Below are 41,503 nucleotides of genomic sequence, written 5' to 3'. Positions count from 1 at the left end.
AAAGAGCTCTAACGAAAGTTAGGGCTCTTATTGTTTCTAGGCAGGACGAGAACCTGCGACCGCTTAGGTTGCCATGGGGTTCGATCCGAAGGAGGCTCAGGGTTAGTGTTTGGGCCATGTGTGGCTGAGCCAATCCTGCCACCCCGACTAAAAAGCTCTAACGAAAGTTAGGGCTTTTCTTGTTTCTAGGCAGGACAAGAACCTGCGACCGCTTAGGTTGCCATAGGGTTCGATCCGAAGGAGGCTCAGCCAATCCTTCTACCCCGACTAAGAGCGCTAACGAAAGTTAGGGCTAAAGAGATTTCCGGATGATAACTTGAGTAGGATTGCGTTCGTTTAAAGTTTTCTTTTGAAGTATAGCTTCGGCCGCCGCCTTTCCCATCGCCCAAAAATCAGTAGATATGACCGTAATGCCTCCTTCAAGGATCTCTTTGACGTCCGTGTCATTGTAGGAAATAAGACCTATATCCTCCCCCAATGTAAACCCATGTTTCTTTGCCAATTTAATTAAGGATACATCATCGGAATCATAGCGGCTAAAGGTGATAAAGGCGGTGTACTGCTCAAATTTTGTCTCATCTACTTCTGGTAGAATGTCATAATTGATTCCCGATTCCTTACAGTAACGGACGAATCCATTGATAACATGTTGGGCATGTAAGGCTTCTGGATGTGCTATAAGTATAATTCTTTGATATTTTTTGATATTGTGCTGCAGTAGCGTAAGACTATTATAAATATCGTATTCATAATCCTGATAAATAGCCGTATAATCTCCTGAGAGCCCAAGTTGATTATAGTCGATGATAATCCGCTTATTTGGTGGTATGAGGTTGATAATAGGGGCAGGATCATCTTTCAAAAATGTAACAATGACAAAATGCGTATAGTTGTTGATGTTTTCGGTAATAATATTACGGAATACATTAAAGTTGTGATGGTGAAAGTAGACATCGATCGCCGCTGCACCTTTAGTTTCAGTTAATAACGATTGATAGATCTGTTCACGCATGGTATTCATTTTGTCGAGAAGAAGCAGGATACGGTAAGAATGTTGTACCTGTTTTTTCTTGACATAATATCCTTTCCGATAAACAGACTCAATTACCCCCTTTTCGAGTAGATAGTTAAGACCTTTCAAAACCGTTTCTTTGCTCATGCCGAGCTGATCCTGCAATTGATTTAATGAAGGGATGCGGTCTCCGATATGTAAATCATCCTTTTCGATCAATGTATGGATGTGATCGACCAATTGAAGATACTTCATTCGGGAGCCGTTGCCTGTTTCGCTTGTAGTGGACATGTGATGAATAGTGATTTACGATAATAAAGTCAAACTTAGATAAACTTGCTTTTATATGCAAGTTTTGGTGTATCCTAATCCAGAGGTAGGTTTAACTATTTTCTCTCCCTTTAAGACGATCTCTAAAAAAAAATAACATCTTTTTTCACTTTTTTTTTGCAAGGGCAAAGATAATTTATACTTTTATAAAAGAAAACCAGTCTAGACCAGACTAGATTGCAAAAAATAACTAATTATAAATACGACTATGATGCTATTTAATTTAAGGGTTGCCCTGCTCTTGGGTACTCTTTTTCTCTCCTACTTTGCTTTTGGTCAACAGTCCTCGACTGTGAAGGGTGGAGTATTCAATACAGAAGGAAATCCTTTAGTTGGGGTTACGGTTTCAAATCAAAATAAATCTAAGACAACGACCACAGATTCGCTCGGCAACTTTTCAATAACTGTAATTTCACCTAATGAGCCACTGCTATTTTCAATGGTGGGTTATGTTGCTGTAAAGAAAACAGCAGTATTAGGCCAGTTTATGCAGGTCAAATTACTGCAAGATACGCGCATGCTGGATGATGTTGTCGTTATCGGTTATGGTACGACCACTAAACGTGATCTGACCGGAGCGGTAGGTCAGGCTAATCTAACAGATATGCGCAAAGCCCCCGTAGCCAACTTTGAGGAGGCCTTAGCTGGTCGGGTAGCTGGCGTTAAGGTGAGTTCAAATGATGGACAACCGGGTGCGGAACTTAGTATTGTTATTCGGGGTAATAATTCCGTCACCCAAGATAATTCCCCACTATATGTGGTTGATGGATTTCCCGTCGAAACATCTGTTGGCAACACCATTAATCCCGAAGAGATTGAATCTCTGGAAGTATTAAAGGATGCTTCTGCGACAGCGATTTACGGAGCCAGGGGAGCAAACGGGGTTGTCCTCATAACAACCAAGAAAGGTAAGGTTGGAACTCCGGTTATTAACTACAACGGCTGGGTAGGACTCAATCAGATCATCAAAACGCAGGAGCTGCTAAACCCTTATGAATTTGTGAAATATCAATTGGAACAGAATCCCACCCTCTATACAGATATTTATCTAAAGGATGGTAAGACTCTGGAAGATTACCGCGGCATGGAGGGTATCAATTGGCAGGACAAAGTTTTTAGAAATGCAGTTACCCATAATCATTCTATAGCGATACGTGGTGGTACCGATCGTACACGATATGCCGTTTCCGGATCATTATTAAATCAGGATGGGATCATACTAAACAGTGGGTTTAATAAATATCAAGGAAGAATTGTGCTGGATCAGACCATAAACAAGAAATTAAAAGTAGGGTTGAATTTAAACTATACAGCCTATAAGCGATATGGTACCGTAGTGTCAGAGTCTCAGCCTAGTCCGACAGCGAGTCTGATGTATGGAATATGGGGATTTAGGCCAATCACCGGAAATCCACTTACAGATGCCTCACTGATAGATGATCTTTTTGACCCGGGTATGGATCCTAGCTTAGGTACTGATTTGCGAATCAATCCCTATCTAGCCGTGCAGAATGAATATAATCCACTGTTCAGTGCAAATCTCGTGGCCAATGGCTATTTCGAATATAAATTGGCAGATGAGTTGACGTTTAGGGCGACTGGTGGTTATACACGTATAAACCAGCGACGGGAAGTGTTCTTTAACTCAAAATCCAGAGCAGGACATCCCTTTTCAAACAATAAAGTAAATGGTTCTATTTGGAATAATGAAGTTACTAATCTATTAAATGAGAATACGCTGTCCTATGATAAGAAATTTAATGGGGGGCATCGGCTAAAGGCGGTCGTCGGGTTCACTGTGCAAGATGTCCGAAATTATACCAATGGATTTACGTCCATCTTGGTACCCAATGAATCATTAGGTATTAAAGGCCTGGACGAAGGACAGATTACGATGGCGCCAGTGACTGACGCATCCAACGGACTGATATCCTACCTGGGGCGGGTTGATTATAATTATCGTTCAAAGTATTTACTGACACTGTCTTTCAGAAGTGACGGCTCCTCCAAATTTCCAAAATCAAACAGATGGGCTTATTTCCCTTCGGGATCTTTTGCATGGCGATTGAAAGAAGAGAATTTCATGAAACCGATAAAGATCATCAGTGATGCAAAGTTGCGTGTTGGAATAGGTTCAACCGGAAATAATCGCGTATCAGAATATGCTTCATTGACTGCCTTGCAGATGAATCCAGCCTCAGGCTACAGTGTGGGCAACAGCGCCGGTCAGGGAATGGTACCGACGAATCTTGGAAATCCAAACTTAAAATGGGAGACCACCGTTCAAACCAATGTTGGCCTCGACCTCTCCATACTCAAGAATAGAGTGTCCCTTACAACAGATTATTATCACAAGGAGACACGTGACCTATTATTGAATGCGACCTTGGCTCCCAGTATGGGATTCCTGACAGGCTTCAAAAATATCGGCCGTGTATCCAACAGTGGTATCGAATTTACATTGGAGACCAAAAACGTACAAACGCCCAATTTCTCCTGGAATTCGAGCTTCAATATCGCATTTAACAAAAACAAGGTCCTTGAACTCAACGAAGGGGAGCCGAGTTTGGCTACACGCGTTACCTGGGGTAATTTCAATAATGCCTATCCTTATATAGCAATACCCGGACAGCCAATAGCCTTGTTTTATGGGTATCTTTTTGATGGTGTCTATCAGTACGCAGATTTTGATCTGGCCAACGGGAATTATCTACTTAAAGCAGGTCAGCCTAATAATGGTACCCCCAGAACAAATATTAAACCCGGCGATATCCGTTTCAAGGATATCAATGGTGACGGACAGGTAGATAATTATGACCTCACAATAATAGGTAATCCAAATCCAAAACATATTGGCGGATTCAACAACAACTTTAATTATAAAAACTTCGATCTGAATGTCTTTTTACAATGGAGTTATGGAGGAGACATCTTAAACGCCAATCGCATTGAGTTTGAAGGTGGGGATCCTGTTGCGCGTGGTTTTCTGAATATGTTTGCATCTTTTGCCGATCGCTGGACGCCAGAAAACCAGACCAATGCACTCTATCGTGTCGGAGGCCAGGGGCCAGCTGTTTATTCTTCCAGAACGATTGAGGATGGGTCCTATTTGCGACTAAAGACCTTGTCTTTAGGATATACATTCAGTACTGATCAGCTCCGAAGATTACGAATGAAATCCATACGACTCTATGTGGCTGCACAAAATCTAGTTACATGGACAAAATATTCAGGGCTCGATCCCGAAGTGAGCACCCGTCCTGGAGCATTGACACCTTCGTTTGACTGGTCGGCTTATCCGCGTCCTCGTACGATGACCGTCGGACTTGACCTTAATTTTTAAACTAACCTTTGATCAAGATGAAACGCATTTTTATTTTTTCCATATGTATCGCTTGTCTAACCAGTTCATGTTCCAAATTGCTGGATAAAGAACCTGACTTTGTGACCACTGAAAACTATTTTCGAAATGAAAGCGAATTGATGAACAGCCTCAATGGCGTTTACAACAGACTCATCGATACCTATGGGCGCATGTATAGTCGAGGGCTTTTCAGTTATTTTGTCGTGAGTGACGAAGCCTATTTCAAGAATATATCAATCAACAATATTCGAGTGATGGTCATGGACGCTGCTGATCTGGACATTACTAGATTGTGGGAGACTTTATACGAAGGGATAAATCGGACAAATTTATTATTGGAAAATGTCGATCGCGTAGAGATGGATGTCACCAAGAGAAACGCCATCAAGGGAGAAGCACTCTTTATGCGTGGATACTACTATTATCTCTTGACCGATTTCTTTGGAAAAGTACCTTTAAAACTGTCCTCTACGCAATCACCCAATGACCCTTATCCCGCTCAGGCTACATTGCCCGCTTTGTATGCACAAATTGTGAAAGATATGCAAGAAGCAGAAAATTTGGTCCACGAAAGCGGTGTCGTAGCCAACGAAAGAGTGTCCAAAACAGCCGTTCAGGCCGTACTGGCCCGTGTGTTCTTAAAAATGGCCGGACAGCCTCTTAATGACCGCTCTCGTTATCAGGATGTTATCGAATATACGGATAAAGTAATTGCTTCAGGGAAACATCTGCTTAATCCCAATTATAAGCAAATATTTATCAACCATTCACAAGATATCAACGAACCGAAGGAATGCCTTTGGGAAGTTGGCATGTTTGGAAATAAGATCGGCAACATCGATCAGGCTGGTATGGTTGGTATCGAGAACGGTATAGAATGTCCCGATGAACGTATTGGGTTTTCAGGCGGAGCAATGCGGGTTACAGCCAAATTATACGATCTATTTGGTCAGAAAGATACAATGCGGCGCGATTGGAGTATCAGCCCCTATCGATTTGTAACTACTGCAGGGGTTACGCAAAAGCAATATTATAGCACAGCTCAGCTTTACGAACGAAACCCCGGAAAATGGAGACGGGAATATGAGGCCGGTACCAAAGTGAGGAGTGCCAATTCGACCAATTTTCCAATTATAAGGTATAGCGATGTCTTGCTGATGAAAGCGGAAGCAGAAAATGAGGTCAATGAATCCCCCACAACAGCAGCCTACGAAGCGCTTAATCAAGTTCGTAGGAGAGCTTTTGGTAAGGCATTAAATGAGGTCAATGGAGCTAGTGATGCGCCGATCGGAATGGATAAAATAGCCTTTTTAGACTACATACGCGACGAGCGCCTGCGTGAATTTTGTTTCGAAGGTACCCGTAAGCATGATCTGATTCGTTGGGGCATTTACGTGCCCATTATGAATGCCTTGGGACGTGAAATTTCGGTCAATGCACCCGCTGCACACCGATATGGCGGTAATGCTGGCCTGAATACGACAGAGAGAAACGTGCTGTTTCCCATACCAAACACAGAAATAACCATTAATAAACAGATTATTCAAAATCCGGGTTGGTAAATCTGGTGGATCATAAAATAAATAGATGAAGATGAAAATAGTGTTAATATATCTCATGCTGGCCATTTTGTGCGTCAGTTGCATGAAAGAAGATATCGCCAGTGCCGATATGGAGGTCAGGACAGATGCCGCTAGTTACAAGGTTGGCGACACCGTTGTCTTCCGATTTGAGGGTGCTCCAGACAATATTGTATTTTATTCTGGAGAGAACGGACACAACTATGAACTGAAGGATCGTCTTTATGCGGATAATGATTTACAGGTGGATTTCAAAACACTTGTCCAATGGGGTGTTATTTATGACAATCTAAAATTATTGGTTTCCAATGATTTTACCGGAATATACACAAAAGAAGAGATCGACAAAGCCACGTGGACCGATATTTCCGAAAAAGCCACTTTCTCCACTGGGCAAGACAATACACCTTCTGGAATCGTAAGCCTGAAATCATATCTCAGTCCAGTTGATACGGCGTCACTTTACCTGGCATTCCGATACACAGACACTCAAAAGGCCCAACAAAATAGATGGGTCGTTCGCAGTTTTAATGCGGTAAAAGTATCACCTGAGGGCGTGCAGACTAATGTTGCCACGATATCCAATGCGGGCTGGAATGCCGTAAGTTTTCTAAATGACAGTAAGGTATGGACCATTTCCGCAACACAGCTATTGATGCATGGCGGTGTTGCATCCGATACCGATAATGATGATTGGGTGATTACCAAAGGCTTTAAAGTAAGGGAGTCCATCGCGGACAAAGGAATAGCACTGAAAAATATTAGCTCAAACCTGCGGGAATACAAATATGTATACAAAACTCCCGGAGTCTATAAAGCCGTGTTTGAAACCTCCTCCGTTTGGTACAGTGGCCGCAAAGAAGGGTACGCCGAAGTAACAATTAATATCCAGCCATGATAGATATGCAGCTGTTAACTAGAAGATACGGTCATTGCGACGGAGTATGGAGGACGATGATAATACTGCCATTGCTTTGCTTTGCGAGTGTTTTCGGTCAAGGCAGGGCTGATGTGAGCTTAAAAAATAGTAAGCTACAACTGATCTGGAGTAGCGATAAAAATGGTTATCATCTCCAGTCCGTTACCCTAAACGCTGACCTGGGGCAAAAGGAGCATTTAACGATGGCTGCACAGCAGCGAACGATCCTTTACGCTAAAAATAAGCCGCTGGACAGATCGACAATTGTTTATGATCATGCTGGGAAGCTTATTCACTTCCCCGATTCTCAATATCGCTATGTGATTCCAGTGTGGTCACAGAGTTTGTCACCTGTGAGCCTGAATACTGCAGGTGAAGTATGGCACTATCAACCGACTGCAGTGACTTCCACTTCACCCTCGGGGCTGAGATTTCAATATGAAAACGAAAAAATTGCCCTGTCCGAAGAATGGAACCTTGATCCGGATCAAATGCATGATATCCGTGTAAAGATAACTTTAAAGGCGAAAGAAAACGGTTATTATTCCTTGTCCACGCCATCACTGGCGATTGCCGATCGCCAGCAGTTTCAGTGGGCGGTGATTCCGGGATTATTCCAAGGAGCGGCGCTCAATCCTGACTTTGTGGATGCCTACGCTTACGGACACGGTATCCCGGATCGTCCGGTCATCGTCCGTGAACGTACTGTCTCCACCTTAGCTTCGCTATTGACCACGCAATCTGGAGTGACCTTAGCAACCGTGGCCGAACCCGGAACAGCAAGGGACCCTTGGTCAAAAGATGCAAAGACACATTCAGACTGGAAACTCGGATTGTCATTGATGAACCGAAATAAGGAGCTAACACCGACACTCTATCACCCGGTACTAGGTGAGGAGGGGTCTTATTTGAAAGAAGGACAAGAGATAACATTTTCTTTTCGCTATACCATTCAGAGAACTTCTTGGTATAATGTACTGGGGCATGTGATAAAAGATGTTTATAAGTTTAGTGATTTTTTAAAACTGAAAGAAACAAATCGCTCCTTAACGGATCGTCTCTACGCGATGTATGATTATGTCATTGCCGATAGTACCTCCAAGTGGCGGATAGCAAACTATAAGAATGCGGTAATCGGAGCCCAGGATTATCTGGGGGGAGTATACGGGTCTGAGAAAGATGCCATGAAAAACTCCGATTACGGTGCCATGTGGATGCTGGCTACGCTGACCGGAGATAACAAACTGAAGCAACAGCGACTACCGGCAGCCTTAAACTTCAAGTTGCAACAACAGCAACAGCAACCGGGATTCTTTTATGGATCAGCCGCAGGGCAGTATTTCCTATATCGCAGTCAACGGTTTACCGAAGAATGGGGACCCTATAGCGAACCCATTGGTACCAGCTATTACATGTTGATGGATATCGGTAATATATTACTTTTTGAGCCAGATCGCTCTGATCTTAAGCAAGCGTTGCGCAAAGCCGCAGATTGGTTGTTGTCCAAAATGCATCCCGATGGGCATTGGAAGGTTGCCTATGATAATAAGACCGGTAGCGCCATGTTTGAGGATGTATCCGATCTCCGGCCAACATTTTATGGACTATTGGTTGCGCATCAGTTGTTAAAGGACGAAAAATATAGAGAAGGAGCAATCAAAGCCGCAAACTGGTTTGTCAGACACGCAGTGGAAAAAGGATGGTTCCTGGGAGTTTGTGGCGATACGCGATTTGCACCTGATTTTGCAACGGCACAGTCTATACAGGCCCTCCTTGATATGTATACATTGACCGGCGATCTACGCTATCAGACAGCAGCCTCTCAGGTCGCGAGATATTATACAACATCAATCTATACACACCCCATCCCCACTCGGGAGGTTAAGCATGTGAATGGTATCGATCGTCAGGATTGGGAGATTAGTCAAGTGGGGTTGGGATTTGAACATGGCGGTATTATGGGTTCTGCAAATCATCATGGTCCTATTTTGCTGTCGAGTCATGCGGGGCTGTTTGTAAGATTGTATGCACAGACGAAAGACAGCTTATTGTTGAATATGGCAAGAGCCGCTGCCTGGGGACGGGATGCATTTGTGGATGCAAATACCGGGGTTGCTTCTTACTACTGGGATGCGATGAATAAAGGGGCAGGGCCATTCCCGCATCATGCCTGGTGGCAATTGGGATGGATTACCGATTATCTGCTCTCCGAAGCAGCGGTTCGTTCCAATGGTAATATCTCCTTTCCGAGTGGATTTATAACACCTAAAGTAGGGCCACATCGCAGCTATGGTTTTGAAAAAGGGAGCATATTCGGCAAGCCTGTTGATCTGAAAATGAAAAAAGGGCTTATCAGCCTTGATAATGCACATATAGACTACATTCTTGCTACCAACAGCGACAATAAAGAGCTCTATGTTGTTTTGCTGAACAATAGCGTGGATCCACAACAGGCTAGGCTGAAATTAGATGCAGGCCATTCCCGGGATCTTTTTGGGCTAGTTCAGAAGGAGGTCTATCTTCTCAATTCCGACGGGGCGGATGAGATGCGGATGGCAGCATCCTCAGATTGGAAAATTTCCCTGCCGGCAACAGGGCTAAAAATAATGAAAATCAGTTATCAATAACCATTTAAACAACCAATAACATGAATAGCAACATGAAACAGAAAAAAAAATACTGGATTATATCCATATTCTTTGGAATGATGTTTACGGTCTTAAGTTGTACTGGAGTCGAAAAGAGTTTACAGGCAAATGAAACGCAGGTAGAAAATAAGCTTGCACGAATGGCATCTACTACCGGACAGTTAGATTCACCCATGGTGAAAAGTCTGGCTTATCAGGTGATCGTCAACAACGATACCCTGGACGTATGGCAAGAAACCTGTTATGATCTGGTGGAGAATGGGGGGCAGACCGATGTACATACCGCTTTATTTACGTATGTGCCAGGTACTCAGGTCAAGATTATTTGCAGCAGTTCTTTCTCAAATTTTACGCTGTCACCCAAAAGGTTGGATATACCGGTTACCAAGAACGGAAATGAATTGACGTTTACCATCCCGGAGTACTACAATTATGCCTTGGCTATCCCAGGTCGTGCACCCTTACTTTTGTTTGGATCTCCGGATTATAGTGCCTATAAACAGGGGGCAGTTGTTTTTGCCAAGGGAATCCATCATGGTGTAAATGGAGTTTTTAAACTTGAATCCAATAAAACCTATTATTTAGAAGAAGGGGCGATTCTCAGGGGAAAAGTATTGATAGAAAACGTATCTAATGTCAAATTGATCGGTCGGGGCTATATTGATGATCGCACCGCTCCTGTAGCGGGAAATTTTGTTAAGGTCTACCGTAGTCAGCATGTGGAACTTCGGGGATTTGGCGTCCGGCATGCGGCTTTAGGCTGGCAAGTAGATATGGTCAATTCGTCGAATGTCGATGTGTCCCATCTCAACCTGTTGAGCTTTGGGCAGAACAATGACGGTTTGGATTTGGGCTCAGGATGTCAAGATGTGCATTTCTCCCATTGTTTTATCGGATCAGGAGATGATGGTTTTGGTTGGCACGCAACAAATGCAGCTGCAGATGGTGAAACACCGCTTTTAAATTGTCATGCCCACGACTGCATGATCTGGAAAAACCAGGTAGGCGTGGGTATCCGCATAGGATCTTCATTAGAGACCAGTAGTGTCGAACAGCTCACCTTTAAAGATATTGATATCGCCAAAATGGCCTGGGGTGGTCATTCGGTAGCGATCCCACATTCTGACTGGGCTGATGTTAAAAATATCACGTTTGAGGGCATCCGTGATGAGACCTCTGGAAATACCCGATTTGTACTGATGTATATTAAGCAAAATGCAAACTCAAATCCGATTTATAGGCCCGGGACTATTTCTGATATTCGATTTATTGATTGCGTCAGCAGTGCGACGGCAGCAATTTTCGAGGGCTATGACGCCAATCACATGATTAAGGACGTGACCTTCAAAAACGTAAAAGTCGGAGGTAGGGATATGTTGCAGTCTGATATCGTAGCGAATTCCTTTACTTCGAATATCACCGTCGTGAATTGATGTTCAACTAGTTTATAATCACTTAAATCAACGAGATGCGTACCTATCAATCAGTTATAACTTTCCTATTGGTTTTTTTAATAATGACCGATCTGGGGGCGCAGAATGGTGTGGAGCTCAACAAGATTGCAGCCTCACAAGGTGCCGCTTCGCAACTGTTATTTTCTGTGGATCTGGCGAAAGAAGAACTTATTGTGCCTGGTGATTTTAAGCGTGATGAAGAGTGTGTCGTGCGTGGTGGTATGCCTAATTTTTTTGCCAAGGTCAGCAAGGGGCAGGATGTAACAGTAGCATTCATCGGTGGAAGCCTGACACAAGCCAATTATTGTTACCGGATGCAGATTTCAGCTTACTTGCAGGCACGCTACCCATCCACTAGATTCAAGTGGGTCAATGCTGGCGTATCCGGAACAGGCACGGACTTGGGATCTTTTAGAATCAGGGAGCAGGTTTTATCACAGAATCCCGATCTGGTCATCATTGATTTTGCAGTCAATGGCGCCTATGCTGCAGGCATGGAAGGTATGGTCAGGCAGATTATCCAACATGATCAGCATACCGATATCTGTTTAATCTATACCATCTTGGCTGCGCAGACCAAGGTATATAATAATGGAAAGATACCGCCACATATTGAAGCTTTGGAAGCATTGGCCGATCATTACAGTATTCCTACAATACATTTGGGAATGGAGATTGCGCGCTTGGAATCTCAGGATAAGTTGTTGTGGAAGGGAGAGGTAGATTCTGCAGGAGATCGTATTTTATTTTCTACGGACGGAATCCACCCGCTGAAAGCCGGTGGTGATCTTTACGCTGCAGCCATTGCCCGTGGGATTGAGAAGATGAAAGGACATTCACAAATGGAGATACATCCATTGCCTCAGCCGCTGTTATCTGATGAGTGGGATATCGCAGGGATGTACATACCCACCGATCTTGCTGATTTTGATGTTAAATGGACCGCGTTTCCTACAGAGGGATCTAAATTAAGGGCCTTCAATGGATGGTTTGACAGCTTGATGGTCGCTGATGAAAAAGGCGCGCGCTTTTCTTTCACTTTTGAAGGTGATCTATTTGGCCTGTTTGACATAGGTGGGCCAGAGGTGGGGCAGCTTGAAGTATGGGTAGATGGTCATCAGATAGGGCTCCATAAATCGCAGTCCGGGGGATTTCAACCTTATCAAATGGCAGCAGAGAATCACGACAATATCCTGTTGAATCGATTTAACGCATACTGTAATAACCGATATCGAGGTCAATATGATGTGATCAAGGTACCCAAAGGAAAGCATGAAGTCAGTTTTCGTATATCGCTATTGAGAGCGGATAAAAAGATGATATTGGGTCCGTCTCAACAAGAAGATATTGACCGGCATCCTGCGAAATACGATTCATCCAAGATTTATTTAGGACGGATACTGTTACGTGGCAAACCAATTTTAAAGACTAGTGGAAAAGAAAAAGGATGAGACGACCGAAGGCCGCATGACCGAGTGTACCAAACGATTGAGCTTACGAACACCTTAAAGACCAATTTAATGAGTAAACGATGAATATCATTGAAAATAAATACTTATGAATAGTGCCTTGGTTAAAGAATAATTGATGAACAAATAATTTAAACGGATGAAAATAACTCAGCTACTAAAGCGATTAAACTGCCTGTTACTCTGTTTGAGTATGACATACACCTATGCCCAATCTGTATTGACGCAACAGCAGAAATGGGAGCAAAAGATACAACGTTACGAACGTCTGGATGCACAAAATCCACCGCCCAAAAACGTCATTCTTTTTGTTGGTAGTTCGACCATCGAAAATTGGAAAACGTTAACGGATGATTTCGCAGGGCAGGCTGTACTGAATAGAGGAATATCCGGCACCAAGACAGTGGATCTTTATACCTATAGAGAACGGTTGATTACGCCATACGATGCAAAGCAGATTTTTATTTATGAAGGCGACAATGATATTGGACTTCGTTGGTCGACAGACCGCATTGTTGAACAGTTCGCTGCCTTATTTGGTGCAATAAGAAAGTCGAAACCGCATGCCGAAATAATCTATATATCCATCAAGCCCTCACCACGCCGATTGAAAGATAAAATACAGATCGAAGAGGTTAATGCTCGAATTAAACAATTTATGGAGCAGCAGCCCAATACCGGATATGCTGATGTTTATGCCCGGATGCTGGATGCCAATGGTGATTTAATACCAGCATATTATCGCGCGGACGGGCTGCACCTTACTGCCGAGGGATACCATATCTGGAAAGATGTGATATCCAAATTTATAAAATAGGTGGATGTACCCAGGAATAATTAAATAATAAATTGAATTACAAAAAGGATAAAAAAGAAAGAATATATGATTTATAGTAAGGGAGGAGCCTCCAGGACGTTGAAGAAAGAAGTTATTGCCGCAGATCTCGTAGTTGTTGGCGGTGGGATGTCTGGCGTGTGTGCTGCGATTACGGCAGCCAGGCAAGGTTTGCGTGTCATCTTGGTGCAGGATCGCTCTGTACTCGGGGGGAACGCCTCCAGTGAGGTGAGGTTGTGGATATTGGGCGCCACTTCCCATATGGGTAACAACAATCGTTGGAGTCGGGAAGGTGGTGTTATTGACGAGATATTGGTTGAAAATGTGTATCGCAATCCGGAGGGCAATGCTGTTATATTGGACATGATTTTACTCGACAAAGTAAAGCAAGAGGCCAACATTCGATTGTTGCTCAATACCAGTGTCTACGAAGTCCATAAGGAAGCTGGTGATCGTATAAAATCTTTGAGCGCTTTTTGCAGCCAGAATTCAACACAATATGAGCTATTGTCATCCTTATTTTGTGATGCGTCCGGAGACGGGATAGTCGGCTTTTTATCTGGAGCAGCTTTCCGTATGGGCGCTGAACCCCGGGAAGAATTTGACGAAGCTATGGCACCCGACACCTCCTATGGAGAGCTTTTGGGGCACACGCTCTATTTCTATACCAAAGATGTCGGAAAATCAGTGTCTTATACTGCCCCTGCTTTTGCCATGGATGTTACCAAAGAAATACCGAGATTCAAAAACTTCAATGCCAAAGAACATGGATGCAAGCTGTGGTGGGTGGAATACGGCGGGCGTCTGGATACGGTGCACGATACCGAAGAGATCAAATGGGAACTTTGGAAAATCATCTATGGTGTGTGGGATTATATCAAAAATTCCGGACAATTTCCCGAAGCCGACACCCTGACATTGGAATGGGTTGGAATGGTTCCCGGAAAACGGGAAAGCCGTCGGTTTGAAGGCGATTATATCCTGACACAAAAAGACGTCGTCGAACAGCGTCAACATCCGGATGCCGTAGCCTATGGGGGCTGGTCCATCGATCTCCATCCTGCGGATGGCGTCTTTAGCGACCGTCAGCCCTGTAACCAGTGGCATAGTAAAGGCGTTTTCCATATCCCTTATCGTTGTTTATATAGCCGTAATATTGAAAACCTCTTTTTGGCGGGTCGTCTGATCAGTGTATCCCATGTCGCATTTGGAGCGACTCGGGTAATGGCGACATGTGCGTATGTTGCACAGGCTGTGGCGATGGCCGCAAAACTATGTGTTCAGCAGCAGCTTTTACCAAGAGAGATCGGTCAGCCAGGTTACATGAAGGAATTACAGAAAGAACTGCAACGATCCGGTCAATATATCCCCGGCTTTCATTTATCCGATAGCAGCGATCTTGTACAGCAGGCCGAACTAACCTCTTCGAGCAACCTGGACTTTAAGGGATTCTCCAAAGAGAATATGCTGTGGAAACCCCTGACTATAGCTGCAGCACAACTTATTCCTGTCACTGCTGGTACCTTGCCCATCTTTTTTTTGGATATTGAAGCCACGCAGACAACAGTGTTGGATGTGGAACTCAGGGGCAGCGAAAGAAAAGGTGGATTCACGCCAGACCGGGAGCTGGCGAAAATGCAAATTCATGTAAAACCCGGCTTTCAGACAATAACACTGGATTTTGGATTGGAGATCAATGAGGATCAGTATATTTTCCTCACATTTCTCCAAAACGAGCATGTGCGATTGGCCTATACCCATCAACGGGTATCCGGATTACTATCCGTTTTTAACGGCGTGAACAAAGCTGTTTCAAACAATGGGAAACAGGTAGCCCTGCCGGGATCTGGAGTAGATTCATTTGAATTTTGGACGCCACAACGTCGCCCTGAAGGTCATAATCTCGCCATTCAGCTAACAACGGGCCTTTCCGTTTTTGGAGTCGAAAATGTGCGTAATGGTATTGATCGGCCGACAATTCGTCCGAATGCCTGGGTCGCTGCTGCTGACGATCGGCAACCTGTAATTTCGATTAAATGGAAGCAGAAGCAGCGCATAAGAAGGATCGAAATTAATTTTGATACCGATTGGGATCATGCAATGGAGTCTGTATTAATGACCCATCCCGAGACCGTTATGCCATTCTGTGTGCGGAATTATACTATCGAAGATGGAAATGGAACGATTATTTATACGCAGCAGGGAAACTTTCAGACCAGAAATGTGATTGAACTTCCGGAATCCTGTGTTACAGACCAGCTGATTATAGCTCTCGAGCACCCTTCTGCGGAAGTGCCAGCCGCCATCTTTGCTATTCGGTGTTATGCATAGTCAATAAATGATAATATTCAGTAATTTAATGTTTAATACAGATGATAGATACAGTAGTTATAATCGTTTTTTCGGTATTCATAATGCTTGTTGGGATAAGCTTCTCACGAACCGGAAGAAACCTGAAGTCCTTTTTTGCTGGCGGCGAATCCGTGCCCTGGTTTATAGGAGGGATGTCCCTGTTCATGAGCTTTTTTTCAGCCGGAACTTTTGTCGCATGGGGCTCCATAGCCTATAGCCATGGCTGGGTAGCAATTACCATTCAGTGGACGATGTGTATAGGCGGACTGATTACAGGGCTTTATCTAGCTCCTAAATGGAAGGCTACAGGAAATCTTACTGCTGCCGAGTTTATTAAGGAGCGCCTGGGGAGCGCTGTGCAGAAGTGTTACATCTACGTCTTTATGATCGTGTCGGTATTTCTCAAAGGGTCGGTTTTGTATTCGGTGGCCAAACTTGTTTCCGAATCGTTGGACTATCCTTTGATACCAGTTACCATCGTTTTGGGAATCTTAATGATTGCTTATACCGCCATCGGAGGGTTGTGGGCGGTCATGGTGACAGATATTCTACAATTTGTTGTCCTGACAGCAGCGATCGTGATTGTCATTCCATTGGTTTTTGAGGAAGTTGGCGGTGTGCAGTCCTTCTTGGATAAAGTGCCTGATGATTTCTTCAATGTTGTCAATGGTGAATATACATGGGGTTTTATTGTCGCTTTTGCTTTATACCATATTTTTTATATTGGAGGTAATTGGACGTTTGTACAGCGCTATACAAGTGTTGATACACCCCGGTCAGCATCCAAAGTTGCTTATTTATTTGCTGCCTTATATATCGCTAGCCCGATTTTGTGGATGATTCCGCCCATGGTTTACAAGGCGATCAATCCGGATTTGACCGGATTGGCTACAGAGACGGCCTACATTATGGTCTGTAAGCAAGTGCTGCCTGCGGGATTACTTGGATTGATGCTTACGGGGATGTATTTCTCTACATCGGCATCCGCAAATACAGCCTTGAATGTTGTATCAGCTGTTTTTACAAACGATATTTATAAGGGAACATTAAACCCGCAGGCATCGGAAAAAAAGCTGATGTTTATCGCTCGTGCATCATCTTGGTTTTTTGGATTTTTTATGATTATTGTAGCGCTGATTGTACCATTGATTGGAGGGATAGTAGAGTTTACTTTGAGTATAGGCGCCATTACAGGAGGTCCTTTATTGGCGCCGCCGATATGGGCATTGTTTTCAAAGCGATTGACAGGAAAGGCAACCCTGTATATAACCGCTGTTAGTCTGGGCGTCAATCTTCTGTTTAAAATTATTTTCCCTTTGTTGATAGACTATAAACTTACCAGAGCCAATGAGATGCTGCTTGGTGTTATGCTGCCCTTCGTTTTGTTGGCTTGTGTTGAACTGTATGCGAAATCACGTGGACAGGTAAGTTCGGAATATATTGCGCTCAAACAAATTAAAGCCGCGCGTAAGGAAAACGTACAGCAGATTGATAAAGAAGAGGAAATAGCATTGAAAAGCCAGAATAAATTTGGATTGAAGATGATCGCATTTTCGCTCACCTTTATTGCGCTGCTACTTTATATATTGTGTTTTTTCTTTGCAGACCGTTCGCCATTAGTTGGCGGAATTGCCACGGTAATACTTATCACTGCGTTGATTCCATGGCGCGCAGCTAGTAAAGTTTTTATAAATCGGGTTTAAATTGATGTCAGCACAGATTATCTGCGGCACTTCGTTTTCTTAGTGTTTTTTAACTTTATATGCTTGTAAACCCGCTATTAAACAGTTAAATTGCTTAAAATTTATTGTCAATTAGAATATAAACATACATAAGATGAAAAGAAATACGGCTTTTCTTTTAGGGATTTTAGCTTCTTGCGCATTGCCACAAGTGATTTCTGCTAAACCACTCGCAAAAGAATATGTACATTACGGGCAAGAAGTTGAAGGAAAAGAGTTGATCGGGCGCTGGGATATTGAAGTCGATGTCAATGGTACACCGGCACCTTCCTGGCTTGAAGTGAAATTGTCAGGCTACAAGACTTTGGTAGGCCACTATGTAAGCACTTCAGGAAGTGCACGGCCTGTTTCACAGGTTTTTTATGAAAACGGGAAGTTCAAATTTGCGATACCACCACAATGGGAAGGCGGAAAGATGAATTTAAGTGTAGAAGGGGAGATCTTAAACGGAACATTGCAGGGCACTATAACGGAACCAGATGGAAAAACACATCGTTTTAAAGGAGTACGTGCACCTGAGTTAAAAAGAACGGCCGCCGTAAAGTGGGGGAAACCGATCCAGCTTTTTAATGGAAAGGATCTGTCGGGATGGAAAGCGACTGGAAAAACCAATCAGTGGATTGTGAAAAACGGTATTTTAACCAGTCCACAATCGGGTTCTAACCTAGTCTCGGAACAAAAATTTGAAGATTTTAAATTGCACGTTGAATTTAAAATTCCTTCGGGCAGCAATAGTGGAGTTTATCTTAGAGGGCGCTATGAGGTACAAATTGAAGATAGCCCGAAAGATGCACATCCTAATGCCGTCCTTTTTGCCGGCGTCTATGGTTTCCTGGCAGCAAATGAGATGGTGAACAAAGGAGCCGGAGAATGGCAGACCTATGATATTACATTGGTGGGACGCCTGGTGACTGTCGTTGCCAATGGTAAAACAGTGATCAGCAATCAAGAGATTCCGGGGATTACCGGCGGAGCACTAGATAGTAAAGAGGGCGAACCTGGTCCGATCTATTTCCAGGGTGATCACGGACCGGTTGAATTCCGTAAAGTGGTTATTACACCGGCCGTTAAATAACCCTAAAAGTTGGACCAAGTTAGAAAGTAATTATTCATGTGATGAGCTCGATATTTTATCGGGCTCATTCCTTTTAGATTCCAATTACAACGACCACCACGTCTTCGTTCTGGTAAGAAGTATAGTACCGATCAATTGAACCACTTTCTTTGTAATCCTGTAGTTCCTTAAATATCATTTTTTTTAAGGTACCTTTTCCCTTTCCGTGGATAAATTTGATTTCGTTCATCTCCCAATAAATGGCTGCATCCAGGTTGGACCTGAGGTAATCAATAGATTCTAGCATAAGTTCGTCAGCTGAGTAGTCTTCCCAGTCTTCGAGGAAAGCATCTGCGTGTAGATCAACTATAGCGGGTGGTTTGCGCATGATTCAAATATATTACAATGCCGCAAATGTAAAACAAAACAACGACTTAGTAGGCGAGATCGGCGATGAAATCAACAGCCCGGACGAATTTTTCATACCATTTTTTTATAATGGCAGCAATTTCATATTCCTCTCTTTCAGCATGATTTAACATCAATAACTCCAGCGATTGCAATAACTGCTTATGATCCAGGAACAAACCGTCGTAATCACGATAAGCAGAAACTGTTTCTTGAATAAGTTGCAGACTTTCGTGTCTGGACACGATGGTCACATGCCGGGAGGAAATTCGGTCTAGCAGACATTCTTTCTGAAAATCGGACGCGATATGCCTATCGCATGCTTGATTAAACAATAATTCAAATTCAACGAGCTGGCTTTCTAAACCATGTATAGCGGACTGGAGCTCCTCAAAAGTGCCGATGATCCTTTCCTGTATTTCCATGTTTTTTGATATAATAGCCATGATATTTTTATCTAAATTTTATATAATGTTGGTTATTAGAATTTTAAATAAAAGCATGTAAGGTATATACAAATGGTTTGAATAAATGTTTTTCTTAATTTGAATAATAGTTGACCAACAATAGTCGGAGTTCCACATAACAGTTATTGGACCTTGAGGGCCTCCGTGAAAAAGCGGAGTAGATTATCCTAATTGCCCTGTAGCTGAAAAATAGGTATTTTGCTTTTTTTTTGCGTTATTCGCATTGCGTAAAAACGGGTTAAAAATAGAATTGAATGAAGGAGAAAACAATCGGAAGTTATCAATTGGAAATATGTTCCAATTCAGTGGCATCAGCAATCGAGGCGGAGAAAGGCGGTGCGACACGTATTGAATTTTGTCAGAATCTGGAGAATGGCGGAACCACACCGTCTTTTGGTCAACTGAAACTGGTGCGTAAACTCGTTCATATTGGAATTCATGTCCTGATCAGACCACGGGGTGGAGACTTTCTGTATACGGAGGAAGAGATGCTGGAGATGATCGCCGATATTGAGCTCTGTAAGGAATTAGGTATGGATGGTGTTGTCCTTGGGGTATTGAATGCCGATGGTACCGTGGATAAGGTCAATACGAAGCGTCTGGTTGATGCTGCAAGGCCTATGCATGTAACATTTCACCGTGCTTTTGATCGTGTACAAGACCCCCTTGTTGCACTGGAAGACGTTATTGCCCTAGGGATTGATCGTATTTTAACTTCGGGTCTGCGGGATTCAGCGTTATCAGGTGCGCCGTTGCTGAAACAATTGATTGAACAGGCTGCCGGACGTATTGTGATTATGCCGGGTGCCGGAGTGGATGCCTCCAATATGAAGACGATCTTGGCGGAGACAGGAGCCATTGCCGTTCATAGTTCAGCAAAGGAAAGCCAGCCATCAAAGATGAAATTTTCGCAGGATCAGGTGAAGGGGATGGATGAGGCGCAGTGGATGAGCTCAAAAGAAAAAGTCCACCAAATGGTAGACTTATTAAAAAGCCTTTAAAGTTATACTTTAAAGGCTGCTAATTTCTTTGTGCTTATTTAGCTTCTGCAGCTAATTGATTTAAGATAGCATCGTTTTTAACGATTTGGTTGTCAGCTTTCATTTTTGATCTTGAACCTAACTCAACGTTAGTTCCCAATTTCAAGAACTGAACTTCAACACGTGAAACAGTTTTATTTCTTCTATCTTTTCTTTTTAAACGTGTAACTCCCATTTTGATAATATTTTTATTGTTTAAAATAAAACGAGGTCGGAAGCGGATTCGAACCGCTGTAGGAGGTTTTGCAGACCTCAGCCTAGCCACTCGGCCATCCGACCCTATTTTTTTCCTTTTGAAGGTCTGCAAAAATAAAACTTATAATTGGAATTAAAAAATCTTTGTGATAAAACTTTTGCGTTTTTGAGCATTATCTTGAAAACCAAGGGGGTAGTTTTTGAGTATGTTGCTTATGCAGGCTTTCAGAGTAGAAATACGAATGTATACGATCAGTTGAAAACGTTAAAATTTCTACAAGCTACTGTATCTTTTAGAGGACATTCAAAAAAAATATGGCAAGAGTTTTTTCTTTTGTTTTGAAGTGAAAATGAATAGTTTATGCATTTTGGAATAGATATTGCAAATATCACTGTAATAAATCTCATACAAGAAATATATGAGAGTAAATGATAGAAGAACAAAGTAAATTAAATTAGGAAACATGAAAAAACTATTATTATCTGCAGCAATTTTATTTGGTTCATTAGGAGCTTTTGCGCAAGGAGGATTGGGATATGGACTCCGTGCGGGTGTAAATATTCCTAAATATTCAATAGCTAACGGAAGCACGCAGTCAAATACGGGTTTCTTTGTGACAGGTTATTTAGATGCACCTGTGTCACCATATTTCTCTATCCAACCTGGGTTATCTCTACAGAATAAGGGGGGTAAATGGGAACCAACTTCGTCAACAGAAACAAAAGAAAGTGTTATGTCTCTTGATATTCCAGTAAACTTAGTGGCTAAATTACCTACAGGAGGTTCAGGAAACTTCTTTGTTGGAGCTGGGCCATATGTAGGTTTTGGTTTAAGCGGTAAACGTAAGGGAGAAGTTTTTGATGGCGCCGTTCAAGGTGATAGAGATATTAACTTTGGTAGCAATGAAAATGATGATCTTAAACGTACTGATTTTGGTATCAATTTCTTGGCAGGTTATCAATTAACGAATGGATTTCAGATCAATGCTGGTTATGGACTTGGTTTAACCAATTTAGCTCCTGCACCTGGCGATGAGGCTAAAAACCGCGTATGGTCGATCGGTATCGGCTTTGGACTATAAGAAATATAAGTACTTAAACTTATTATGAGGAAAGAGTCCCTGCATTAGTAGGGACTTTTTTATTTCCCTCAACTTAAGTCAACCGAAATTGTTATTTTTATTCAAAAGAATATTCAATGAAAAGATTCCTCTCTTTACCATTCTATGTCAAGTTAGCCTGTGTATTAATCAGTATCCTGCTATTGGGATATCTGGCTAAGATTGGTGATACCATACTTATCCCGATGATTTTAGGCTTACTGTTCTCTCTGCTTTTGATTCCACTGAGCAATTTTATGGAACGTAAGTTGCATTTTCCAAGAACATTGGCCGGAATACTCAGTGTGATTCTCTTTTTTGGCGTGTTAGGTTACGGCTTATTTCTTCTGGCTTCACAGCTTACATTGCTCAAAGAAGATTTCCCAGCATTTAAAGAGCAGATTATGGACGGCGCAGGTAAATTGCAAAGCTGGGTCAGTCAACAGTTTGGAATACAGCACAAAGAGCAAATGGAATTTATCAATAAAACAGCTTCAAAGTCGGTTGATTCAGGTACGCTGTTTTTAGGGACGGCGTTGGTTTCACTTTCCTCCCTGTTTATTTTATTTGTTTTCACATTTCTTTATACCTTCTTTCTACTGATTTATAGAGGTCATATAGTGAAGTTTCTTTTGTTTGTTAACCGTGTTGAAGATCGACCTATTGTTGTGGATGTTGTTAGGCAAATTCAATATGTTGTCAAAAAGTATCTGATCGGTTTGTTGATCCAAATGAGTTTGGTTTCGCTTTTGGTTTTTATTTGCCTCTCCTTAATTGGTGTGAAGTACAGTCTACTCTTGGCTTTAATCACAGGCGTATTCAATGTGCTGCCTTATGTGGGTATTTTCTCATCGATGCTGATTATTTCCATTCTTACCTTTGCTACCTCATCGTTGACACATGTGGTATTAGTGATCTTAGCATTGATTATTGTACACATGATTGACAGTAATTTTATTGTTCCGAAAATCGTCGGATCAAAGGTAAAGGTCAACTCCCTTTTTGCCATGCTGTCCATTATTATCGGTGAGATGGTCTGGGGTATTTCGGGAATGTTTTTGGCAATCCCTATTTTGGCGATAGTCAAGATTGTGATGGATCGCATTAAAGAGCTGAAACCTTGGGGATTTTTATTAGGGGAGGAGGATAGCAAGGATGAGGTCTACAAAGACTTATTTGAGACTTTAAATCCAATTGAGAAGAAAATTATTGAGAATGAAGCGAAGGAGTAGGTTTGCATTTGGTTTTGGGCTTGTGAGCAGTTTTATCTTCCTGCATTGGCCAGCAGTAACCAGCTAGTCTATAGTAACTGATATGAGATAAATAATCCGCGATCTTTTAATTGTTGAATTTGGTCATCTATCGTGAAAGCTTTCTTTTCATACATAGAATGATTGTCGTTGTTTGCTTACTTCTTAGCTTGATAAATATTTGTTTTCTTTTTCTTATGTGGGTGTAGTCTGTGTTTAATGAAACTAGATTTTTGTAGATCACTTGATAGATTGGTAAGTTTCAGCCCAGGATAATATTTCCATATGATTTGTTTGACAAATTTCAATTCTAACCCATTACTACTAATGAACTCATCATCTTTTGCCAAAATTTCATCTATAATAAAAGGAACAGATGGGGCGTCTGATAGTATTTTATTGTATTCACTGTTTCTAGAATGTTTCTTTTTTAAAAATTCACGAAAATCTTCTGGAACAGTTTGTAGCTCGGTGGTAAATTTTCTAAAATCGGCAATAAAAAAATCACATGCTTTTTGAATTGTATAAGGAGCAAGTTCATAATTCTTTTCTCCAGCTAAAATGTATTCAAGCCATCTTTTTGAAACTTCTAATATGTTTGCAAATACCTCGATAGTTAATCCACTTTTTTCAAAATGATTCTTAATGTTTTCAGTCGTTATTTTAGCATTGTAAGCTTTCATAACTACAAACAAATGATCTAAATCAATTAATAATCCGCAATTAATTTCTTTTTAATAATTAATTTGTGTAGATTTGAATATTGATAATCAAATAAATGTTTGATTATAGGTATTGAATACAAGAGTCTCTCGTGCAAATTCCGAGTTTTGTTCAGGACGAGGCAATAGGTTTTCAATGTCCGTAATGATATTTTGTGTATTTTTGATGCACACTATAGCATTATGGGCCCTATTGTTTATCGGTCCTATGGCCCTCGGAAGCCTGCACGACGATAGCATAGGGCCTTGCTATAGTTCCTTTCTTCAATGAGACTCGTAACTATAACGAGTTATGAAAAAACAAATTATCAAAAACAAAATCAAGCCAGCAGAGTAGCTCTGTCTGTAAAGTCATATAATGACTTTCCCATAATCTTGAAGAGCGTAGCGACCCTATTATATACCTTTGAAAACACCATTCCAACGCTCTTAGATTTAGCTATTAACCATTATTTTTTATTGTGGCCTAAGCTAGGTTTAGGAGCTTTGGATACATTCGTTTATATCGATATCTGAATTCTTTCCTTTAGGCCGCAGCCATTAAAACCTTTTAAAAATGACCAATTTTTACAAGGGTGGGAGAGAACTGTCTAAAGGAAAAGATTCCTCCGGCTCACCAGAAATTAAATCAAAAAAAATCAGGGTTCAATTACCTGAGTTACTAGCCAGTTTTCAACTGTATTTTACCCACATATTTCAAGTATGCGTTAAGCACTACTTAAGCACAGATATAGCACTATTTACGCAATCGTTGCGTAGGAAAATTGACAATGGAAAAATGTACTATAAAGGTATTTGTCCAGTGCTACAAAAACGTTTGCAGAGCAGCGATCAAAAAATAACTAAGCAGGAGATTTCTTCGAGCGGTCTTCGGGCTTTGTTCGGCTGTCCTTCGGACCTGCTCCGTACCTGCGTCGGCCCTTCTTCGGGAGTGCTTCGGCTGCTCTTCGGCTGTTCTTCGGGACGTTCCCGAAGCGCAGTCGAAGCGGACTCGAAGCCGAGCCGAAGCGTAGCCGAACATGTCTCGAACAAGCCCCGAAGAGGTCCCGAAGCGTTGCCGAAGAGCACTCGAAGGGGAGCCGAAAGACCATCTTCTTCTGACTTTTGCCTGACCAACTTCGCTCCAACTTCTGCCTTTCATGCAATGGGCCATCAGTCTTCCTCGAATTTTCCTTTGATTTTTCCCGAGGGTGACTCGAAGCCCACCCGAAGAAACTCCGAGCAACGCTGGGGGAAAGGCAGAAGTTGGTCAGGAATTGGTAGGTACTTAAATGGTCTATTCCTTGGCACGAAAGGTACCGTTAGTTCACCGTTAAGCTACCGGGAGTGTACCGAAAGGGTACCAAAAAGGTACTGGGAATGTACTAAAGAGCTACCGGATATATACCAAAGAGGTACTAAACAAGTACGAGCTGTCAGTAGCTCACTGGTGGATCTTGGGTATAAGTCTGATAGTGCGACAGCACAACCTGCAAAAGGGGAGCATGCCGGATTGGATAATGGAAGAGAGGGAAGTTGTTTTGAATTTGATGCTTTTAAGACGTTTTATGAGCGCGTTGCCTCTGCTATCGACTCTTTTGTTGTTGTTGATATTTCAAAGGCTCAGAGGGCTTTAAAATGCTTTGCTTATTTGTCCGATTATAAAAATACTTTTCGCATGTCGCTGACATGCTTGGCTTTAGTTTTTCGATCATCTAATTTTTCTTTTAAGGCATTAAAGAGCATCAGAGCTCTTATGGTATTAGCTCTGATGGTTTCTATGTTTAGTTTATCGGCTCAGACGCCCCGCAAGGACAGCGGGGCCGATGGGCTATCTGATCTTACCGCACTAAAGCCGGGAGATAAGATCCCTGATGCGGTTTGGAATCAGTCGCTCGAACTGAACTATTTTAATGGTAAAAAGAAAACGATCAGGTTTTCCGATCTGAAAGGTAAGCTGATCCTGTTGGATTTTTGGTCAACGGGCTGCCCGAGCTGTATCGAAAATATTCCACACATGGAGGAAATCCAAAAGCGGTATCCACAGGAACTAACAATATTATTGGTGAATAGCAAAAGAAACAAGGAAACTCCCCTTCGGATTAAGCTTGTCTTAGATCGCTACAAGAAAAAGTACAATTTTGAAATCAAACTGTTGACCTTATTGGATGATACTTTACTGACCAATCTTTTTTCGCATAATACCATACCCAATATAACCTGGATCAATCAGGAGGGAATCTTTCTGGGCAATACTTTACCCGATGAAGTAGGTATAAAAAACATTGAAACCATTCTCCAAAATAAACATGCAAATTTACAGCTGAGGGGTACATTTCGCAATAAAGATACTGTAATGGAAACACCACCGATCTTTGATACCACAGGTGTTAAATTTCTATCTGCTATAACTGGCTATTTACCCGATTATCTACCAACTTATCCGAATGTCGCCTATAAGGACGGCAAGTCCAACTACCAAATGGTTAATGCAGCCTTAAATTTTATGCTACCAACTGCTTTTAAAAATGAATTAAAAGGTTTTGAAAGTACTGACTATGTGTTTGAAGATGGATTGAAGGATAAGATCCAACAAATGCTGCTGGGCGGTTCGCGTCGCCAGTATCAATACAGCTATCAACTCTTTGTGGCGGATACAATCTCACCTGGCAGGGCTGAGCGCTATTTTCAGCAGTCGTTTAAAGATTACTTCCACTTCACTATTGAAAGGAAGCGCGGCCAGGTATCCTGCTACAAAGTCGAAATTTTGGACAATATTTCATGTTTGAAATCCAAAGGGGGTATGCAGCAGGTCAATGTAAACCCCGAAGAAGGGCCAATTTACTTTCAGAACTTTCCTCTGGTTACCTTGCTCAGCCTATTACACCGCTATGTAGACCTTCCCGTCACCTTTAACCAGCCCAATGCCATGCAGATCGATATCAGGATGCCAGCGGGTTTTGAGCGGATGTCTATAGCAGAGAAGTTAACTTTTTTGGACGCCAAGGGCATCCGATTGACCATGCAGCAGCAGGAAAAAGAATATCCCTACATCAGCCGTATTTATTAATCCCAAAGTATTGTTATGAAACCATCATGATTTATTCAATCACACCGGAGAATGAATAAATCTGATAGCTTCATCACAACTAAAAAACAAATTTAAAGAGATGAAAATATACTATTTATTGGTCCTTATACTGTGTTGGCCTTTTTTGCTTCATGCCCAGCAAGATAATTTGCTGATCTCGGGTCAGGTCTATTCTGGTGAAAACAAAGAGCCGCTCGTGGGAGTAACGGTCAGGCTGATGGGAAAGGGGACGCTCAGTCGAAGTACCTCAGATGGAAAATTTACGATAAGGGTACAGAGTCTGAAGGATTCTCTATTATTCTCCAATGTGGGGTTTATGGAAAAAAAGGTAGCGGTAAGCTTCTTTGACCGAGAAACACCTTTGTTTTTGGAGAGGCAGGTAAACTATCTTGATGAGGCGCTGGTCAGTACAGGATATCAGACCGTAAAAGCACGTGATATCACAGGGGCTGTCGAAGTTGTTTCGAATGAATTGCTCAATCAGCAGACTGGATTAAATGTGCTCCAGCGTCTGAATAATGTGACGGCCGGTATCCGCTTTGATAACCAGCCGATCAATAACCCGGATCTTCAAAAGCTAAATTTTTCGGTACGGGGTCTGAGTACAATAAATGGCAATCTCGATCCGCTGGTGGTGTTGGATGGTTTTATCTACGAAGGGACCATCGGAAATATAGACCCAGCTAACATTGAATCGGTTTCGATATTAAAAGATGCGGCAGCAAGCGCCATCTGGGGAGCAAGAGCAGGCAATGGGGTGATTGTGATGACTTCCAAAAAAGGGGGGCTCAGATCGGCTCAAGCGACGAGGATTTCTTTGAGTAATACCTCCATCATTAAACAAAAGCCCGATCTGAATCAGATCTATCAGCTATCTTCCAGAGATTTCATCAACGTGGAGCGCATGTTGTTTGATAATGGTTATTATAATACTTTTTTACAGTATCTGCCGTATTATGCGATGACTCCCGTGATCAATCTGCTTAATAATAGAAAAAACGGATTGATCACCGCGACAGATTCGGCGGGTACGATTGATTGGCTTGCCGGCCAGGATGGTCGTCGCAATTTTGCAGAAAATTTTTATGGTACGGCTTTTTCCAATCAGCTTTCATTAAATATAAATGGGGGGAGCAACTCAAATGCTTATGGATTGGGCGTAGGCTATACGACAGATCGTACAAATCTGGACGAGAGGTCGCGAAAAATAAACCTGCTCCTGTCCAACAGCTATAGACTGATGGAAAAACTCCAATTGGACCTAACGGTCAATTTTACCCAGCAGCATGACCGTTCTGGAAAACCGGATTTTTCTGCTTTTAAAATTGGGGGGAAGTCCGTACCGTATCTTTATTTTAAGAATGCAGCAGGGAACGAAACGCCTTTTGAAAGCATATACAATAAGGCTTACCTCGACCAGCATTATTCAGATGGCTATCTGGACTGGGGATACTATCCTTTACAGGATTACAAACAGGACCGGAACACTAATAATCTGAACGAGTTATTTGCAACAACCAATCTGCGCTATCAATTATTTGACTTTTTGAGTGCCAATGTTGGGTTTCAATGGCAAGATCAGCGTGCGGAAAATGAAGGCCTGCATGAAAAGGATAGTTATTTTACGCGCTTAAAAATCAATCAGTTTATGACTGTTGATCCCGTAAGTGGACAGCGCAAGTATAATGTACCCAAGGGCGCTATCCGTGCGCTGGACCAGCAGCAGGGTAGATCGTACACAGCAAGGACACAGCTGGATTTTAACAAAACCTTTGGCGGGCATCGTCTTCAGGGTATAGTCGGTGCAGAGGCCCGGGAAAATCAGCTGTCGGGAAGTTCAAATACCGCGTATGGCTATAATGAAGTGCCGCTCACTTCAGTGCCTGTGGATTACCTGACAACGTTCCCAACAGTACCTGACAATCTGTATCTAAATATCGTCGGTGCCCCGATGTTTACAAAAACGACAAATCGTTTTGTTTCTATATACAGCAACTGGACTGATCTGTACCGTGATAAATACGGCCTTTCTGCAAGTATTAGAAAAGATGGCGCCAATATCTTTGGAGCAACTACCAATGACAAATGGTCGCCGCTATGGTCTATGGGTGCTTCTTGGCAAATAAACCGTGAGGAGTTTTTTAAAACGAAGTGGCTAGATCAGCTCAAGCTTAGGGTTACGTATGGCTACAGTGGCAATGTTGATCTCCGCAAGACGCCCGAACCGATTGCGGGGAGTGGGACAGATCCATATACTCTGTATCCCATGTTGGGAATTTCAAATCTGAACGATCCGTCACTGCGTTGGGAAAAAGTCGGTATGCTTAATTTTGGTGCCGATTTTTCCATGATAAAAGGCCGCTTATCGGGGTCTATTGACCATTATCGGAAATATGGTAAAGACCTCTACGGGGAGACAGCCTACGATTATACGACATGGGGCATCAGTGGAACGATCGTAAAGAATGTGGCTGAAATGCAGGGCACGGGCTGGGATATCAAACTGAATTCGATAAATACAGCCGGAATATTACGATGGAGTAGTAATCTTTTACTGGGGATCAATAAAAATAAAACGACGGCCTACTATAGTAATCTGAATGAAGGTTTGGTATATTTTCTGGCTGAAGGTAATCGGATCAATCCCGTCGTTGGCCTCCCACTGAATGCGCTTGCGGCGTACACCTGGATGGGCCTGAATAATCAGGGCATGCCGCAGGGATTGTTAGACGGCGAGGCAAGTTCAGATTATCCGGCAATATTTAGATCGGCATCTATGAATCCCATGGGCAACGAGACGATCACCTATATCGGCTCTGCCAAGCCAACGCATTTTGGTAACCTGATCAATACCTTTTCGTATCGTGATTTTGATCTTTCGGTCAATCTGAGTTACAAGGGCGGTTATTATTTTAATAAACCCACCACCAGTTATTATACCTTATTCCAGGGTGGAATCGCTTATCCGGATTTTGAGCAGCGCTGGCAAAAACCGGGCGATGAAAAGGTAACGAATGTACCGGCAATGAATTATCCGGTATCGACCGATGCGGATGCTTTTTACGCTAGGACAAGCATCAATGTTTTGAAGGGGGATCACCTGCGGCTGGAATACATCAATCTCAGCTGGAGAAAACTTTATAAGTTCATGACCAGGGAAGTGAATTTTCGCCTTTTTGCTAATGCCAGCAATTTAGGGATGATCTGGTGTGCAAATAAAGAAAAGATTGATCCTGAATTTGCTTATAGACTCCGTCCCTCGAAACAGTTTTCACTGGGAATACAACTGGAATATTAAATCGAATCAATATGAAAAAGATAAATAAAGGGCTTTCAATCGTACTAGTTACCATTGCCATACTCTTAATGTATAACTCCTGTAGCAAGTATCTGGATATTCAATCCAACGATGCCTTGGTCATCCCCAAAAGCCTGGAAGACCTACAAAAATTGTTGGACAATACTTTGAAGATGAATAGAGGGATTGGCTCCATGGGGGAGATCTCGGCAGACGATTATTTTTTGGAGCAGTCGGTCTTGGCAACAGTGACGGATATAGATAGGTTAAATTATACTTGGCGGAATAATCTGTATAACTTTAGCAACGACTGGTCGGCGGGTTATGTGCCTGTTTATAGCTGTAATTTGGTTTTGGAGCGTTTGGCGAAGATCGAGCGGACAGCTGTTAATGCGTCGGACTACGATCGGATCAAAGGGACGGCCTTCTTTGCAAGATCCAATCAGTATCTATCCTTACTCTGGAATTATGCCAAGGCTTTCCAAAGTACAACAGCTGCGTCGGATTTAGGAATTGTGCTGCGCAATTCTTCGGATATGAACGAAAAGTCAAAACGTTCCTCTGTATTGGAATGTTATAATGCGCTCATCAAGGATTTGCATGATGCTGCGGAATTTTTACCGCAAACGAGTAGTCACGTAATGCGTCCATCAAAAGCGGCTGCTTACGGTTTATTGGCCAGGGCTTACCTATCGATGGCGAAATATGATTCGGCTTATTATTATGCAGATAAAATGCTTCAGATCAATGATGATCTGATGGACTTCAATAATCCCGATGAGGTCGATTTGACGGGAATAAATCCCTTTTTGCGGTACAATAAGGAGATCGTGGTGTATTATGAACAGACTTCTAACGGAACACCATTGATTCGGATAGCACAAATGGATACGGTATTGTACACTTCTTTTGATGCAAACGATCTCAGGAAGGAAGCCTATTTTAAATCCGGTGTCAACGGTTATAAGGCTTTTAAAGGAAATTATGCCGTGGCATCCAATGCATGGGAAACTGTATCCCCTTTTGGAGGTATTGCGATAGATGAAATGTATCTCATCCGTGCGGAATGTCTTGCACGGGCTGGGAAGCTAGCAGAAGCACAGAAGGATCTCAATATGCTACTAGCTAAACGGTATAAAACTGGAACTTTTGTTCCTTATAAGCTGACTATTGCAAAGGATGTACTTGAGCTGATATTAAAAGAAAGGCGAAAAGAATTGCTCTTTAGGGGGCTGAGATGGATAGATATCAAAAGATTGAATCTAGAAGGAGCAAATATTGTTCAAAAGAGGTTTTTGGATGGTAAGGAATATATTTTGCACCCTAACGCAAATCGTTATGCTTTACCATTGCCTGATGATATTATTCGAGTGACGGGGATTGAACAAAATCCACGCTAATAGAACAACCAAAGCCTCTCTTAGGAGGCTTTGGTGTTTTGATAAACTGTTTAATTTCGGTTCACCGGATTGAAAGGTGTCGAACTCGAACCTCCAATTCTTTGTGGTATATAACCCGAAGCGGCGCCAGCTGCACCAGGAATTGCATCCATTGAAATTTTTGCCGGATCTAAAGCCGAGCCGCTCAAGTCGGTATTGTCAACTGGAAGCGAACAAGCTTTATTGTTCGTCGGATTACAACTATGTCCATTTGGCGTAGTCGTCCAACGTGATTCATCAGCAACTTGAGATGCATTCAATGGATCTCCATTGAAATAAACAGTCACAGGAGCTAAACTTTTTCCTGTATAAGCCTCAGCACCTTTAAATGCTGAGAATCCGATAATCATGGCTCCTCCTAATATCATGTAGCCATAATTGTTTAAAAATTTGGTTAGCATGTAGCTACCCTCCTTTCTGTACAGCAAGCCATCTATTGGTTAGTAAAGATGTTGGCTTGCTACTTTTTTTTGTAAATAATTGTCGGTACGGTCCTGAGTACCGATCGTATCTGTATGCCAGGCTGCCTACTATAGGCCTACTGACGTCGTTGTGTTCTGGATAATAATATAGACTGTCCGGTGCATACCATACATCCTTTGACCTTGTATAATGGATATTCCTGTAGCTGATGGCTCCCATTGCTATAAAGCAAATCAGAAATAATGCGATGTTTGTCTTGCCTGTGATTACTCGCTCGCCATATTTGGCGACCTTGCGATGCAACACCCATCCCGTTATAGAAAGGCCAAGAATCACAATATTTATCAATAGATGTGCAGTCCAGGAAATACGGCTCAGAAAGCTTGTGCACATACAGGGTTTCTGTGCATAGACATTTAATACGCCTAATCCAATATAGATCGTAAAAACGATGATCAATAGGGTGGAGGCTCTCCATCCCCATGCACGCAGTCCGACTGATGGTATGGCTAGTAATATCCCAACACCGATTTCCATGAGCGGAAGTAACCAAAAGAGTATTGGAGCCAGATAACTGATTATGGGCTGCTGCTCGAGAGCAATCCGAAACGCGCTCAGCTGCCAGATCTTGTCCATACCTACATAGATCCAAAAAAGGATCATTACCGACCGAAGGATCTTATATATGATGCTACTTGTATTATTCGCTTCCATAGCTTTAATTATTTGTACTGTGGTATTTATTATTTTCGTTTTCCAGCCTTAACTATCTAGTTTAGCACCTTTATTATTTATGCTTAGCTTATGCTAACTATTTGTATTTCTCTCCTAACTATTTATATCCCGGGCTTAATTATTTGTATTGCCGTGTTAATTATTTTTGAATGGGCTTTTATTATTTCTATGCTTCTTTAAAAACAGGGCGCCGTACCTGCCCCTCCATGAGGTACAGCGGCCTGCCTGAGCGTCAGCTTCTACTTTTTCGTACGCCTTAAATCAAAGGTACCACGGAAAATAGGCGAGCGTAGGTGTAACGAAATGACTAATTCGGAGAGTTCACCTGCCTCTATTCGGTTTAAACAAAGAGTGGGATGTAGTGAAGGGGTAATATGGTGGCAAAAAGGTTAGGTGTGGCTTCTTGGTAAAACCATTGGTTTTAGGATTGTAATGGCTGTTTTTGATGGATAGAACGAATGTGCTGAGGGGGTGTAACGCTAACATACCCCTAGTTTTTTTAATTCTGTGTATTTTATTTATTTAATTCGGGAAATTGTTCATTCAGCTCGGCAAGCATGGTGTTTAATACTCTACGGATACGTACAGCTGCATGAAATTCAGCACTTTTGTCCATCCTTGTCAGGCTATGGGCAGAAAGTAAGGTGCCCTCCCTCGTTTTGATGAGTTTGGAAAACTCCTCGGCAACTTCTTTTTTCTCAGACGAGCGCATGATATTAGCCTTGACAGCGATGTGCATCCAGATCTTGAGCTCCTTGCCATTGAAATTGCTATGGATAAATCGTTGTGAATGATCATGCAATGTTGAATGCGGTTGCGTATTTTCGGCCTGAATGTACTCGCACATCAACTCAAGCAAACTCCTTCGATTGCTATCATACGCAAAGTTGGGAATGCAGGAGAAATGTTTTGGAAAGAGTAATAGCGCATCCATAAATGAGGGATCTGAAATGTATAGCTCTTTCCAGCGGTTAAAGAATCCCATGTGGTTAAAATTGAAATTGACCATCACTACTAAAAACCGGTAATGCCAGTTCTTACCTTGGCGCTTGTCTTGCGCCAACTGCCGTAGCGATTCGACCAATTGGATCAGATAATCTTGATGTCGGTATTGAATATAAGGGATCTTGCCATTTTCAAATAGACTGTCCATGGCTGAAAGAATTTCACCAAGATAAACTTTTGGTATGTCTTTTTGAGCAAGACTATCGAGGATATAGGGCATATTGATGTAGACATATGCATACATCCTTTTGCGGTAATGGCTTGGTAAGGATGTAGCAGGATCGATGTCTCTTTTAAATAAAAATTCAATACGTTCGAGCAAGTCTTCCAGCGCTACTAACGCCGTACGGTCTCCGATATTGTTATCCCTACAGAAGCTATCGAGTTTTTGGTGTAGACGAAGTAATTGGGTATGGTATAGACGCACAGCCTGGCTGGCGGAGTCGACATTACTGATCTGCCGGAAGGCCTGTAATGACAGCGCAAAATTATCGGAGCAGGCCACTGAAATCTCGTGTAAACGTGCCTGCGCTCCCTTGCTTTCCAAGTGATCCAAAGCTTCGATAAGCAAAGTCAGTGGGTATAGACTTACAATCATTTGTACCTCCTTTTGATATCTTTGTGGTACCAGGGCCAGCCATAGACCCCAGGATGCATTTGCAGCAGGAGTGTGTCACCCACATTGGTCTGTTCATGTAACTGTGGGTTGACGTTTATGGACACCGTTTGCTCTTGCCCTTCATGCTTGAACGAAAACCACAATTCATGGATGTCACAACAAGGAGGGCATTTTTGGATGACAATGGCAGGTATGCGTACAGCTTTCACATTTGGGATATGCTGACAATTGGCCATAATCAGCAGCATACGTATATACCAGATACAGGCAAGGATCATAATCGGAAATTGGATCCCATAAAGTTTGAAAAGGTTTATCTTTCTCCAAGAAAATAGATGTGCTAGCACACAGACGATGAAGGCTATCGGTATGCCTTTTCTTACAGCTGTCCAAAATGGCTGGGAACTGATCAATAGCTGATAGGGGAGGCGATCAAATAATGCTATACTGCTAACTTGGATACAGGCAAAAAAGATAAAGAAAAGCTGCATCACGCGCTCTTGGTTGCGGATCTCTAAAAAGGGGATAAGCACGACCAGTACACCAATGCTATATACACGTTGGTCATGTGTCCGCGCCCAAAAAAGCCCATATAAGGTAATCAATACAGCAATCGTAATAAATATATAATTGCGGCTAAATGGGAGGACTGTTTTTGTTGTTCTCATGATCTATGGGTTTATAATCAGTGAACTATTACTTTTCAAAAATACCGATAACGATAGGAAATTTTTGCTGAATACCGCCTTAATTTCAACGAAGACCTGTTTTTTACAACGAAGGCTGATTTCTTTACAACGAAAGGTGCATTTTAAACAATAAAGGTTGAAAATTTTCATCCAACAGGGTAATTATTTAGGTTAGATGCAGGAATGAAAAAGCCGATTTTTGAACTGGAAATATTGTTTAAAAAATAAATGGCTAAATTTATATAGCAAACATTTCTTCGTATAGGGAAATTTTTAACGAGAGTCCTTAAGCAATATCTAGCCATATATGCTTGAAGGAACCTTGGTATGTTGAAAAGTAATTTATAATAAGGTAAACTCTACCCGAATGAGAAAGAGCAAGCAAACTTGATGCGCATGTATGTTTGGATAGAGCTTTGATAAAATAGTATTGGAGTATATGAAAAGTATCGGTCAGGACAAATATCAAGATAATAAAGATTTGACTGTAAATTACCCGGATGTAATCTGGCTATTGATCGCGTCTTTCGTCTTTGGCGGTGTTTGCTGGTATTTGGGTTATCAGGGGGCTTTAGCTGATCGGCTTGCAAACTGGTCAATCATCTCTAGCTATCTATTTTTTGTGCTGATGGTGGCTATCACTTTTCTCTATATACGTTTGGTTATCGTGCTACTGGACAAAAGGCAAAATTGGTTGACCGATCCGGAGAAACGCATCGGTACACAACTGTTTTTTTGTTGTGTATTGCCCACACTATTTTTGTTCTGGATTATCGGTCCAGATGCAATGGCTAAGGATGAATGGCTTTTATTTCCTCTAATGGTCATATTTAGTGGGGTTCTGGTCTTGAATATGTGCTATACAGTGTATTTTTATCTCGCCAATTATCAAAGCCAAAAAAAGCTACTTGTTGAGTTGACCGAAGTAAACCATCAGCAGCAATTAAAGATAACAGATCTTGAGGAGCAGATTGATCTGTTATCTCCGGATCTGGAAGAGGTGAGGGAAATCCTGGAAGCTGAGACGGGAGATAGAGATCCTGATTCCATGGATGAAATAGATTTAGTTCTGGTCAAATCCATGGATCCGGAGCAGGAAGTATTCTTGCTCAATAACAAAATCTTGTCCCAGAAGATACTGTATAAAGATTTGGGAATTTTTACTTTTAAAAATAGTATCGTCAGCCTTTATTTAAAAACTGCGATGCACGAAAATCTTACTTGTGGTGAACAGCGTAGCCTAAAGGAAGTCGTAAATAGTACAAAAGGATTCGTACAAAAGATAGATCGGGATAAGGCGATACCGTTTGGTATGATCCAGTCTTGTCATCAACTGAAGCGTGGCAGGTTGCGTATTGTGCTCAAGCTTCCGTTTGAAGGACGTTATAATTTTGAGGTGTCTGATAAGATTGCTAAGCATATCAAAGAATGGATCATGTTGCAGGTACCAATAGAAAAGGAATAATATAATGAGATAAACTTTAAAAGATAGATTATGGAAAAAGCAAAGGATAATACCTGGAAATGCCGTGCTACTGGTAAAGTTGGATTTCCTTCTTTAATTGAAGCCCAATGGGCAATGCTTCATTTTAAATTCAAATCACGGGTGAGAAACAAATTAGACGGCAAACGTATCAAACACCGGATGGGAAAAGATGCCTGCAAAAGGGCTTATTATTGTAAGTTTTGTAAAGGATACCATATTACCAAATGGGATAAAGGACACTTTAGCAACTACAAAACTAAGGCGGAGTCTTGGAAGATACCGGATGTATTAGGAAACTGGAATTATTTGATTGAGTAGAATCAGTAGATGGTATTGGTTAACACTCGTAAATTGTATTATGCTAATGTCACTTATTGAGCTTTTTTTTAAGCTTAGCAGCTAAATTAGCTATTCTGTAGAAATAATCTATGGTGTGTTATTTACAAAAGTAATTTTGCCGCATTTTCTTGTTGTTAATCAGAAAAATATAACTTATTTTTGTGTTATATTTAATTTATTTTTTATGAAAAGAAAATTACTCTCAATTGCAGCAGCATTATGCTTTATTGCTGGAGCAAAGGCACAAACTTCTTATGGTATTAAAGCTGGTGCTAACTTTGCTAAAATGAAAGAATCCGCACAGGGTTTTTCTTATACTTCTGATGCTGCAACATCATTTTACGTGGCAGGTTATGCTGACATCCCACTGGCAAATAGTTTTAGTATTCAACCCGGAATTTCATTACAAGGGAAAGGAAGTAAAATTTCATTGACAAAAATGGCGGAACTTGCTGGTATAAGTGGAGTGTCGGGTAGTGTAAAGCAAGATTTGATGTACATTGAAATACCAGTCAATTTTGTATATTCTATCCCAACAGGAAATTCTGGAAATGTCTTTTTTGGGGCCGGCCCATATGCTGGATTTGGAATTCATGCTAAAGTTAAAGCTGATAATATCTCGGGATCTTTTGAAGATGATTTTTTTGATGTAGACGGGAAAGAAAGTGGAAGCTTTGGTGATTTCGGCTACAAAACCTTTGACGCAGGGTTAAATGTTTTGGCAGGCTTTAAGTTCACCAACGGTTTCTTGATTAATGGTGGTTATGGTCTAGGATTAACAAATATTGCTAAGGACACTAATGGCGAAGGTAGTCTAAAAAACCGCGTATTCTCAGTAGGAGTTGGTTACCAATTCTAAGTAAAAAAATATAAAAATAAAAAAGGGCTTTTCTTACGAAAGGCCCTTTCTTTTTTCAGTGACTGAAATCTATCACACTTTGATTTCTACTTCAACACCTGAAGGCAATTCAAGTTTCATCAATGCGTCAACAGTTTTAGCGTTTGATGAATAGATATCCAACAATCTTTTGTAAGCACACAATTGGAATTGCTCACGTGCTTTTTTGTTAACGTGTGGTGAACGTAATACCGTATAGATTTTTTTCTCAGTAGGCAATGGAATAGGACCACTAACAACTGCACCTGTAGGTTTTACTGTTTTTACGATTTTTTCAGCTGACTTGTCAACCAAATTGTAATCGTATGATTTCAATTTAATTCTGATTCTTTGGCTCATTTTTATTTATTTAAAATGATTGCTAATTAGAGCTATTCACAACTAGCAATCGGTGTGTATTTTTTGATTAAAGAACAAAGAGAAAAGACTAGCGTCCTTTATCTTTGTTCCATTATCGTTGTGTTATATTATTCAACAGAACCTTTGACTCTGCCTTTTGATTTTGCGATTACTTCCTCAGCAACGTTACGTGGAGCTTCAGCATAGTGATCAAATTCCATTGTAGATGTTGCACGACCTGAAGTGANNGCATTTGACCACGACGACGGTTCAAGTCACCCATTACATCACCCATGTTTTCTTCTGGAGTCAATACTTCAACTTTCATGATTGGCTCCATCAATACTGGAGAACATTTAGGTAATGCCTCACGGTAAGCCATTTTAGCTGCCAATTCGAATGACAATGAATCTGAATCGACCGCGTGGAATGAACCATCAATCAAACGAACTTTCATGCCAGAAAGTGGGTAACCAGCTAATACACCATTATTTAATGACGCTTCAAATCCTTTTTGAACGGATGGGATGTATTCTTTTGGAATCGCACCACCCACAATTTCGTTTACGAATTGAAGTGCTGATTTTGTTGTATCGTAATCTGCATCGATAGGAGAGATAACAACTTTGATATCCGCGAATTTACCACGACCACCTGATTGTTTTTTGTATACCTCACGGTGCTCAGTAGTACCATTGATAGACTCTTTGTATGCTACTTGAGGAGCACCTTGGTTAACCTCAACTTTGAATTCACGTTTCAAACGGTCGATCAAGATCTCTAAGTGAAGCTCACCCATACCTGAGATAACTGTTTGACCAGTCTCTTCGTCAGATTTAACAACGAATGTAGGATCTTCTTCAGCCAATTTACCAAGACCAATACCTAATCTATCAACGTCAGCTTGCGTTTTAGGCTCAATCGCTAAACCAATTACTGGCTCAGGGAACGTCATAGACTCTAATACGATAGGCGCTTTTTCGTCACAAAGTGTATCACCAGTTTTGATGTCTTTGAAACCTACAACAGCACCGATATCACCTGCCTCGATAAAAGGAATAGGGTTTTGTTTGTTGGCGTGCATTTGGAAGATACGTGAGATACGCTCTTTGTTTCCTGAACGTGTGTTCAATACATAAGAACCTGCATCTAATTTACCAGAGTAAGCACGGATGAAACATAGACGACCTACGAATGGGTCAGTCGCAATTTTGAAACCTAAAGCTGCGAAAGGCTCACTAACAGATGGTTTACGCTCAATTTCTTCACCAGTATCAGGATTAGTACCTTTTACAGCCTCTACATCAAGAGGTGAAGGCAATAATTCCATTACTAGATCCAACATGGTTTGAACACCTTTGTTTTTGAAAGATGAACCACAAACCATAGGAACGATAGAGTTATCCAATACTGCAGCACGTAATGCATTTAAGATTTCACGCTCAGTCAATGAATCTGGATCTTCGAAGAATTTCTCCATCAAAGACTCATCATAACCAGCTACTGCTTCCAATAATTTCTCACGGTATTCAGCAACCTCGTCCAACATATCCTCAGGAATTGGAACTTCAGTGAAAGTCATTCCTTTATCATGCTCGTTCCAAACGATACCACGGTTGTTGATCAAGTCAACCACACCTGTGAACGTATCTTCAGCACCGATAGGCAATTGTAAAGCTACAGCATCAGAACCCAACATATCTTTTACTTGTTTTACAACTTTCAAGAAGTCAGCTCCTGAACGGTCCATTTTGTTAACGAAACCGATACGAGGTACTTTGTAACCATCAGCCAAACGCCAGTTTGTTTCAGATTGAGGCTCAACACCATCAACTGCTGAGAACAAGAATACCAATCCATCCAATACACGTAACGAACGGTTTACCTCAACCGTGAAATCCACGTGTCCAGGTGTATCGATAACGTTTACTTGGTATTTGTTGTTACGGTAGTTCCAGAATACAGTTGTTGCAGCAGAAGTGATCGTGATACCACGCTCAGCCTCTTGCTCCATCCAGTCCATTGTTGAAGCACCTTCGTGAACCTCACCAATTTTATGGTTTACACCTGAGTAATAAAGGATACGCTCAGTTGTTGTAGTTTTACCAGCATCGATGTGTGCAGCGATACCGATATTTCTAGTGAATTTTAAATCTCTTGCCATAATATTTTTAAGCAGCTGGCCTTACGGGCCTTATGTGTTTAAATGTAATGTTAAATAAGTACACCGACCTTGATAAAAGAGTGTTCGTTTATCGGAGGTCGGTGTAATCATATTTTTTTGAATGTCTTCAAAATTAGAATCTGAAGTGTGAGAACGCTTTGTTAGCTTCCGCCATTTTGTGCGTATCTTCTTTCTTCTTAACAGCAGCACCTTCACCTTTAGAAGCTGAAATGATTTCTCCTGCTAATTTTTCGAACATTGTTTTTTCACCACGTTTACGAGCGTATGAAATTAACCATTTCATACCCAAAGCAATTTTACGCTCTGGACGAACTTCCATAGGAACTTGGAAGTTGGCACCACCCACACGGCGTGATTTAACTTCAACAGCAGGCATAACGTTGTTCAAAGCTTTTTTCCAAGCTTCTAAACCGCTTTCTTGTGTTTTTTGTTCTACTAATTCTACTGCATCGTAAAAAATATCGTAAGCAATGGATTTTTTACCATCTACCATCATATTGTTTACGAAACGTGTTACCTGAACGTCGTTAAACTTTGGATCAGGTAAAATGATTCTCTTTTTCGGTTTTGATTTTCTCATTTTTCTTTCCTCCGTTTAATTATTTCTTTTTACCTTTTGCTGGAGCTGCCGCTGGTTGTCCTGGTTTAGGACGCTTAGTTCCATATTTAGAACGACGTTGGTTACGACCTGCTACACCTGAAGTATCTAATGCACCACGGATGATGTGGTAACGCACACCTGGTAAATCCTTAACACGACCACCACGGATCAATACGATCGAGTGCTCTTGTAAGTTGTGACCTTCTCCAGGGATGTAAGCGTTGACCTCTTTACCGTTTGTTAAACGTACACGAGCTACTTTACGCATTGCTGAGTTTGGTTTTTTAGGGGTAGTAGTATATACACGTGTACATACACCTCTTCGCTGTGGACATGAGTCCAACGCTGGTGACTTACTCTTATCAACCAGAGCTACTCTACCTTTTCTAACTAATTGTTGAATAGTAGGCATTTACCTGTTTTTGTTTATAAATTT

The 41,503-nt window shown here is 41.7% G+C and carries 31 protein-coding genes, 1 tRNA gene and 1 pseudogene; 19 read left to right on the top strand and 14 right to left on the bottom strand.

Features of this window, described 5'->3' with window-relative positions; genetic code table 11:
* Nucleotides 1-292 precede the first annotated feature (292 nt).
* Entirely contained in the window at nt 293-1,303 is a 1,011-nt protein-coding gene (locus B4G94_RS07190; protein ID WP_286857985.1) for a substrate-binding domain-containing protein, read from the bottom strand.
* A 247-nt stretch (nt 1,304-1,550) separates the two neighbouring features.
* Between B4G94_RS07190 and B4G94_RS07185 the strand changes: the two genes are divergently transcribed.
* The 10 genes from B4G94_RS07185 (at nt 1,551) to B4G94_RS07140 (ending at nt 18,780) form a co-directional block, all read left to right on the top strand.
* Complete coding sequence (locus B4G94_RS07185; RefSeq protein WP_286857984.1) at nt 1,551-4,685, top strand: SusC/RagA family TonB-linked outer membrane protein; 3,135 nt, start codon at nt 1,551-1,553, stop codon at nt 4,683-4,685.
* A gap of 17 nt (nt 4,686-4,702) precedes the next feature.
* On the top strand, nt 4,703-6,268 hold the full coding sequence (locus B4G94_RS07180) for a RagB/SusD family nutrient uptake outer membrane protein (protein WP_286857983.1): 1,566 nt from the start codon (nt 4,703-4,705) through the stop codon (nt 6,266-6,268).
* Between the two features lie 31 nt (nt 6,269-6,299).
* Entirely contained in the window at nt 6,300-7,184 is an 885-nt protein-coding gene (locus B4G94_RS07175; protein ID WP_286857982.1) for a DUF5017 domain-containing protein, read from the top strand.
* Between the two features lie 113 nt (nt 7,185-7,297).
* A complete protein-coding gene (locus tag B4G94_RS07170) occupies nt 7,298-9,832 on the top strand; it encodes a glycerophosphoryl diester phosphodiesterase (protein ID WP_286857981.1) in 2,535 nt (844 codons plus the stop codon).
* A gap of 32 nt (nt 9,833-9,864) precedes the next feature.
* Nucleotides 9,865-11,286, top strand: a complete 1,422-nt coding sequence (locus tag B4G94_RS07165) for a hypothetical protein (RefSeq protein WP_286857980.1) — start codon at nt 9,865-9,867, stop codon at nt 11,284-11,286.
* A gap of 83 nt (nt 11,287-11,369) precedes the next feature.
* Nucleotides 11,370-12,758 carry an SGNH/GDSL hydrolase family protein gene (locus tag B4G94_RS07160; protein WP_286857979.1) on the top strand — a complete coding sequence of 463 codons (1,389 nt, stop codon included), beginning with the start codon at nt 11,370-11,372 and terminating at the stop codon, nt 12,756-12,758.
* A gap of 157 nt (nt 12,759-12,915) precedes the next feature.
* Nucleotides 12,916-13,593, top strand: a complete 678-nt coding sequence (locus tag B4G94_RS07155) for a GDSL-type esterase/lipase family protein (protein WP_286857978.1) — start codon at nt 12,916-12,918, stop codon at nt 13,591-13,593.
* A 66-nt stretch (nt 13,594-13,659) separates the two neighbouring features.
* Entirely contained in the window at nt 13,660-15,942 is a 2,283-nt protein-coding gene (locus B4G94_RS07150; protein ID WP_286857977.1) for an FAD-dependent oxidoreductase, read from the top strand.
* Between the two features lie 41 nt (nt 15,943-15,983).
* Complete coding sequence (locus B4G94_RS07145) at nt 15,984-17,666, top strand: sodium:solute symporter family protein (RefSeq protein ID WP_108636777.1); 1,683 nt, start codon at nt 15,984-15,986, stop codon at nt 17,664-17,666.
* Nucleotides 17,667-17,799: 133 nt separating this feature from the next.
* Complete coding sequence (locus B4G94_RS07140; RefSeq protein WP_165309046.1) at nt 17,800-18,780, top strand: 3-keto-disaccharide hydrolase; 981 nt, start codon at nt 17,800-17,802, stop codon at nt 18,778-18,780.
* Between the two features lie 73 nt (nt 18,781-18,853).
* Here the strand turns inward: B4G94_RS07140 and B4G94_RS07135 are convergent, their stop codons facing one another.
* Together B4G94_RS07135 and B4G94_RS07130 are read right to left on the bottom strand one after the other, a co-directional pair.
* Nucleotides 18,854-19,147, bottom strand: coding sequence for a Smr/MutS family protein (locus B4G94_RS07135; protein ID WP_108636779.1), 294 nt, complete (start codon nt 19,145-19,147; stop codon nt 18,854-18,856).
* A 46-nt stretch (nt 19,148-19,193) separates the two neighbouring features.
* Entirely contained in the window at nt 19,194-19,592 is a 399-nt protein-coding gene (locus B4G94_RS07130; protein WP_286857975.1) for a hypothetical protein, read from the bottom strand.
* Between the two features lie 296 nt (nt 19,593-19,888).
* Between B4G94_RS07130 and B4G94_RS07125 the strand changes: the two genes are divergently transcribed.
* Nucleotides 19,889-20,635: a copper homeostasis protein CutC gene (locus B4G94_RS07125; protein ID WP_286857973.1), complete on the top strand. Its 747-nt coding sequence runs from the start codon at nt 19,889-19,891 to the stop codon at nt 20,633-20,635.
* A 34-nt stretch (nt 20,636-20,669) separates the two neighbouring features.
* Here B4G94_RS07125 and B4G94_RS07120 read toward each other — a convergent pair whose 3' ends face one another.
* Nucleotides 20,670-20,849 (bottom strand): spore protein, encoded by a 180-nt coding sequence (locus B4G94_RS07120; protein ID WP_104385646.1) that lies wholly within the window; start codon nt 20,847-20,849, stop codon nt 20,670-20,672.
* 33 nt (nt 20,850-20,882) lie between these two features.
* A tRNA-Cys gene (locus B4G94_RS07115) sits at nt 20,883-20,953 on the bottom strand.
* A gap of 380 nt (nt 20,954-21,333) precedes the next feature.
* On the opposite strand from B4G94_RS07115, the gene B4G94_RS07110 reads away from it, so the two are divergent.
* Both B4G94_RS07110 and B4G94_RS07105 read left to right on the top strand, forming a co-directional pair.
* A complete protein-coding gene (locus tag B4G94_RS07110) occupies nt 21,334-21,951 on the top strand; it encodes a porin family protein (protein WP_286857971.1) in 618 nt (205 codons plus the stop codon).
* A gap of 116 nt (nt 21,952-22,067) precedes the next feature.
* On the top strand, nt 22,068-23,201 hold the full coding sequence (locus B4G94_RS07105; RefSeq protein WP_286857970.1) for an AI-2E family transporter: 1,134 nt from the start codon (nt 22,068-22,070) through the stop codon (nt 23,199-23,201).
* Nucleotides 23,202-23,377: 176 nt separating this feature from the next.
* Here B4G94_RS07105 and B4G94_RS07100 read toward each other — a convergent pair whose 3' ends face one another.
* Nucleotides 23,378-23,902 carry a hypothetical protein gene (locus tag B4G94_RS07100; protein ID WP_108636784.1) on the bottom strand — a complete coding sequence of 175 codons (525 nt, stop codon included), beginning with the start codon at nt 23,900-23,902 and terminating at the stop codon, nt 23,378-23,380.
* Nucleotides 23,903-24,497: 595 nt separating this feature from the next.
* Here B4G94_RS07100 and B4G94_RS07095 point away from each other — a divergent pair.
* The 3 genes from B4G94_RS07095 to B4G94_RS07085 all read left to right on the top strand — a co-directional run bounded on the left by B4G94_RS07095 (nt 24,498) and on the right by B4G94_RS07085 (nt 31,709).
* Nucleotides 24,498-26,990, top strand: coding sequence for a TlpA family protein disulfide reductase (locus B4G94_RS07095; RefSeq protein WP_286857969.1), 2,493 nt, complete (start codon nt 24,498-24,500; stop codon nt 26,988-26,990).
* A 100-nt stretch (nt 26,991-27,090) separates the two neighbouring features.
* Nucleotides 27,091-30,309, top strand: a complete 3,219-nt coding sequence (locus B4G94_RS07090; protein WP_286857967.1) for a SusC/RagA family TonB-linked outer membrane protein — start codon at nt 27,091-27,093, stop codon at nt 30,307-30,309.
* An 11-nt stretch (nt 30,310-30,320) separates the two neighbouring features.
* Complete coding sequence (locus B4G94_RS07085; RefSeq protein WP_286857965.1) at nt 30,321-31,709, top strand: RagB/SusD family nutrient uptake outer membrane protein; 1,389 nt, start codon at nt 30,321-30,323, stop codon at nt 31,707-31,709.
* 50 nt (nt 31,710-31,759) lie between these two features.
* On the opposite strand, the gene B4G94_RS07080 is transcribed toward B4G94_RS07085, so the two are convergent.
* The 4 genes from B4G94_RS07080 to B4G94_RS07065 form a co-directional block, all read right to left on the bottom strand.
* On the bottom strand, nt 31,760-32,116 hold the full coding sequence (locus tag B4G94_RS07080) for a hypothetical protein (protein ID WP_286857963.1): 357 nt from the start codon (nt 32,114-32,116) through the stop codon (nt 31,760-31,762).
* A gap of 37 nt (nt 32,117-32,153) precedes the next feature.
* Nucleotides 32,154-32,885: a MauE/DoxX family redox-associated membrane protein gene (locus B4G94_RS07075; RefSeq protein ID WP_286857961.1), complete on the bottom strand. Its 732-nt coding sequence runs from the start codon at nt 32,883-32,885 to the stop codon at nt 32,154-32,156.
* 535 nt (nt 32,886-33,420) lie between these two features.
* Nucleotides 33,421-34,509: a hypothetical protein gene (locus tag B4G94_RS07070; protein ID WP_286857960.1), complete on the bottom strand. Its 1,089-nt coding sequence runs from the start codon at nt 34,507-34,509 to the stop codon at nt 33,421-33,423.
* Nucleotides 34,506-35,198 (bottom strand): hypothetical protein, encoded by a 693-nt coding sequence (locus B4G94_RS07065; protein WP_286857958.1) that lies wholly within the window; start codon nt 35,196-35,198, stop codon nt 34,506-34,508. The genes B4G94_RS07070 and B4G94_RS07065 overlap by 4 nt, the downstream gene beginning before the upstream one ends.
* 460 nt (nt 35,199-35,658) lie before the next feature.
* On the opposite strand from B4G94_RS07065, the gene B4G94_RS07060 reads away from it, so the two are divergent.
* The 3 genes from B4G94_RS07060 to B4G94_RS07050 all read left to right on the top strand — a co-directional run bounded on the left by B4G94_RS07060 (nt 35,659) and on the right by B4G94_RS07050 (nt 37,903).
* The gene (locus B4G94_RS07060) at nt 35,659-36,684 is read left to right on the top strand and encodes a hypothetical protein (RefSeq protein WP_286857957.1); all 1,026 of its coding nucleotides are present in this window, start codon (nt 35,659-35,661) and stop codon (nt 36,682-36,684) included.
* 30 nt (nt 36,685-36,714) lie between these two features.
* Entirely contained in the window at nt 36,715-37,023 is a 309-nt protein-coding gene (locus tag B4G94_RS07055) for a hypothetical protein (RefSeq protein WP_286857956.1), read from the top strand.
* Nucleotides 37,024-37,228: 205 nt separating this feature from the next.
* Nucleotides 37,229-37,903: a porin family protein gene (locus B4G94_RS07050; RefSeq protein WP_286857955.1), complete on the top strand. Its 675-nt coding sequence runs from the start codon at nt 37,229-37,231 to the stop codon at nt 37,901-37,903.
* Between the two features lie 72 nt (nt 37,904-37,975).
* Here B4G94_RS07050 and rpsJ read toward each other — a convergent pair whose 3' ends face one another.
* From rpsJ to rpsL, 4 genes and pseudogenes are all read right to left on the bottom strand, one after another.
* Complete coding sequence (gene rpsJ, locus B4G94_RS07045) at nt 37,976-38,281, bottom strand: 30S ribosomal protein S10 (RefSeq protein WP_028070501.1); 306 nt, start codon at nt 38,279-38,281, stop codon at nt 37,976-37,978.
* Between the two features lie 128 nt (nt 38,282-38,409).
* Nucleotides 38,410-40,445 (bottom strand): annotated as a pseudogene (gene fusA, locus B4G94_RS07040) (elongation factor G).
* 133 nt (nt 40,446-40,578) lie between these two features.
* Nucleotides 40,579-41,046 (bottom strand): 30S ribosomal protein S7, encoded by a 468-nt coding sequence (rpsG, locus tag B4G94_RS07035; protein WP_077437603.1) that lies wholly within the window; start codon nt 41,044-41,046, stop codon nt 40,579-40,581.
* Nucleotides 41,047-41,065: 19 nt separating this feature from the next.
* Nucleotides 41,066-41,479, bottom strand: a complete 414-nt coding sequence (gene rpsL, locus B4G94_RS07030) for a 30S ribosomal protein S12 (RefSeq protein ID WP_108636809.1) — start codon at nt 41,477-41,479, stop codon at nt 41,066-41,068.
* Nucleotides 41,480-41,503 lie beyond the last annotated feature (24 nt).

This window comes from Sphingobacterium sp. UBA7625 (assembly GCF_002484085.1).
GTDB classification, from domain to species: Bacteria; Bacteroidota; Bacteroidia; order Sphingobacteriales; family Sphingobacteriaceae; genus Sphingobacterium; species Sphingobacterium athyrii.
This window is presented reverse-complemented; position numbering and strand designations above follow the sequence as displayed.

Excerpts from the sequence above, each read along its gene's own strand:
- B4G94_RS07190 (WP_286857985.1), bottom strand. The coding sequence starts at position 1,303 with ATGTCCACTACAAGCGAAACAGGCAACGGCTCCCGAATGAAGTATCTT.
- B4G94_RS07185 (WP_286857984.1), top strand. The coding sequence starts at position 1,551 with ATGATGCTATTTAATTTAAGGGTTGCCCTGCTCTTGGGTACTCTTTTT.
- B4G94_RS07180 (WP_286857983.1), top strand. The coding sequence starts at position 4,703 with ATGAAACGCATTTTTATTTTTTCCATATGTATCGCTTGTCTAACCAGT.
- B4G94_RS07175 (WP_286857982.1), top strand. The coding sequence starts at position 6,300 with ATGAAAATAGTGTTAATATATCTCATGCTGGCCATTTTGTGCGTCAGT.
- B4G94_RS07165 (WP_286857980.1), top strand. The coding sequence starts at position 9,865 with ATGAAACAGAAAAAAAAATACTGGATTATATCCATATTCTTTGGAATG.
- B4G94_RS07160 (WP_286857979.1), top strand. The coding sequence starts at position 11,370 with ATGACCGATCTGGGGGCGCAGAATGGTGTGGAGCTCAACAAGATTGCA.
- B4G94_RS07155 (WP_286857978.1), top strand. The coding sequence starts at position 12,916 with ATGAAAATAACTCAGCTACTAAAGCGATTAAACTGCCTGTTACTCTGT.
- B4G94_RS07150 (WP_286857977.1), top strand. The coding sequence starts at position 13,660 with ATGATTTATAGTAAGGGAGGAGCCTCCAGGACGTTGAAGAAAGAAGTT.
- B4G94_RS07145 (WP_108636777.1), top strand. The coding sequence starts at position 15,984 with ATGATAGATACAGTAGTTATAATCGTTTTTTCGGTATTCATAATGCTT.
- B4G94_RS07140 (WP_165309046.1), top strand. The coding sequence starts at position 17,800 with ATGAAAAGAAATACGGCTTTTCTTTTAGGGATTTTAGCTTCTTGCGCA.
- B4G94_RS07135 (WP_108636779.1), bottom strand. The coding sequence starts at position 19,147 with ATGCGCAAACCACCCGCTATAGTTGATCTACACGCAGATGCTTTCCTC.
- B4G94_RS07130 (WP_286857975.1), bottom strand. The coding sequence starts at position 19,592 with ATGGAAATACAGGAAAGGATCATCGGCACTTTTGAGGAGCTCCAGTCC.
- B4G94_RS07125 (WP_286857973.1), top strand. The coding sequence starts at position 19,889 with ATGAAGGAGAAAACAATCGGAAGTTATCAATTGGAAATATGTTCCAAT.
- B4G94_RS07120 (WP_104385646.1), bottom strand. The coding sequence starts at position 20,849 with ATGGGAGTTACACGTTTAAAAAGAAAAGATAGAAGAAATAAAACTGTT.
- B4G94_RS07110 (WP_286857971.1), top strand. The coding sequence starts at position 21,334 with ATGAAAAAACTATTATTATCTGCAGCAATTTTATTTGGTTCATTAGGA.
- B4G94_RS07105 (WP_286857970.1), top strand. The coding sequence starts at position 22,068 with ATGAAAAGATTCCTCTCTTTACCATTCTATGTCAAGTTAGCCTGTGTA.
- B4G94_RS07100 (WP_108636784.1), bottom strand. The coding sequence starts at position 23,902 with ATGAAAGCTTACAATGCTAAAATAACGACTGAAAACATTAAGAATCAT.
- B4G94_RS07095 (WP_286857969.1), top strand. The coding sequence starts at position 24,498 with ATGACCAATTTTTACAAGGGTGGGAGAGAACTGTCTAAAGGAAAAGAT.
- B4G94_RS07090 (WP_286857967.1), top strand. The coding sequence starts at position 27,091 with ATGAAAATATACTATTTATTGGTCCTTATACTGTGTTGGCCTTTTTTG.
- B4G94_RS07085 (WP_286857965.1), top strand. The coding sequence starts at position 30,321 with ATGAAAAAGATAAATAAAGGGCTTTCAATCGTACTAGTTACCATTGCC.
- B4G94_RS07080 (WP_286857963.1), bottom strand. The coding sequence starts at position 32,116 with ATGATATTAGGAGGAGCCATGATTATCGGATTCTCAGCATTTAAAGGT.
- B4G94_RS07075 (WP_286857961.1), bottom strand. The coding sequence starts at position 32,885 with ATGGAAGCGAATAATACAAGTAGCATCATATATAAGATCCTTCGGTCG.
- B4G94_RS07070 (WP_286857960.1), bottom strand. The coding sequence starts at position 34,509 with ATGATTGTAAGTCTATACCCACTGACTTTGCTTATCGAAGCTTTGGAT.
- B4G94_RS07065 (WP_286857958.1), bottom strand. The coding sequence starts at position 35,198 with ATGAGAACAACAAAAACAGTCCTCCCATTTAGCCGCAATTATATATTT.
- B4G94_RS07060 (WP_286857957.1), top strand. The coding sequence starts at position 35,659 with ATGAAAAGTATCGGTCAGGACAAATATCAAGATAATAAAGATTTGACT.
- B4G94_RS07055 (WP_286857956.1), top strand. The coding sequence starts at position 36,715 with ATGGAAAAAGCAAAGGATAATACCTGGAAATGCCGTGCTACTGGTAAA.
- B4G94_RS07050 (WP_286857955.1), top strand. The coding sequence starts at position 37,229 with ATGAAAAGAAAATTACTCTCAATTGCAGCAGCATTATGCTTTATTGCT.
- rpsJ (WP_028070501.1), bottom strand. The coding sequence starts at position 38,281 with ATGAGCCAAAGAATCAGAATTAAATTGAAATCATACGATTACAATTTG.
- rpsG (WP_077437603.1), bottom strand. The coding sequence starts at position 41,046 with ATGAGAAAATCAAAACCGAAAAAGAGAATCATTTTACCTGATCCAAAG.
- rpsL (WP_108636809.1), bottom strand. The coding sequence starts at position 41,479 with ATGCCTACTATTCAACAATTAGTTAGAAAAGGTAGAGTAGCTCTGGTT.